The organism is Actinomadura latina NBRC 106108, assembly GCF_001552195.1.
GTDB classification, from domain to species: domain Bacteria; phylum Actinomycetota; class Actinomycetes; order Streptosporangiales; family Streptosporangiaceae; genus Spirillospora; species Spirillospora latina.
Genome location: NZ_BCQS01000041.1, coordinates 1 through 56,949, shown reverse-complemented (window position 1 = coordinate 56,949; position 56,949 = coordinate 1). Strand labels below are relative to the sequence as shown.

Genomic DNA, 56,949 nt, shown 5'->3' with positions numbered 1-56,949 from the left:
CGCCGCCCGCGCCGTCCGGGGCGACGTCGTCGAGTTCGGCCCTCGGCCAGAAGAAGGGCAGGGACACGGAGTGCACGTCGCCCTCGGCGGCGTGCGCGGTCACGGGAAGGGCCAGCAGGGCGGCACCCACGGCCGCCGCCAACACGAATGAACGCCTCATGCCAGCACTATGGAGCAGGATCCTTGAATGCGCCAGTGTTCGCTGGCACAATCTCGCGGTGAGGGTCAGGGGGTCAGGGTCAGGGCGCGCTGGATGCGGTCGGCGGTGGCGCGCAGCAGGTGTGCCGACCGCTCGATCCTCGGGAGCTTGCCGGGGCGGCAGGAGATGGCGAGGGCGCCGATGACGGAGCCCGTCGCGTCCGTTACGGGGACGGCGGCGCAGCCGGTGCCGAGGGCGTACTCCTCGCGGTCGAACCGGAGGGCGGCGGGTGAGGCGAGGGAGTGGAGCAGCCGTCCCGGCTCGGTGATGGTGTGCGGGGTCAGGTCGAGGAGCGGATGCCGGGACAGGTAGTCGCGGCGGCGGTCCTCGTCGAACTGGCTCAGCACGCACTTGCCCATCGCGGTGGCGTGCGCGGCGTCCTCGAAGCCGACCCGCAGGTCGACGCGCGGCGCGCGGGGGCCGTCGGCGATGTCGATGAGGCGGATCTCGTCGTCCACGTGCATGCCGAAATAGGCCGCGACGCCCAGCTCGTCCCGCAGCTCGACGAGGGTGGGGCGCAGCCGGGCCAGGAGCTGCTGCGTCCGGCTCTGCCCGTGCAGAGTCTCGACGCGCTCGCCGAGGACCCAGAAACCGTCCGGCAACCGGGTCGCGTAGCCCTCGTGCGCGAGGGTGCGCAGCAGGTGGTACGTGGTGGCGAGTGGCAGCTTCGCCTCGCGGGCGAGCTGCTTGGCGGGCGCACCGTTCGGATGCGCCGCCACCGCCTCCATGAGGTGCAGGGCTCGCTGCACCGAGGCGATGAGAGTGGGTTTGCGTGACTCACCCATGACGTGCGGGGAACCCTCCGGGCCGGTCGGGTCAGGGCTTCGGCGGCGGTTCGTCCATTGGAGCACTTCCCGGCACCGCGCGGGCGGGGTTTCCCGATCCGGCCACGGGAAATGCGACCAGCATGAGCCAGCAGACCCAGACGCACGTCGACGAGCGGACGGCCCGGAAGGTCGCCGAAGAGGCACGCGAGACCGAGTGGCGGCTGCCGAGCTTCGGCAAGCAGCTCTTCCTCGGCGATTTCCGGCTCGACCTGATCCACCCGCATCCGCGGCCGGAAGGCGAGCCCCGGCGCAAGGGCGAGGCGTTCCTCGCCCGGCTGACCGAGTTCTGCGCGACCCGGGTGGACGGGGCCCTCATCGAGCGCGAGTCGCGCATCCCGGACGACGTCATCACCGGGCTGCGCGACCTCGGCGCGCTCGGCATGAAGATCCCGGAGAAGTACGGCGGTCTCGGGCTCAGCCAGCTCTACTACGGCCGCGCGCTGATGGTCGCCGGGTCGGTGTCGCCGGCGCTCGGCGCGCTGCTGTCGGCGCACCAGTCCATCGGCGTCCCGCAGCCTGTCAAGCAGTTCGGCACGCGGGAGCAGAAGGACGAGTGGCTGCCGCGCTGCGCGAAGCAGGTCAGCGCGTTCCTGCTGACCGAGCCCGACGTCGGCTCGGACCCGGCCCGGCTGCGCGCCACCGCCGTCCCGGACGGCGACGGCTACGTCCTCAACGGCGTCAAGCTGTGGACGACCAACGGCGTCATCGCCGACCTCGTCGTCGTGATGGCGCGCGTCCCGAAGTCGGACGGGCACCGCGGCGGGATCTCGGCGTTCATCGTGGACATGAGCACGCCGGGCATCACGGTCGAGAACCGCAACGCGTTCATGGGGCTGCGCGGCATCGAGAACGGCGTGACGCGGTTCCACGACGTCCGGGTGCCGGGGAAGAACCTGATCGGCGCGGAGGGCGCGGGCCTGAAGATCGCGCTCACCACGCTGAACACCGGGCGGCTGTCGCTGCCCGCGATGTGCGCGGCGAGCGGCAAGTGGGCCGCCAAGATCGCGCGCGAGTGGTCGAAGGAGCGGGTGCAGTGGGGCCGGCCCGTCGGCGAGCACGAGGCCGTGTCCCGCAAGATCGCGTTCATCGCGGCGACCGCGTACGCGATGGAGGCGATGCTCGACCTGTCCAGCCAGCTCGCCGACGACGAGCGCAACGACATCCGGATCGAGGCGGCCCTCGCGAAGCTGTGGTCGTCGGAGATGGCGTGCCGGGTCGCGGACGAGCTGATGCAGGTGCGCGGCGGGCGCGGCTACGAGACGGCCGAGTCCCTCGCGGCGCGCGGCGAGCGCGGCGTCCCCGTGGAGCAGGTGGTGCGCGACCTGCGCATCAACCGGATCTTCGAGGGCTCCACCGAGATCATGCACCTGCTGATCGCGCGGGAGGCGGTCGACGCGCACCTGTCGGTGGCCGGCGACATCATCGACCCGGACGCGTCCACCGGGCAGAAGGCGCGGGCCGCGGCGAAGGCGGGCGGGTTCTACGCGCGCTGGCTGCCGACGCTCGTCACCGGCGCCGGGCAGCGGCCGAGCTCCTACGCCGAGTTCGGGCCGCTCGCCAGGCATCTGCGGTACGTCGAGCGGGCGTCCCGCAAGCTCGCCCGGTCGATCTTCTACGCGGCCGGGCGCTGGCAGGGCGGCCTGGAGCGCCGGCAGGGGTTCCTCGGCCGGATGGTCGACATCGGCGCCGAGCTGTACGCGATGAGCGCGGTGTGCGTCCGCGCCCACGCCGACGCCTCGGCGGCGGGGAGCCTCGGCGGCGGGGCGCCCGGCAAGTCGGCCCTGCTGCTGGCCGACGCGTTCTGCCGGCAGTCGCGCGTCCGCGTCGAGGAGTTGTTCGACGGGCTGTGGCGCAACACCGACGCGATGGACGTGAAGCTGGCGCGGGCCGTCCTCGCCGGCGACTTCGCCTGGGTGGAGGAGGGCGTCCTCGACCCGTCCATCCCGGGGCCGTGGATCGCGCCGTCCGAGCCGGGGCCGAGCGAGGCGGAGTCCGTGCACCGCACGCTCGGCTGACCAGGCGACACGCCGCTCAGCGGGCCCCGGCGCGGTCACCGCGGGCGGTCCGGCGCGCACGCATGGATAGACTGACCCGACCTTCGCGCCTGAGATCGGACGCGCCCCGAGCGGGCCAGGTCTTCGATCCGGCGAACGAGAAGCCGAACGCCAACGCACCCAGCGAGCGGGAAGTATGCAGTCACCTGGTCAGAAGAAGTCCATCGCAGGCACCCTCCTCAACCTCCTCGGCAGCGGCCCGAAGAAGGCCGCACCGGCCGCCGGGCCCGCACCGGGCGGGGACGTGGTCCAGCCGGCCGCCGGAGAGGGCGCGCTGGAGAACCACCTGGGCGGGGACGAGGCCCGCAACTACCGCAAGTACGAGTACGAGACCGTCGCCCCGCACGTGGGCCGGTCGATGCTGGAGGTCGGCTCCGGCCTCGGGCACTTCTCCGAGCAGTTCGCCGGACGCCTCGACTACCTCGTCGTCAGCGACAACGACCCGTACTGCGTCGGCGAGCTGCGCGAGCGCTACGACGGCAACGACGACGTCGAGGTCATCGACCTGGCCCTGCCGGCCGACATCAAGATCCGGCAGAAGGTCGACACGGTCGTGATGATGAACGTCCTGGAGCACATCAAGGACGATGTGCAGGCGCTGCGCGACCTCGCCGCCGTCACCGAGCCCGGCGGCCGCATCGTCGTCTGGGTGCCCGGCTACATGCAGCTCTACGGCGACTTCGACCGCAAGGTCGGGCACGTCACCCGGTACACGCCGAAGACGCTGGAGGCGTCCGTCCGGGAGGCGGGGCTCGTCCCCGAGGTGCTGAAGCCGATCAACTTCCTCGGCGGCATCGCCTGGTGGTTCGCGGTCCGCCGCGGCGGCGCCGGCTACCCCGACCCGAAGCTCGTCAAGATCTACGACCGGACGGTCGTGCCGCTGACCCGCACCATCGAGCGCGTCGTCCGGCCCCCGTTCGGGCAGACGGTGTTCTGCGTGGCGCGCGTCCCGCGCTGAGCCGCGCGAAGGCGACGGTGGTGGGTCACGGAACACGGCCCGCCGCCGTCGCTTTTTTCTTTGGCCGCGAACGGTATGTCTCGCGCCCCTCCGTGGCGTCGCGAGCACGACACTGGGCAGTGGCCGGACTGGTCGCGGACCGCCTCTCCGGACGGAGAAGCACCATCTGCTTCCGCGGGACGCGCCCCGGACGGCCGGCCACGAAGTTCCCGTGTGGTCCGACGGTTCGGGGCGGGGGATCCGGGAGGGGAGGTCCCCCGCCGCCGAATCACACCGGCGTCGTCGGAGTGGCCGCCCGTGCCTTCGCGGTGGCGAACAGAGCGAGCCGGTGGGCGGTGGCGGCGGCCTCGCCGCGGCTCGCCACGTCCAGCTTCCCGAGGATGTTCGACACGTGGACGCTGGCCGTCTTCACCGAGATGAACAGCGCCTCGGCGATGTCGCGGTTGCTGCGTCCCTCGGCGACCAGGCGCAGCACCTCGAACTCGCGGGGCGTCAGCCCGAGCGGCGCGGACGCGTCGCTGCGGCGCGGCGCCCGGGTGCGGCGCAGCAGGCCGGCGATCCGCTCGGCGAGCGGCCGGGCGCCCAGCTCGCCGGCGAGGGCGGCGGCGGTGCTCAGCGTGGCCGCCGCCGCGTCGTGGTCACCGCCCGCCAGCGTCGCCTCGGCCAGCCGGAGCAGCGCGCGGGCCCGGTGGTACGGGTTGCCGAGCCCCTCCCACGCGGCGGCGGCCTCCTCCCAGGCGGCCGGGTCGAGGACGCCGCGGGCGCGGGCCAGCTCGGCGGCGAACGTCAGGCAGTGCGCGCGCTGGAGCGCCCCGCTGGAGCGGAGCCCGGCGGCGCGCTCCTCGATCTTCCGCAGGTCGCCGGCGGCGGCGTCGCCCAGTTCCGCGCACGCCTCGGCGCCCGCGATCAGCGCCGGCCACGCGTAGCGGGCGTCGTCCGGCAGGCCGCCGTGGTCGAGGACGGGCCGCACCGCGTCCAGCGCGGCACCGGGACGCCCCTCGGCCAGCGCGATGTTCGCCTCCAGCCACAGCGTGCTGAAGTAGTCCTGCGTCTTCAGCCACTTCATCTTCAGCTTCTTGATCTCGCGGGACATGCCGAGCCGCTCCTTCGCGGTCGCCAGGTCGCCGCGCGCCAGCCCCACCCAGCCGGTCAGGACGAGCAGCGAGGTCCGGGTGGTGATGGCCGGGTCCTGCTCGAGGGCGTGGTTCATCACGGCCATGGCCTCGTCCCACTGGCCGAGCGAGACCAGCGGTTCGGCCTGGTTGATGCTCAGGAACGTGCCCTGGGTGCGCGCCACCCCGTACTCGCGGGCCAGTTCCTTGCCGCGCGCGGCGACGGCGGCGGCCTCGGCGTGCCGTCCGGCGCCCTCCAGGAAATGCGACTTGATCACGTAGTAGCGGAGCAGCACCGGGTGGTTGCCGGCGCGGTCGGCGGCCGCCTCGACCTCGGCTATGTCGTCGTCGTACCCGTAGTCGGTGTCGGCGCAGAACAGCGTGATGAGCGCCTCGGCCTCGGCGACGGGGTCGCCGAGCCTGCGCGCGATCGACAGGGACTCCTGCCCCACCGCGCGCGCCTCGGCGATGTCGGTGGTGATGCGCACGTAGTTGCCGAGCGTCGACAGGGCCCGCGCGCGCAGCACGGACGGCGGGTCGGCGGGCAGCGCCCGCACCGCCTCGCGCAGGTCCTCGACGAAGCCGGGGCGCGCCATCTGGTACCGCATGCGGCCGCGCTGCTCCAGCAGCATCGCCCGGCGCTCGGTGTCGCGCTCCCCGTCGGCGGCGTCGACCTCCTTGAGCGCGGCGGTGACGAGCTTGATGCCGCGGTCGAACTCGCCGGCCAGGTCGGCGGCGGTCGCCGCGCCCATGAGGACCTTGACGTAGTCGGCGCCGATGCGCTCCGCCGCGTCCGGCACGCGGTCCCACAGCTGGAGGACGCGTTCGAGCATCGCCAGGCATTCGGCGTAGGCGAGCGCTTTGCGCGCCTCCCCCGCGGCACGCCAGGACGCGACCAGCGCCCACGTGCTGTTGTGGGCCTGCTTCCAGTGGTAGCTCAGCTCGACCCACAGCCGCCCGGCGGGGACGAGCGAGGGGTCCTTCTCCAGGGTCTCGGCATAGCGGGTGTGGAGCCGCGTGTGCTCGCCCGGCAGCAGGTCGTCGTGGACGGCCTCGCGGATCAGCGCATGCCGGAACGCGTAGCCGTCGCCGTCCACGACGAGCACGTTCGCGGCGACGGCGGGCCGCAGGACGCGGGTCAGCGCGGCGTCGTCGAGCCCGGACACGGCCGCGAGCAGCGCGTGCTCGATGCGGGTACTGCCGCCGCTCGCGTCCCGCAGGACGTCCTGCGTCTCTTCCGGGAGCCGCTGCACGCCGGCGAGCAGCAGGTCGCGCAGCGACTCGGGCAGCTCGCACACCAGCCCGCCGTCGTCGCACAGCAGCGCCTCGATGAACAGCGGGTTGCCCTCGCTGCGGGCCTCGATCCGCTCGACGAGGCCGGGCGGCGGGCTCTGCCCGAGCAGCTCGGTGACGAGGGCGGACACGCCGGCGCGGCTCAGCTTGCCGAGCTCCGTCCGGCGCACCCGGTCGAGCCGTTCCAGCCCGGCGAGCAGCTGCCGCAGCGGGTGGGTGCGGTGCAGCTCGTCCGTCCGGTACGTCAGGACGATGAGGACCGGGCCCGCGCCGAGGTTGCGCACCAGGAAGGCCAGCAGGTCGCGGGTGGACCGGTCGGCCCAGTGGGCGTCCTCGATGACCAGCACGACCGGGCCCTTCTCGGCCAGCCGCTCCAGCAGCGTCAGGACGACCTCGAACAGCCGGGCGCGCTCCTCCCCCGAGGCCGCGTCCGACTCCGGCTCCCCGAACTCCGGCAGGAGCCGGGCGAGGCCGCCGGTGTCGCCGCGCGGGACGAGCCCCGCGACCCCCTCGATGCCGATGTCGCGCACCAGGCCGCGCAGGACGGTCGTGAACGGCGCGAACGGCAGGCCGTCGGAGCCCAGCTCCAGGCAGCCCCCGACGAGGACGGTCGCGTCGGCGGTCCGGGCGAACTCCCTGACCAGGCGTGTCTTGCCGAGCCCCGCGTCGCCGCCGACGAGCACGGCCCCGGGCGCGGCGGCCAGGGCCTCCCGCAGCTCCCGCAGCTCCGCCGCCCTGCCGACCAGCACGGGACTCATCGCACGCACGTTCACCCCACAAGCATGCCAAACGGGTACGACAATCCCACCTGAATTTCAGCCCGTGAGATGCCAACCCTGGCCCCGGTGCTCGTCCAGCCCGGCGACCGCCCCGCCCCGCAGCGGTGGGTGGACGGTCGTCCGGACGGGCCCCTCATTCTGGATTCCGCGCTGCTGGAAGTGGTCGAGAGCGATCATCTCCGCGTGCGACAGCAAGGGCGCGACGGGGGCGCCGGCCGCGGTCAGCCGCTCGATCGCCTCCGCCCGCGTGAGCTTCGCCACGGCGGCGGTCACGGCCCCGTCCAGCTCGCCGATCCGCCCGAGCCGCTCCGCGAAGGGGACATCGGCGTGCTCCCCGATGCCCAGCGCCCGGCAGGTCGCGGCCCACAGCCTCTCCTCCGACACGACACCGAGCGTGATCTTCCGGCCGTCCTTCGTGGTGTAGACGCCGTAGCCGGGGACGGGCCCGGCGCCCGACCGCATGGTCGCCTCCGGGACGGTGCCGACCCAGTGCGCCAGGACGTCCGCCATGCCGAGGTCGATCCGGTCGCCGACGCCGCCGGCACGCGCCTTGAGCACGGCAGCGGTGATCGCGAACGCGGCCATCGTGGCGGCCGACATGTCCGCGATGGGCAGTTCGTCGGCCTCCGGGGAGACCGCATCGGGCGGGAGCGCGGCGGCGTACGCCCGGTAGTTGATGTCGTGCCCGGGGACGTCCCGAAGCGGCCCTTCCGCCCCGTATCCGGAGATGGAGCAGTACACGAGCCGCGGGTTGAGCCCCCGCAGCACCGCATGCCCCACCCCCAGACGCTCGGCGACGCCGGGCCTGAACCCTTCGACGAACACCTCGGCGTCCTCGGCGAGCCCCTTGAGCGCCGCCAGCCCGTCCTCCGACTTCAAGTCGAGCACCATGCTGCGCTTGTGCCGGTTGAGGACGTCGAAATGGTCGCGGAACATCCGCATCGGCTCCCCGCCGGGCGGCTCGACCTTGATCACGTCCGCGCCGAGCTGCGCGAGCAGCTGCGTGGCGTACGGCCCGGGCCGCCACATCGTCAGATCGAGCACCCGCAACCCGTCCAGCGGCGCCATGGAGCTCCTCCCGCAACGTCGTCCGCGCCCACGCTGCCGGGCGCCGCCGCCCCCGTCAAGCGAGCGCTTGGTCGCAGGGGAAGCGAGGCGGCCCTGCCAATGGGCCGGGGCCGCGCAGAGCCGTTGACGGTGCGTCCAATTCGGGAGAGGCTGACCGGACAGGGCCGGGTAGCCGGGCGGTCATTCCTGGTCAACGCCAAGGGAGGTGCTGCCGTGCGCTTCGGGCTCTTCTACGAGCATCAGCTGCCTCGGCCGTGGAGTGACGGGCAGGAGCTGAGGCTCTACCAGGACGCGCTCGACCAGGCGGAGATCGCCGACCGGGTGGGGTTCGACTGCGTCTGGGCAGTGGAGCACCACTTCCTGGAGGAGTACTCGCATTCGTCGGCGCCGGAGGTCTTTCTCGCCGCCGCGTCGCAGCGGACGAAGCGGATTCGGCTCGGGCACGGGATCGTCCAGCTGCCCCCGGCGGTCAACCATCCGGCGCGCGTCGCGGAGCGCATCGCGACGCTCGATCTCGTCTCGAACGGGCGGGTCGACTTCGGGACGGGCGAGTCGAGTTCGAGCGCCGAGCTCGGCGGGTTCGGGGTGCGGCGCGCCGAGAAGCGGGGCCAGTGGCAGGACGCCGTCGACGCCATCACCAGGATGTTCGTCGAGGAGCCTTTCGCCGGATGGTCGTCGGAATACCTCCGGATGCCGCCCCGGAACGTGCTGCCGAAGACCGTGCAGAAGCCGCATCCGCCACTGTGGGTGGCCTGTTCGCGGCGGGAGACCATCCAGTTCGCGGCGCGCAACGGCATCGGGGCGCTGTCGTTCTCCTTCGTGGAGCCCGAGGACGCCGGGAAGTGGGTGGACGAGTACTACCGCATCATCGCGTCCGACGAATGCGTCCCGGCGGGCTTCGCGGTGAATCCGAACGTGACCGTCGTCCTGCCCATGATGCTGCACGAGGACGAGGCGACCGCGATCGACCGGGGCATCGACGGGGCGCATTTCTTCGCGTTCGCGCTGGCGCACTACTACGGGCCGACACCGCACGATCCGGGACGCACGAACGTGTGGGAGGAGTTCCAGGAGCGCCGGGAGTCCCGGGGATTCTCGCGCGAGCAGATCATCGCGAACGCGGAGACGCTCAACGTCAACGTCGGGTCCCTGCGCGGCGCCGTCGGGACGCCCGCGCAGGTCATCGACCTGATCCAGCGCTACGAATCGGTGGGCGTCGACCAGATCTCGTTCGTGCTGCAGTCGGGACCGAACAAGCACGAGCACATCTGCGAGTCGCTCGAATTGTTCGGGACGGCCGTCCTGCCGCATTTCACCGAAGGGCGTGAGGAGCGCGAGGCCGCCAAGGCGGAACGGCTCGCCCCCGCCGTCGAGGCCGCCCTCGCCCGCCGCGACCCCGCGCGGAAGGCGCCGTCCGGTTACCGCATCGACGAGGACGCGGAAGTCGCCCGCGCGAGCCGTTCGCGCCGTCCGCTTGGAGTGGAGGTCCGTGCGGCGGGCCGGAGAAGGTTCAGGCAGGGTTTCTACAATCTCGTCCATGGCCGGACGGACGAACAGATCGAACGCCGTTTCGGTCCCAGCGCCCAGCGCCTGTTCTTCGCCGGAATGGCGCGCGCCTTCGATCCGTCCGCGGCGGGCGGTTTCACGGGCGAACTGGAGTTCCAGCTGACCCGCACCACCTGGACGCTCGTCATCGGCGAGAACCGGGCCCGCGCCCACCCCGGGCCGGCCAGTGACCCGTCGCTGGCGCTCATCGTGAAAACGGCGGATTTCCTGCGGATTCTCGCCGGCGACGCCAACCCGGCGACCCTTCTCATGGACGGCGACCTGGAACTGCGCGGCGACTTCGACCTGGCCCCGCGGCTCAGCGAGATGTTCGGCGGCCCGTCTCCGTACTGACCCGTGGCCGCAGGACTTGGTGGTGGCCGTAGTCCCCCGATGACCACGGCCACCACATAATCAGACGTCCACACCCCCTGCGAGAGTTCGCGTCCCGGCGAAAAACCTCGATCAATCTGAGCCGCGGTGGCTCGACCTCCACGGCCTCCCGTCCACCGTACTTCGCCGTGGACCTGGACGGCCTGGCCCGCCGCTCCCTCTACCTGGACCGCCTTGAGGACACCCGGGTCATCCGCCAGATCAGCTCGATCGTCGAGTCCTTCCGGGACGGGATTCGTCCTCGTCCGCCCCGCCAGTACTCGCACTGATGGACGGACGTCCGGCGACCAGGTCGCCCAGCCAGTCGCCGAGCCGCTGCACGGGCCGCCGGTACCGGCGCTCACGCTTCAGGGCCCGCCGCTCCTTTCGAGACCCCGGCCGATATCTGCGCCGCGCCCAGGGCGAGTCGGGCCGGGCCAGCCGGACGGCGCCGACCACCGCGACCAGGCCGATGAACAGCCCGATGAGCCCCGTCCAGACTTTGCCCTTGAGCAGGGCCACCAAGGCCACGAGCATGTCGAACACCAGGACGGCCGCGACCGCCCACAAACCGTCCCCGGCCACGTCGTCCAGCCCGAGCGGCCGCAGGCCCAGCAGCAACAACCCGCACAGCGCGATCGTGATGAACACGACCTCGACCGACACCCGGCCCTGCTCGCTCCAGTAGACGTCCTCCAGGTGCAGTACGAGCGCGAACTCGTCCAGCACCAGCGCCGCCCCGACCCCGAACACCCCGGCGGTGGCCGCCGCCCACCCGGACGTGCCGTCCTCGACGGCGAGCCCGCCCACACCCCCCACGCACATGAACACCAGCCCGAACACCACGTGGTGGATGTGATGTCCGCCCGGCGTGACGTTCCCGGGCCACCACCGCACCTGCCGCCGGATCATCCGGACGCTGAACCGGATGAACAGGAACCCGGCTATGAACGCCACAAGGAAACAGAACAGCCGGAGCCGCCCGGCGTCCGCGATCTCCCGAGTGAACCACTCCCCCACACCGGGCCCTCTTCCCAGGGCGAGGCAAAGTCCACCTCATGCCGGCGCACGGAACTCCACTTTCAGCACCGCCCAAACGCTCTTGCCGTCGAACTCCGCCCTGACCCCCTGTTCCTCGGACAGGAATTCCACAATCCCAAGCCCCCACCCACCGGGGTCTAGAGCGTCATCGGGGACGGGCCTTTCCGGCATGGAAAGGTCTGGTGTGGCCCCCTTCGGCCTGACGGGCGACGTGTCCCAGACCTCCAGCCGGAGCCCGTCGCCGTCCAGCGCCATCCGCAGCGACACCGGCCGGTGCGGTGTGGCCTTCACCGCGTTGGTCAGCAGCTCAGAGGCGACGAGCACGGCACTCTCCACCGTCTCCTCCGCCAGCCCCCACTGCAGCGCCTGCGACTCGACGATCAGCCGCCCCTGCTGGACGACCTCCGGCACGGCCAGAAACCCCCGCCGCAGAGCCCGCGGCCCGGCCGTCGTCCTTTCCACTCGAACCGAACAGTCCGTTTTGTCGAACTCAACCCTTCGCCGACCGCGCCCGAAGATCATTCCATTCACCACTCCCATTGCCCGTTGTGTGCAATCCGCTACACATCGTGGGAGCTCCTGGTTATCGTCGGAAGTGGGACGAGCTTTACCCAACTCGATACTTCCGGAGGACGACTCATGGTGAATCGGAAGCGACTCGACCCGACCGAGTCGGCAGCGGCGCTTTTCGGGGCAAAGCTCCGCAAGTTTCGGGACAAAGCCGGACTTTCTCAAGCCAAGCTCGCGGAGACGGTCGGCTACTCCCACGACACGATCTCCAAGGTCGAGACCGCCGCCCAGGCCCCGTCCCCCCAGCTCGCCGAACTCCTCGACGCCCACTTCGGCACGGACGAGACCTTCCAAGAGCTCCAGCCCCTCGCCGCCAAGGAGGGCATCCCAGTCTTCTTCCGCCCCTACGCCGAGCTCGAAAGCACCGCCAACGCGGTGCGCGTTTATGATCACCTCGTCGTCTCCGGTCTTCTGCAGACGGAGGACTACGCACGCGAAGTCCTCCGTCCGGGGCAGCTCGCTCATGATCTGGACAGGGCTGTAGCAAGCCGCATGGCCCGCCAAGATGTGCTCGCGAGGAAGGACCCGCCGTGGGTCGTCGTCCTGCTCATGGAGAGTGCGATCAGAAACGTGGTGGGCACGAGAGACATAACGAAGGACCAGCTCAACCGACTCTTGGAACTACGCCAGGAGCCCAACATCAGCATTCTGATCGCGCCGCTCAATTCACCCGTCTACCCCGCGAGCGGCTTCACCCTCTTGAGCAGCAAAGACAATGCCGACCTCGCCTATGTGGAGGGGGCCGGCGGCAATGGGCACGTGATCGAACTAAGCTCAAGAGTTGAGCAGATCCGGCGGCTGTGGGACATGATCAGCAACGTCGCCTTGACCGACACGGCCTCGGAAGCTCTGATCCGCGAGGTGATGGAGGGCTTGTGAAAGACGTGAGACGCGCCACTTGGCGTAAGAGCAGCCACAGCACCCAGGAGGGCGGACAGTGCGTCGAGATGGCCGACCTTGAAACCGCTTGGGGAGTCCGGGACAGCACGGACCCGGACGGCCCCGTCCTCCGGTTCGGACGGGACGCCGTGGCCGGGCTACTCAGCCGCATCAAGACCGGCGAACTCGACCGGTAGCCGCCCCCCGGCAAGCAAGCACCCTCCCCGGAGGGGGCTTTTCCGCGCAGTCAGCCGCAGCCCTCGAACTGGGGGACGGTGACGGTGATGTTGAGGCCCGAGGTGGCGAACCACTGGTCGAGGAGGGTCTCGGCGGCGCCGTTCTGGTACATGCCGGTCAGGATCCGGTTGACGGCACGGCAGCCCTCCAGGTCGCCCTTGGGGAGGCCGATGCCGTACCGCTCGTCCGAGAAGGGGGCGTTGACCACGGTGACGCCGGAGCCGGCGGTGGCCGCGAACCCGGCGAGGATCAGGTCGTCGGTGGACACGGCGTCCAGGCGCCCGTCGGCCAGCGCCGAGACGCACTCGCCGTAGGAACGCGCCGGGACGAGCGCGGCGGGGACCTTGCGCTCCTCGGTGACCCGGCGCCACGAGGTGGACCCGGAGACCTGGCAGAGCCTCTTGCCCCGCAGGTCGCGCACGTTCCGCACGGCCCTCTCCCCCTGCCGGACGAGGATGTCCTGATGCGCGACGTAGTAGGGGCCGGCGAACGTGACCTTGTCCTTGCGCTCGGGGGTGATCGAGTAGGTCGCGATCACCATGTCGACGGTGCCCCCGCGCAGGGCGCTCTCCCGCTCGTCCGACGACAGCGGGCGGAAGGTCACGTTCTCCGGCGGGACGCCGAGTTTCCCGGCGACGTAGGTCGCGACGTCGATGTCGAAGCCCTTCAGCGAGTCGTCCCCGGTGCGGAGGGACAGGCCGGGCTGGTCGTCCTTGACCCCGATCACCAGGGAGTCCCGGCCGGTGACGGACGGCGGCGCGTCGGCGCCGTCCACCAGCGGCGCCGACACCACGGTCACCCCCAGGACCAGCACGGCCAGGACGGCCAGGACGGCCGTGGCGGCGAGGGTGAGCGTGCTGCGGGCGGCGTGCACGGGCGGCTCCCGTCTCTCGGTCTCAGCGGTACTCCGACAGGCGCGGCCACACCCCGGCCGCGATGAGGGCCGCGATGGCCAGCGCGGCGGCCGGCGCCAGCCAGGTCCACGGGTCCAGGGCCCGGTCGCCGTTCGCCACGCTGCGGGCGCGGAGGAAGTCGTGATGGCTGATCCGGGCGTCGAGCTCCTGGTCGTGCGCCCGGAAGGCCGGGTGCGGCAGGGGCGCCCAGCGCGGGTCCAGATGGGCGCGGACCGCGGCGACCCGCCGGCCGCTCTCCGCCAGTGACCGGACGGCCCGGTCGTGGTCCTGGTACTCGCGGTAGCCGGCGAGCAGCGCGCCGGCGTCCGCTGCGGCGAGGCGCGCCCGGGTGCCGTAGAAGCCGCCGAAGGTCACGGCCCCGCCGTCCCGGCTCACGCGGGCCACCCGCGCGTCCAGTTCGCGGTAGTAGGCGGCCAGGCTGGTCGCGCCCTCGATGTAGAGGATCGTCTGGGACTTCTCCAGGTACATCTGGTCATAGCGGTCGGCTTGGGCGGGATCCAGAAGCTGGCGGGCCCGGTCGGTGTCCAGCCCCTTGCCGATGGCGCGGGCGCGGGTGAGGGTGAGGACCGGGTCAAAACCGGAGGCCTTGGCCGCCCGCATGTGGTCCGCCTCGGTGGCCAGCAGCGACGCGCCCGCCACCGTCAGCACCAGCGCACCGGCCAGCGCGGCGGCCAGCGGCAGGCTGAGCAGGCGCCGGAACCGCCGGGCCAGGTACACCTGCAGGGCTCCGAGCGCCGCCAGCAGCGCGATGCCGGCGCCCAGCACGCGGAACCAGCCCGCGCGGACGGCCGCGTGCTCGTCCCGGTAGGCGTCGTCGACGTCCGCCGCGCCGTCCAGCGTCAGGTTGTACGCCTTCGGCAGCAGGTTCCGCGTCATCAGGCCGGTCGCCGCCCGGTACCGCTGGACGCCCTCGTCCGGCAGCGCCGCCGCGGGGCCGCCCCGTCGCCGCCCGGACTCCATCGCCGCCCGGACGTGCTGGTCGTAGGCGTGCAGCCCGTCGAGCACCGACTGGACGGTCCGCAGCCGCTCGGGGTCGTCCCGCGCCAGCAGCGCCGCCTGCAGCGCGGCCCGCTGGGCGTCCTCACGGCGGATGTCGTACGCGTGGCGCTCGCCGCTGCGCTCGCAGTCCCGCTCGTCGGGGTCGCACAGCCAGCCGTCCTCGCCGCCGGTCAGCAGCACGTTGGTGACCTGCGCGTCCATGTCGCTGAGCGCGAGGTACATGTCGCTGGTGGCCACCACCATGGGCCCTTCCCGGTGCCCGAGCGCGCGCAGCCCCTCCCGCGCGTCCCCGGCCCCCACGGCCGTCACGGTGAGCAGCACGGCGAGGGCCAGCAGCGCGAGGGCGGTCAGGGCCCGGACCCGTCCCGCGACGGTGCGGAGACCGAAGAGCTTGGAGGGCACGCTCGTTCTTCTCCTCAGGGGGCTCCGGGGACCGGCGTCCAGTCTCGGGGAAACGCAGCGGCCAAGGCAAGATCGTTCGCCGGGGCCGGTTGCGGCCGAACCGGACGCGGGCGCTCACCGGCGCGCGCCAGCCACCACGCATCGGCGGGGACGGGAGTCCCCTCGGCCGGATGGTCAGCGGCCCTGGAAGTTCGGGGTGCGGTTCTCCAGGAAGGCCGTGATGCCCTCCTTGGCGTCCTCGGTGGCGGACAGGGCGACCAGCTCGCCCAGCAGGTGGGCCACCTGGTCTTCCAGCGGGCGGCCTTCGATGGCGAAGAAGGCGTCGCGGCCCCGGCTCAGGCCCAGGGGGCTCTTGGACGCGATGACGCGCGCCAGCTCGTCCACGCGGGTGTCCAGGTCGGCGCGCGGGACCACCTCGGTCACCAGGCCCATGTCGCGGGCCTCCGCGGCGGTGACGCGGGCGCCCGTGTAGTAGAGCTTGAAAGCGTGCTTCGGGGCGACGTTCCGGTTGATGATCGCCATGATCATCATGGGCCAGAGGCCGACGTTGACTTCGGGGGTGGCCAGTTTGACGTCGTCGGCCGCGATCACCAGGTCGCAGGCGGCGGCGAGGCCGAGGCCGCCGGCGACGGCGTGGCCGGCGAGCCGGGCGATGATCGGCTTGCCGAGCCGGGGGAAGGCCGTGAACAGGCGGAAGGGGGCGCTCTCGCGGATGGCGGACGCGTCGGCCAGGGGGCGGCCGTCCGCCTGGGCCCGGCCGAGGCCGCCCAGGTCGGCGCCCGCGCAGAACGCCCGGTCGCCCGCGCCCGTCAGGACGATGACTCGCACGTCGGGGTCGGTTTTCGCCCGGTCGAACGCGTCGAGCAGCTCATCGGTCATCTGGTCGCTGAGCGAGTTTCGAGCCTCGGGGCGGTTCAGCGTGATGCGGGCGATCCGCTCGTCCACCGCGTAGATGATCGTCTCGTACATGCCCCTCTTCCCGGTCATCACGGCGTCCGCCCCCGGAGCGCGGCTCCAGGGGCAGACTACGCGGGGTCGTCAGAGACGCTCGATGATGGTGGCGTTGGCCTGGCCGCCGCCCTCGCACATCGTCTGCAGGCCGTAGCGGCCGCCGGTGCGCTCAAGCTCGTGGAGGAGCTTGGTCATGAGGACGCCGCCGGTCGCGCCGAGCGGGTGGCCGAGCGCGATCGCGCCGCCGTTGGGGTTGGTCTTCTCCAGGGAGGCGCCGGTGTCGCGGGCCCACGCCAGCGGGACCGGGGCGAACGCCTCGTTGACTTCGAAGACGTCGATGTCGTCGATCTTCAGGCCGGACTTGGCCAGCGCCTTCTCCGTCGCCGGGATCGGGCCGGTCAGCATGTAGACCGGGTCGGAGCCGCACACCGCGAGGGTGTGGATGCGGGCGCGCGGGGTCAGGTTGTGCTGCTTGACGGCCTCCTCGGAGGCGATGAGCAGCGCGGACGCGCCGACGGAGATCTGCGAGGCGACGGCCGCGGTGATGGCGCCGCCCTCGCGCAGGACCTTCAGGCCCGCCATCTTCTCCAGGGTGGTGTCGGGGCGGGCGCCCTCGTCCTTGGACAGCCCGGCGAGGGGCGCGATCTCCCGGTCGAAGTAGCCGGCCTCGATGGCCTTGGCGGCGCGCTGGTGGCTCTCCAGCGCGAACTTCTCCAGGTCCTCGCGGGTGAGGCCCCACTTCTCGCACATCAGTTCCGCGCCGCGGAACTGGGAGACCTCCTGCATGCCGTACCGCTCGGCCCAGCCCTCGCCGTACGGGAAGTCCATCCCCTTGACGATGCTGGAGCCCATCGGCACCTTGGCCATCTGCTCGACGCCGGACGCGACGACCAGGTCCTGGGTGCCGGACAGGACGCCCTGCGCGGCGAAGTGGATCGCCTGCTGGGACGACCCGCACTGCCGGTCGATGGTCACGCCGGGCACGGTGTCCGGCAGCCCGGCCGACAGCCACGCGGTCCGCGCGATGTCGAGGGCCTGCGGGCCGACCTGCATGACGCAGCCCATGATGTTGTCCTCGACCGCGGAAGGGTCGACACCGGTGCGGTTGACGAGCTCCTTGAGCACGTGGGCCCCGAGGTCGGCGGGGTGGACGTCCTTCAGGGCGCCCTTCTTGGTACCGACGGGGGTACGGACCGCGCCGACGATGTACGCCTCGGCCACTACGCCTCCAAATTGTGGGGTGGTTCCGTCCCGAAACCGAGTGAGATTCGGTTAGTCAGTATGAGATTACATCCATCATGGCGCAACGCCATGTGAGCTGAGTCTCCGGCTACGCCTCGCGATCGTCCGCGGGCGCGGGCCGGAGGAGGCCGCCGTCCTCGTCGTCGCCGAGGGACGCCTCGGCCAGCCTCGTCAGGACGTCCGCCAGCTCGGGATGCTCCTCGGGCTCCCAGCCGTCCACGTGCCGGCACAGGCCCTCCCGGCGGGCGGCGAACAGGCTGTCGGCCACGAGCCGGCCGGACGCGGTGATGGCGAGCGTCGCCTCCCGGCGCTGGACGTACCCGTCCTCGACCAGCCGGTCGACGTACGGGCGGCCCTCCTCGATGGTGACGCCGGCGCGGTCGGCGAGGTCCTGCCGGGCGACCGTGCCGTCCTTGGCGATCCGGCACAGCGCCCATACGCTGCCCGCCGGCAGCGTCACCCCGCACAGCGCGGCCAGCCGGTTGTAGAGTTCGGCCGCCTTCGGGTCCCGGCGCATGAGCTCGCTCAAGGCGCGCTCCATCTCGTGCCTAGACGAGCGGACGGTCGGCGCCGCACCGAAGCCCTCGCCGTAGTCGCGCGTCTGCGAGGTCGCCCGCAACGGGACCTCGCGCAAGAACCACGTCAGCACGAACGCGACGGCCGCGACGGGCACGGCCCAGAGGAACACCGAGTCGATCGACTGCGCGTAGGCGTGCAGGACCTTCTGCTTGACCTCGGCGGGAAACCTGTCGAGCAACTGGGGGTTCCCCTGGACGGCCTCCGGGTCGAACCCGGGCGGCAGGACCCGCGCCAAGCCCTCGATGTGCGAGGCGAGCCGGTTGCTGAAGATGGAGCCGAACACCGCGACGCCGAACGAGCCGCCGATCTGGCGGAAGAACGTGACCCCGGACGTGGCCGACCCGAGGTCCTCATAGGACACGGCGTTCTGGACGGCGATGACGAGCACCTGCATGACCAGGCCCAGCCCGAACCCGAGCAGCGCGAACCGCAGGCTCATCTCCAGGGTGGAGGACGTCTCGTCCAGCCCGGACAGCAGGTACAGCGCTCCCGCGATCATCGGCGTGCCGAGCACCGGGAAGATCTTGTAGCGGCCGAAGCGGGTGATCAGCTGCCCGGACCCGATCGAGCTGACCAGCATGCCGAGCATCATCGGCAGCAGGTAGACGCCGGACAGCGTGGGCGACACACCGTGCACGATCTGCAGGAAGATCGGCAGGAACGTCAGCGCGCCGAACATCGCGAAGCCGACCGCGAAGCTGATCGCCGCGCCCAGCGCGAACACCCGGTTCACCAGCAGCGACGGCGGCATGACCGGCTCGGCGGCGCGCCGCTCGACGAGCAGCCAGACCCCGATCAGGAACACCGACCCGGCGGCGAGGCCGATGATCGGCGCGGACGACCAGGCGTACCGCGTCCCGCCCCAGGTGGTCGTCAGGACGAGCCCGACGGCCCAGCCGACGATCAGCAGCGTCCCGAGGTAGTCGATGCGGTGCCGCTCGCGCTCGCCCGTCGCGGGCAGGACGGCGGCGATCACGATCAGCGCCAGCACGCCGATCGGGAGGTTGATGTAGAAGACCCAGCGCCACGACAGGTTGTCGACGAACCAGCCGCCGAGCAGCGGCCCGCACACGCTGGACACGCCGAAGACCGCGCCGAACAGCCCCTGGTAGCGGCCGCGCTCGCGGGGCGTCACCACGTCCCCGACGATCGCGACGACGAGGACCATCAGCCCGCCGCCGCCGAGGCCCTGCAGGGCGCGGAACATGATCAGCTCGAACATGTCCTGGGACAGGCCGCACAGCGCCGACCCGATCAGGAAGATGACGATCGACGCCTGGAACAGCCGCTTGCGCCCGTACTGGTCGCCGAGCTTGCCCCACAGCGGCGTCGAGGCCGTCGAGGCGAGCAGGTACGCCGTCACGACCCACGACAGGTGGTTGAGCCCGCCGAGCTCGCTGACGATCGTGGGCAGCGCCGTGGACACGATCGTCTGGTCGAGCGCGGCCAGCAGCATCGCGAGCATGAGCGCGCCGAGGATGACGAACAGGTCGCGGCCCTTCGGCATGGCCCGCTCGTCCCGCGCCGCGCCCTCGACCGCCGTCATGCCCCAGCCCCCGCCCGAAGACGACCTTTCCGTGCGGGGAAGGTCTACCCAGGGGCCGGACGAGATCACCCGGCCCCGGACGCGCGGCTCAGCGCACCAGGTCGGAGGCGACCTTCGCGGCGCCGATACCGGCGGCGCCGGCGGCGACGCCCACCGCCCCCGCGGTCACCCACAGCGGCACGGCCCCGCGGGTCTTCAACCCGCTCATGACGTCGAGCGAGTCGACGGCGAGGCCGAGCCGCGCCCACAGCCGGCGGCCGTTGTCGTCGCTCAGCAGGTAGCCGGCGCCGAGGGCGATCTCCCGGGCGGCGAACATCCGCGCCACGTAGTCGCGGCCCGGGTCGGCGGCGCCGCCGAGCCCCATCAGCTTCACGGTCAGCTTCGGCGCGGCGAGCGCCGCGAGCCCGAGAGCGACCCGCCCGCGCGCCAGGCCGGTCATCATGCCGTCGACCTTGTCCCGGCCGTCTACTTCCTTCGCATCTGCCACAAGAGTGAGGTTAGCGGGCGCGCCCCCGCCCGGGGACGTGCACCCTCTGGAGCGGCCGATCGGCGCTCGCCCCGCTCCGGTCGCCGATCGGCCGGGTAACGCGCTCCCTACACGTCTATCGTGCAGAGAGGCGGCACTCCCCCCGCTCGGAAGGTGACCTATGGAAGGCATCCTCGCCCTCGTCGTCGTGTCGCTCCTCGCCGCGTTCTGCGTGCGCTGGGCGGCGGTCCGGCTGCGGGTGCCCATGCCCACCCGCGTCGCGGTGATCACCGTGTTCGTGCTCGTCGTGCTCGCCCTGTACGGGCAGCACCTGCGGGGCTGAAACAGCGGCGAAATTCTCCCGCGGCGGGCTGAACTTCCTCCCCCGGCGGTGAGTCATAACTGACGAAACCCGGCTTCACGCCCCGCCCGGCGACGCCCGACCAGGGAAGCCGGCCCGAGCCGAGGGAGTGCACCAGTGCCGCAACCGGCGCCAGCCGTCCAGCGCATGGGCGGCACGATCGCCCCGCACCTGAGGCGCCTGCTGGAGTTCGTCGAGCCCGGCCGCGACGACGTCTGCCTGGACGTCGCGCGGGGCCGCGGCCCGATGCCCGCCGCGCTCGCCCCGCAGGTGCGGCACATGACCGCGGTCGACGCGATGCCCGAACCGCCCGCGCGCACCGACACGTCCGGGCGCATGACGACGGTCGAGTTCGGCACCGGCCCGGTCCGCATCACCGGCGACGGCGGACCGGACGGCGACCGGCTCCCGGCCGCCTCGACCCGCGAGGACCGCGTGCCGCACCCGATCGGCCCGGACCGTCCCACGATCAAGGCGGACGCCGCCGCGCTGCCCTACCGGGACAACGCGTTCTCCCTCGTCACCGCCCGGTTCTCGCTCTACGCCCTGGGCGACCCCGACAACGTGCTGCGCGAGCTGCTGCGGGTCTGCCGGCCGGACGGGCGGGTGGTCATCGCCGACCTCGTCCGCGGCAACCTCGCCGGGCCCGAACGCGACCGGATCGAGCGGCTGCGCGACCCCGACCACCCCGGCACCCCGTCCATCGCCCGGCTCACCGAGATGATCACCTCGGCGGGCGGCAGCATCCGGCGGCTGGACGTGTTCACCGTGGAGCGTCCCATCGAGCCGTGGCTCGCCGGGGCCTGCGACGACACCGCCGCCGACCGCATCCGCGACGCCCTCATCGACGAGGTCGACGGCGGCCCCAAGACCGGCGCGAAGCCGCGCATCATCGGCGGCGAACTGTGGTTCACGCAGACGTGGGCGCACGTCGCCGCTGAGCCGATTCCCTAGGGGCCTGATTCCCTAGGGGCCGATTCCCTAGGGGACGAGGACGGCCGCTCCGGTGAAGCGGTCCGCGGCGAGGTCGGCCAGCGCACGGTCGGCCTCGTCCAACCCGTACGCGTGGGTCGTGACGGCGACGTCCAGCCGCGCGGCCAGCGTCAGGAACTCCTCGCCGTCCGCGCGGGTGTTCGCCGTCACCGACCGGACCCGGCGCTCCTGGAACAGGTGGCGCTGGTAGTCCAGCACCGGGACGTCGCTGAGATGGATACCCGCGATCGCGCACGTCCCGCCGCGGTCGAGCCGCTCCAGCGCGGCGGCCACCAGTTCCCCCGCCGGCGCGAAGATGATCGCCGAGTCCAGCGGCGCGGGCGCGGCGTCGAACGAGTCGCCCGCCCACGACGCCCCCAGCTCGCGGGCCAGGTCGCGGGCGGCCGGGCTGCGGGTGAAGACGTGCACGTCGGCGCCCTCGGCGAGGGCGATCTGGGCGGCCAGGTGCGCGGAGCCGCCGAACCCCCAGATGCCGAGGCGCCCGCCCGGCGGCAGGGCGGCGCACCGCAGCGCCCGGTAGCCGATGATGCCCGCGCACAGCAGCGGCGCGGCCCGGACGTCGTCCAGCTCGGGCGGCAGCGCGTAGGTGTAGGCGTCGATGGCCACCGTGTACTCGGCGTAGCCGCCGTGCGCGTCCCAGCCGGTGTAGACCGAGGCCGGGCAGAGGTTCTCGGCGCCGCGGCGGCAGAACCGGCACGCGCCGCACGTCCCGCGCAGCCACGCCGCCCCGACCCGGTCACCGGGGCCGTGCAGGCACCCCGGGCCGGCCGAGACGACCTCGCCGACGATCTCGTGGCCGGGCGTCACCCCCGGCAGGTGGACGGGCAGGTCGCCTTCGGCGACGTGCAGATCCGTCCGGCACACCCCGCACGCCAGCACCCGCACGAGCAGCTCGCCGGGCCCCGGCGACGGCACCTCGCGGCGGGCGCGCCGCAACGGTCCCGACTCGATCGGGGACGGCTTCTCCACCACCCAGGCGCGCATCGCTACGGCGTCAGCGGCAGCTCGAACCAGACGGCCTTGCCGTCCGCCGTCGGCCGGGCGCCCCACCGGGTGGCGAGCTGGTCGACCAGGTAGAGGCCGCGGCCGCCCTCGTCGGTCTCGCCCGCGCTGCGGATGCGCGGCAGCCGCATGTCAGAGTCGAACACCTCGACCCACACCATGTCGGCGCCGCGCCGCAGCCGGAGCCGGAACTCCTTGGTCGGCGGCTCGCGGCGGCCGAGGTCGGCGCCGAGGTTCCAGTCGTCCTCGTCGAAGTCGGCTCCGGGGAAGTCGGCACCGGGGAAGTCGGCGGAGTCGAACGGGTCGCCCTCGACGCCGGCGCCGAACTCGGTGTTGAACTGCACGGGCGGCGGCGCGCCGAGCGGCTCGCCGCCCCGGCCGGGCGGGCCGGCGGGCACCGGGACGACCATCTCCCGGCGCGGCGCCGGCGTCGCGGTGGCGTGCAGGACGACGTTCGTGACGACCTCGGACACCAGCAGGCACGCGAGTTCGGCCTGCTCGTCGAGCATCCCCCAGTCGGCGAACGCGTCGGCGGCCATCCGGCGCGCCTCCGACACCATGATCGGCTCGGCGGTGAAGGTGCGCTCCTCGACGCCCAGCTCGTCGCCCGCGGTGCGGATCACCACGATCGCGACGTCGTCGTCGGTGTCGCCGGGCACCGCGTCGTAGGCGGCGTTCGCGATCGCCTCGACGCCGCCGCCCGCGGCCTTCGCCACGGCGTCGCGGACCATCTCCCGCGACTCCTCGCGGGTGTAGTAGTCGCCGTCGACCTTGGGCCGCCGGTCGATGAGGCCGTCGGTGTAGAGGACGAGCGTGGAGCCCGGCTTCAGCTCGGTCGTCTCCTCGTTGAAGAGGATCTCGCCGCCCATGCCGGGAGAGCGGAGGCCGAGCATGCCGCCCTGGCTCTCGAATTCGAGCTCGCGGACCTCGCCGTCCACGACGAGGAGCGGCGGGTCGTGCCCGGCGTTGGCGAACTCCAGGACCCGCGACCACGCGTCGTACACGAAGTAGGTGCACGACACGAGCGGCGGGCGGACGAGGTCGTCGCTGTTCCACCCGGACCGCATCCGCTCGGGACGCGTCATCGTGCGGACCCACTCGTCCAGCTTGCGGAGGATGTCGGCGGGCGGCTTGTCGTCCTGCGCGAAGGCGCGCAGCGCGGCCCGCAGCTGCCCCATGACGGCGGCGGCGCGGGCGCCGCGCCCCTCGACGTCGCCGATGACGACGCCGACCCGGCCCGCCGACAGCGGGATCACGTCGTACCAGTCGCCGCCGACCTGCGTCTGGATGCCGTGCCCGTGCGACTCCAGCGGGCGGGCCGGCTCGTACCGCCAGGCGATCTGCAGGCCGTCCAGCGGCGGCGGCCGGTCACCGGGCAGCAGGTGCTTCTGGAAGGCGAGCGCGGTGTCGCGCTCCTCCTCGAACAGCAGCGCGTTGTCGACGGCGATCGCGACCCGGCTGGCGATCGCGCCGACCAGGTCGCGGTCGAACCCGTCGTAGTGCGGGTCGGGCCGCTTGGTCAGGTTCGACAGCGCCAGGCACATCACGCCGAGCAGTTCGCCGCGCACCAGCAGCGGCGCGGAGATCACCGAGGTGATGCCCATCTCGACGCCGAGCCGCTTGGACGACTCCGTCGGCGCCTCGAACCGGTGCTGGATCATGTCCTCGACGAGGACGGCGTCGCGGCGGTCCATCGCCTTGGCGCTGAAGTGGCCGGGCGGGTAGGAGACGGGCTCGCCGACCTCCGCCCAGGTGCCGGGCGGCGGCTCCCAGTCCCCGGCGTGCCGGGACACCCGGCGGTAGAGCCGGTCGCCGCTGTACAGGTCGATGAAGCAGTGGTCGGCGAACTGCGGAATGAGCGTGTCGGAGACGCGGCGGAGGGTGCTCTCCAGTTCCAGGGACCCGGCGAGCCGCTCGCCGATCCGCTCCATCAGCCCGTAGCGCTCCTGCTCGCGCTGGTTGGAGCGGAGCGCCTCCCGCGCGAAGATGACCACGCCGTCGACCGCGCCGGACGGGTGCCGCAGCGGCACCGCGTGCGCGCGCGTGTAGACGGTGGTGCCGTCCGAGCGCAGGTTGCAGAACGTGCCCTCCCAGACGCCGCCCTTGAGGACGTGCTTGGCCAGCTCCGTCGCCTGCTCGTGGTCCTCTTCGGCGATGCCGAGGGAGAGGATCGAGTGACCGATGATGTCGTCGCCGCCGAACCCGAAGAGCTGCCGCGCGAACGAGTTGCCGTAGATGACGTTGCTGAAGCGGTCGCAGACGATGACCGCCATCTCCATCTGGTTGAGGACGGTCTCGGGCGGCAGACGCGCCTCGTCAGGCGCTTCCCCCCAGTGGTTCATCTCCCCATCCCGATCCTGCCGACGGCCGCCGTCCCCGCCCCGGTGGTCACCGGGCGCCGCGGTACGGCCGCCGCATGAGTTCGCCTCGTCGTATTGAACGACGAACCCGCCGCCGGGATACGCCCGAAAGGCGCGATGGTAAGGAGATCTTCGGTATAGACCGCCGGGACCCGTGCTCGCACGCCGACCGTGTCAGCGCCTGCTGACGAAGACGTGCTCGGCGATGTCGCGCGGGAGTTCCGTCGCGGGCCCCTCGTCCTCGTCCTCACTGATCACCCGTACCCCGTCATCGGTCGCCCGGAGAATCACCTCTCGTCCCGGTTGTATCCCTATCTGCTTGAGTCTAAGCATCAGGTCACTGTCGCTCTGCACCTGCTCGCTGATCCGCCGGATCACGGCCTCCGCGCCGGCGGTGCTCGCCACCGCGGTCATCACCGACAGCGGCGCGTGGTCGCCGTCGTCGCCGTGCCCGCCCAGTTCGTCCAGGCCGGGGATCGGGTTGCCGTGCGGGCAGGTGGTCGGGTTGTCCAGCAGCGCGACGAGGCGGCGCTCGACGTCCTCGGACATCACGTGCTCCCACCGGCACGCCTCGATGTGGACGTCCTCCCAGGGCAGTCCGATGACGTTGACCAGCAGGCATTCGGCGAGGCGGTGCTTGCGCATGACGCGCGTGGCGAGACCGCGACCGCTCTCGGTCAGTGTGAGGTGCCGATCGCCCTCGACCCGTAGCAGGCCGTCGCGCTCCATCCGCGCGACCGTCTGGCTCACCGTCGGGCCGCTCTGGGAGAGCCGCTCCGCGATGCGCGCGCGGAGGGGAATGATCCCCTCCTCTTCGAGCTCGAACACCGTACGGAGGTACATCTCCGTGGTATCGATAAGGCCGTGTGAGGTCACAGCTCCCTCCAGTCTTATGACCAACGAGTCTACTTGCTGGGACCCCGCACCGCCGCGTCCCGCGAATATCCCCCTGAGGCCGGGTAGAGGGAACGCGAGATGAACGCGAAACCTTCCCGGGACGCGGAACCGTTCCTTCCCGACACCCCCGAGCAGCGCGCCGATCTCGGCGCGCTGCGGCACGCGGCGGCCGGCTGCCGCGGCTGCGGCCTCTACGAGAACGCCACCCGGACCGTGTTCGGCGAGGGCTCGCCGGGCGGACGGGTCGTGCTCGTCGGCGAGCAGCCCGGCGACCAGGAGGACCGCAAGGGCCGCCCGTTCGTCGGCCCCGCCGGACGCGTCCTCGACCGGGCGCTGGAGGAGGCCGGGATCGAGCGCGGCGACGTCTACGTCACCAACGCCGTCAAGCACTTCAAGTTCAAGCGGCAGGAGGGCGGCAAGCGCCGCATCCACGAGGCGCCGAACGCGGGCGAGATGCGCGCGTGCCGGCCCTGGCTGCTGGCCGAGCTGCGGATCCTGGACCCGGACGTCGTGGTCGCGCTGGGCGCCACGGCGGGCCGGGCGCTGCTCGGCTCGTCGTTCAGGGTGACGAAGCAGCGCGGGCGGCTCATGCCGCTGCCCGGCCTGGAGACGATCGGGACCCCGGCCGCCGCGCGCGAGATCGACGGCGAGCCGCCGGAGCGGGCCGCCGCGCAACTGCTCGCGACCATTCACCCGTCCGCCGTCCTGAGAGCCGAGGACCGCGACGAGACATACGCCGGCCTTCTAGACGACCTCAAGGTCGCCGCGTCCGCCCTCCGTTGAGGAGGGCGGTCAGGGCTCTGGCTGGACTGGTTCTGTTCTCGTGTCGTAGCGGAGCAGTGCCGGGACGGCGAGCGCGGCGACGATCACCAGCACCGCGCAGGCCAGGCCGCCGCCCACCCAGGACGCGGTGGCGCCGGCGACGCTCGCGGTCGCGCCCGCCCGCACGTCCCCGAGCCGGGGCCCGCCCGCGACGACGACGGTGAAGACGCCCTGGAGCCGTCCGCGCAGCTTGTCCGGCGCGTACGTCTGCAGCATCGACTGGCGGAACACCGCCGAGACCAGGTCGGCCGCGCCGCCGACGGCGAGCAGCACCACCACGAGCCACAGCCGGCCGGCGAGCCCGGACGCGGCCACGGCCAGCCCCCAGATGACGATCGACACGACGAGGGCGATCCCCTGCTTGCGCACCCGTCCGATCCAGCCGGACGACAGCCCGCCGAGGAACGCCCCGATCGCGATGGCGGCGAACAGCCAGCCGACCGCGCCGCCGCCGCCGAACCGGGTCTCGGCGACCTCGGGGAACAGCGCCCGCGGCATCGCGATCGCCATCGCGATGATGTCCACCACGAACGACATCAGCAGCACCGGCTGCGTGGCCAGGTAGTGCAGCCCGTCGATCACCGACCGCAGGCCGGGCGTGCCGGTGACGTCGCCGAGCGGCGGGATCGGCGGCAGCCGCAGCGCCGCGTAGAGCACGACGCTGAACAGCACGGCGTCGAGCGCGTAGGCCGCCGCGTAGTGCCAGTGGGCGAGGAGCACGCCGGCGAACAGCGGCCCGGCCAGCATCCCGAACTGGCTGGCGGTGAAGTTCAGGGTGTTGGCCGCCGGGACGAGCGTCCGGTCGACCAGCCGGGGGATGATCGCGCTGCGGGTCGGCGAGGCGACCGCGAACCCGATCGCCTGGATCGCCACCACGCCCATGATCAGGGTGAGGCTGCCGATGCCCAGCAGCGCCTGGACGAGCAGCAGCAGCGTCGCCGCCCACATCACGCAGGACGAGGCGAACAGCAGCTTGCGCCGGTCCATGTGGTCGGCGACCGCGCCGCCCCACAGCCCGAACACGATCAGCGGGACGAGGTTGACGAAGCCGAGCACGCCGACCCACAGCGACGACCTCGTCATGTCGTACACCTGCACGGGGACGGCCACGGCGGTGACCTGGAACCCGACGAACGACACGCCCTGCCCGAGCCACAGCCGCCGGTACGCGGGCTGCCCGAGGGGCCGGGTGTCGATGGCCAGCCGCCGCAGCCTGCCGCGCACGGTCCTCCGAGGTCCGGCGGGCTCCGGCCCGGCGGCGCCCCCGGCATCGGTCTTCGCGGCCGGGTCCTGCGCGTCGGCAGGAGGCGGCTGCTGTTCCGGTGTCACCTGATCCTCCGAAGGGAGCCCGGCCTTCGGGCCGGGGAGGAGTTCGGACTCGGCAAGGAGCGGTCGGGCGCGGCCGGGCCGCTCCGGCGTCAAAGCCCACCGGCGACCCGCGCTTGAGAACTCGCACGTGCCGCCGGGGCAGTCAGGGGGACAGTCTCTCCACAGTCCACTCCCCGTGTTCGACCGCACCCCCCGGAGATACTTCGCGACGGTAACGAATCCGGTCGTGCAGCCGGTCGCGGCGGCCCTGCCAGAACTCGATCGACTCCGGGACGACCCGGTACCCGCCCCAGAAGCCGGGCAGCGGGACGACGTCCGACCCTTCCCCGTCGGGCGCCCCCGGGGGCTGCCCGGCGGCCGGATCCGGCCAGCGCTCGGCGGCGTCGGCGTAGCCGCGTTCCAGCACGTCACGGCCCGGGATGACGCCCGACTGGTGCTCGCTCGCCCAGGCGCCGAGCCGCGACCCGTACGGGCGCGTCCGGAAGTAGGCGGCCGCCTCGTCCCGCGTCAGCTCGGCCGCCGGGCCCGCGACCCGCACCTGCCGGTACAGCGGATGCCACGGGAACACCAGGGCCGCGCGCGGGTTCTCGGCGAGATCGAGTCCCTTGCGGGACGTCAGGTTCGTGAAGAAACGGAAGCCCTGCGGTCCGTAGCCCTTCAGCAGGACGAGCCGCGCGCTCGGCATGCCGTCCGCGGACGCGGTCGCGAGCACCATCGCGTTCGGTTCGACCAGCCCGGAGGCGTGCACGTCGGCGAACCACGCGGCGAACAGCGCGAGCGGATCGGAGGGGAGCGCCGACTCGGACAATTCGCCCGACTCGTAAGATCTCCGGAGCCGCGCGGGATCGGGCGTTGGGGAACTCACAGCGTCAGAGCCTCTCACCTGGAGGTTGTGCAACTCGCATGACCCCTGGGTACTGGTCAGTAAGGCGGACAGGGTTCAATGGCACGGCACCGCCTTATCACTCTTGGGGACGAAAGGCAGGACGACATGTCCGACTTCAAACCTGGTCTTGAGGGGGTCGTCGCCTTCGAGACCGAGATCGCCGAACCGGACAAGGAGGGCGGCGCCCTCCGCTACCGGGGCGTCGACATCGAGGAACTCGTCGGCCGCGTCTCCTTCGGCGACGCCTGGGGCCTCCTCGTCGACGACAGCTTCACCCCCGGACTGGCCCCCGCCGACCCGCACCTCCTCCCGGTCACCTCCGGCGACGTGCGAGTGGACGTGCAGAGCGCCCTCCCCACCCTCGCCCCCGCGTACGGGATGCGGCCGCTGCTCGACATCTCCGACGAGGAGGCGCGCGCCGACCTCGCCCGGGTATCGGTGACGGCGCTGTCGTTCGTGGCGCAGTCGGCGCGCGGCGTCGGCGTGCCGATGGTCCCGCAGCACCGGATCGACGAGTCCGGGACCATCACCGAGCGGTTCATGGTCCGCTGGCGCGGTGAGCCCGACCCGAAGCACGTCCGGGCCATCGACGCGTACTGGGTCTCCGCCGCCGAGCACGGCATGAACGCCTCCACCTTCACCGCGCGGGTGATCGCCTCCACCGGGGCGGACGTCGCGGCCAGCATGTCCGGCGCCATCGGCGCCATGTCCGGCCCGCTGCACGGCGGCGCGCCGGCCCGCGTGCTCCCGATGATCGAGAAGGTCGAGCAGCTCGGCGACGCCCGCAAGGTCGTCGCCGACATCCTCGACTCCGGCGACCGGCTGATGGGCTTCGGCCACCGCGTCTACCGCGCCGAGGACCCGCGCGCCCGCGTGCTGCGCCGCACCGCCAAGGAACTGGACGCCCCCCGCTTCGAGGCCGCCAAGGCCCTGGAGGACGCCGCCCTCGCCGAGCTGCGCGAGCGCCGCCCGGACCGCCCGATCGAGACGAACGTCGAGTTCTGGGCCGCGGTCATCCTGGACTTCGCCGAGGTCCCGACCGCGATGATGCCGGCCATGTTCACCTGCGGCCGCACCGCCGGCTGGGCGGCGCACATCCTGGAGCAGAAGCGCACCGGACGCCTCGTCCGCCCGAGCGCGAAGTACACCGGGCCGGGCAGCCGCGCGATCGGCGAGGTTTCGGGAGCAGCGGACATCCTCAAGGGCTGAAAGACCTTCCCCCCGCGTCGACGCGCCTTGAGGCCCCCGGTCCGCACCGGGGGCCTTTGCGTCGCCTACTGCGCCGGCGCGTCCCGGTCCCCGCCGTCGCGGGGCGGGCAGGACGCCTTGCCCTGGGCGCCGGCGATGAGGCGGCCGCAGACCTGCTTGACCTCGGTGGTGCCGTCCGGCTCGATCGTCGCCAGCATGACCGGTTTGTCCAGGACCTGGTGGCCGGTGGTGCGGGAGCTGAAGCGGATGACGCCGCTCGCCCCGTTGCGCAGGACGTCATGGTCGGGGTCGTTCAGCGCCGCGAACACCGACCCGGCCGACGGCAGCGCCTTCTCCTGCCAGTACACCTTGCTCGCCACCGTCGCGACGAGGGTCACCGCGTCGTAGGCGACGGCGGCGCGGGTGACGGACGGCCGCCGGCCGGGCGCGGCGTCCTCGTCCGTCAGCGCGCGCACGGCCGGGTCGTAGTCGGAGTAGAAGGTCTGCGGGGCCTGGTCGCCGATCCACCGCCACGTCCACGCCTCCCGCGCGGCGAGCGGCGTGAAGTACAGGTCGAAGGTGTTCTTGCGGCCGATCTCGTCGGCGTTGTCGCTGACGTACTTGGCGATCTCGTCGTCCGCCATGACCAGCGGGCGCTTCGGGCACGACAGCTCCAGGACGTTGACGAACGAGCGGAACTCGTCGGAACGGCCGGCGTAGTAGAACATGTCGGGCTGGTCCTGGCACGCCTCGCGGACGGCCTTGTTCAGCTCGCCCGGGTTCTTGTACGGGCGCATGAGCGCCTTGCCGGGCCGGAACGCCTTCTCGAAGTCGGAGGCCAGGTTCCGGCTGTAGAGGTCGTCGGGGTCGCCGTCGTAGATGACCACCGCGCCGTCCACCTTCGCGCCGCCCACGTCGCCGTGCCGCGCCCAGTACGCGGCGTGCTCGGCCGTCCGCGAGTTCGGCGACGCGAGCCGGAAGTAGTACGGCGAGTATCCGGCGTCGTCGTCCAGCAGCGCCGTCCCGTCGTAGCTGTTGGCCGTGCCGATCAGCGGCAGCGCCGACTTGGCCAGCAGCTTGATCGCCTCCTGCGTCTGCCGCCGGCTCTGCTCGAAGCCGGTCACCGCGACGATGGAGCGGTCCGTCAGCGCCAGCTTGCGGATCTGCTGGGCGACGGGCACGGCGAAGCGGAACTTGGCGCCCGCATTGGCGATCAGCACCCGCAGCCGCAAGTCGTCGCCCTCGGCCGCGTCGTTGAACCGATTCTGCGCGATCGCCAGCCCGATCAGCTCGCCCTGCACCCCGGCGAGCAAGTCGATCCGCTTGTTCTTGATGGACGGGTCGGCGGTGACCGGGCCGAGGTAGACGACCGTCGCGTACGGCTTGCCGGACTCCTTGACGTGGTCGTTCAGCGCCTCGATGTGGTCGAGCACCTCGTTCAGCCGGTTGTCGTTGTTCTTGCCGCCGGAGTCCTCGCCGAAGCGGAACGATCCATCGGTGATGCCGACGCACTCGCCGTTCGCCATCCGCCTGATCCCGAACGGCGAGCAGTACTTCACCACCTGCACCGAGATCACCGTGACGGACGCCGCCGCGACCGCGACCATCGCGATCCACGGCAGCGCCGGGTGCGCGAGCCGCGGGCGGCGCCGCACCGGCCGGACGGGCGGCAGGTCGCCGCCCGGGTCGCGGGTGACGTCGATGCGCAGCTCGCGGCGGGAGCCGAGGGCGCCGACGCGGCGCTGCTCGCGGGTGTAGCGGTCCCACAGGCCGCGCGCGTCGATGACGCTCTGCGGCTCGCCCGTCGACACGTCCACCCGGATGGCCTGCGAGAGCCGGTCGAGGAGCCGGGGCGCGGCCGGGTCGTCGCCGGCGGGCGCGGTCGGGTCGACGCCGGCGACGACGATGAGCGGGTCGAAGCCGGAGACCCGGTCGCTCGCCTGGCAGTCGGCGCGGACCCGCTCGGCCAGCTCCACGAACGCCACCCCGGGGTGCCGGGCCGACAGATGCTCGAAGATCAGCACCGGGTAGCGGACGCGGGCCCACGCGGCGCGGCGGTAGTCGCGCTGGTAGTTGCGGCGCAGGTCCTCCAGGAACGCGGCGACGAGCAGCAGGTCGAGCTGCTCGCCGTGGTCGTCCGGCTCGACGGGCCGCGGGTCGAACACGCCGAGCGCGAAGCCGAGGAACCCGGTGGAGTCGCGGTCGACGTAGGGCTGGCGCAGGAACCAGCCGAACCGCCGCACCCCGTACCAGCCGCGCGTCCGGGCGACGATCTGCACGGCCACGAAGCCGAGCCCGATGACGGCGGCGAGCACGGCGGACGCGAGGTCGAGCGCCGCCGCCGTCCCGGCGCTGATCAGCGCGACGACCGCGATCCCGATCGGGGCGATCTGCTCCAGGAACGACAGGAACGTGGCGGGCCGGCCGCGCGGCTCCTCCAGGTCGCGCAGGACGTCCCGGCCGCGGCGGCGGATCACCCGGTTCAGCTCGCGGCGGCGCGCGTTCTCGTTGTCGCCGACGGGCGGGTGCGTGAGCCGCCGGACGAGCTGGTGGTTCTCCCGCTCGGAGGTCGAGGCGCCGCGCGGGACCGGGCGGTCCCCGGCGAGCCGGATCTCCCGCAGGTCGCGCAGCCACAGCGCCATCTCCAGCAGCGGGAACCGCAGCCCCGGCTCGGCGCGGCCGTGGCTGCTCGGCTGCGACAGCTCCCGCTTGGCCTCCCGCAGCACGCCCGCGACATCGGTGGCGGGCGTGTCGGCGGCGATGTGCGACACCGGGGCGCGCTCGTCCTCGCAGCGGGACTTCAGCATCTCGGCCGCGTGGGACGTGGCGCGGCCGGGGCCGAGCAGCAGGAGCAGCGGCCGCAGCCGCTCCCGCAACCGCCACTTCGGCCGCTCCCGCAGCCGTTCGAACAAGTCGAGCACTCCGCGCAGCCGATCCTCGCTCAGGATCCGGTCGCCGTCGCTCGCCATGTGCTCACGCCTCGCTTCCCCGGTCGCTCTCGCCCGCTCCCCCCGGCCGTCCGCTCTTGGACGCCGCAGACCGTCGCATGGACCGAGATTTTCTCCGCTCGGGGGCTCGGGGGAGGCGAAACCTGGCCACTTTGTCATTATTGGACGCATGAGCCAAGACCCCGACGAGCCACTCGACGGTGACATCGGCCCTGCGGCCGCCACAGGGGCGGAGAAGGCCGATGCCGCCGCGGAGTTGCGGCGATACGAGGCGGAGCGCGAAGTACGGCGGCGCCGTACGAACGCCGTGTCGGGGCGGATCGCCGTCGTCGCCGCCGCGCTGCTCCTCGCGTTCCTGGTCTACGACTCCGTCGGCACGGCCGTCGAGGCGCACTCCAGGGGGGACGAGTGGATCTATCCGCCGGGCGTCGTCGCCGCCGTCTGCGCGGTGGCGCTGGCGGCCCTGCTCACCTGGGCGTGGCGGCACCGGCGTCTCGGCATGTGAACCCGGACCGCGATCTTCGTAGCAGGTCGGATAGCCTTCTACAAGTGACCGACAGCGCTAATCCAGCCATTGACATTCCAGCCGATCTCAAGCCCGCGGACGGCCGTTTCGGGTGCGGTCCCTCCAAGGTCCGTCCCGAGCAGCTCGCCGCCCTGGCCGAGTCCGGCTCCACCTACATGGGGACGTCGCACCGCCAGAAGCCGGTGAAGTCCCTGGTCGGGCGCGTCCGGGAGGGGCTGGCCCAGCTGTTCTCCCTGCCGGAGGGCTACGAGGTCCTGCTCAGCAACGGCGGCACCACCGCGTTCTGGGACGCGGCCGCGTTCGGGCTCGTCCGGCAGCGCTCGCAGCACCTGACGTTCGGTGAGTTCTCCAGCAAGTTCGCCAAGGTCACCACGAGCGCTCCCTGGCTGGGGGACCCGACCGTCATCACCGGCCCGCCCGGAACCCACCCGGAGGCGTCCGCCGAGGAGGACGTCGACGTCTACGCGCTCACCCACAACGAGACCTCGACCGGCGTCGCGATGCCGATCAGGCGCCCGGCGGGCACGATCGCGCGCGAGGGCCTCGTCCTGGTGGACGCCACGTCGGGCGCGGGCGGCCTGCCCGTGGACGTGTCCGAGACCGACGTCTACTACTTCGCGCCGCAGAAGTGCTTCGCGGCGGACGGCGGCCTGTGGGTGGCGCTCGCGTCCCCAGCGGCGCTGGAGCGGATCGACGAGATCGCCATGTCCGACCGGTACGTCCCGGAGTTCTTCAACCTGAAGACGGTCGTGGACAACTCCGCCAAGGACCAGACCTACAACACCCCGGCCGTGGCCACGCTGCTGCTGCTCGCCGAGCAGATCGAGTGGATGAACGGCCGGGGCGGTCTGGAGTGGACGACGTCCCGCACGGCCGACTCGTCCCGGCGGCTCTACACGTGGGCCGAGAAGACCTCGTACACCACGCCGTTCGTGGTCGACCCGGCGCAGCGTTCCCAGGTCGTCGGCACGATCGACTTCAACGACGACGTGGACGCGGCCGCCGTCGCGAAGACGCTGCGCGCCAACGGGATCGTCGACACCGAGCCGTACCGCAAGCTGGGCCGCAACCAGCTGCGCATCGGCATGTTCCCGGCGATCGACCCCGACGACGTCGAGGCCCTGACCGCCTGCGTCGACTACATCGTCGAGCGCCTCTGAGGGACGTTCGAACTCCCGGGGGCGCCACGCCGCGCCCCCGGGAGCCCGGTCAGCACCGGCCGGCGTGGTGGAGGAGGCCGGCGCGGTCGCGTTCCTGGTCGGCGCGGGTGAAGCCCGTCCAGACGCGCGGGTCCAGGTCGGTGTCGCGGGCCGTGGGCACGAACTTCGCGGTCGTCAGGATCTCCGGCATGTCGCGGCGTCCCGGGCGGCGTTCCATGCCGATCTTCACGTAGGTGCCCTCGCGGAGCATGACGACGCCGGCGAACTCGACGCTCGTGTGGCGCTCGGCGTCCCGGAACCAGCGCGGGTTGGACGCCCAGTAGATGTTCTGGTCGGTGTCCACGGCGACGGTCAGCGGGCTGAGGGCGCCCCTGGCCAGGTGCACCTCGGTCGGCCGGTCGCGGTGCACCCAGGCGAGCGCGACCCGTCCGACCACGGCTTCGAGGACGGCGGTCACGTCGGACGGCACCCGGCAGCCGGCGAGCAGCTGGAAGATCGACTCGCTGTCGGTCGTGCCGGACGCGGGGGGCAGCGCGAAGCGGGCCCGCAGGCCGGCGGCGTCGATGTCCCCGTTGTGCGTGGCGACGACGTCCTGGACGGCCATCGGGCTGGCGTTGCGCGGATCCAGCGGCGTCCCCTGCGTGGCCCAGCGGGTGTGGCCGAGCGCGACGGGCGAGCGGTCCAGCTCGGGCACGTACGCCGGGCGCCAGACCTCCCCGAAGCGGCCGCGCCCCTTGACCACCCGGCAGCCGCCCTGGGGGCCGCCGAGGCCCGGCCACGCGCCTAGGCCGGGCCACGCGCCGAGGAGCGCGAGGCCCGCCGAGTCCGTGCCGCGCTCCTCGGCGAGCATGCCCAGCGTGACGAACACGTCCGACGCCCGCCCGGGGTCGGCGGCGAACGGCGAACGTACCAACCCGAACAATCCGCACATGTCAGATGAGATGCAGATCATGGGCGGACGGTTCGAGTCGTGCATGCGGCCGAATAAGCTCGACCCGTGAACCGCGCGCCCCGATGGCTGCTTCCCACCGTGCTGACCGCGCTCGTGCTCGCCGTGGTCGTCGGTGCGCTGCTGAGCTGACCGGTGCGGGCCATATGATCGGCGGGGCGCGGAACGGGGATGATCAGGCCATGTCAGCAAGCCGCATCGTCGCTCGCGCAGCCGCCGCCCTCGCTCTCACCGGCGCGTCCGTCGCGGTCTTCGCCCCCGCCGCGTCCGCGCGCAACGGCGACCGGGTGGCGTTCACGATCAGCGACCCGCGGATCACCGAGTCCAGCGGGCTCGCGGCGAGCGCGCGGCATCCGGGCGTCGTCTACACGCACAACGACTCCGGCGGCGTCCCGAAGATCTACGCGCTCGGCCCGGACGGGCGGGTGCGCGCCGTGCTGACGGTCGGCGGCGCCGGCGCCCGCGACTGGGAGGCCATCGCGCTCGGCCGCGACGACCGCGGCCGCCCGGCGATCTTCGTGGCCGACATCGGCGACAACCTGGGCGGCGCCTGGCCGTACGTGACGGTGTACCGGATCCCGGAGCCGGCGCAGCTGCGGAGCCGGACGCTGCGCGCGACCGCGTTCAGGATCAAGTACGCCGACGGGCCGCGCAACGCCGAGACGCTCATGATCAACCCGAGGACCAACCGGCTCTACATCGCGAGCAAGCTGTTCGGCGGCAAGATCTACGAGGCGCCCGCGAAGCTGCGGACGAGCGGGTTCAACGTCATGCGCAAGGTCGGCGACGCGCCCGCCATCGCGACCGACGGCGCGTTCTCCCCCGACGGCCGCACCTGCGTGATCCGCACGTACTTCGGCGCCCGGCTCTACTCGGTCCAGCCGGACGGCAGGCCGGGCAAGTCGCTGAAGTCGATCGACCTGCCCGTGCAGGCGCAGGGCGAGTCGCTCACCTACACGGCGGACGGCAGGTCGCTGCTGGTGGGGTCGGAGGGCAAGAGCCAGCCCGTCTACCAGGTGCCGCTGCCGGAGGAGGCGCGGCCGTCGCCGGCGCCCTCGCCGACGAACGCGGAGACGGCGGGCAAGACCGTCGAGGGCCACCGGGACGCCTCCAGCACCCGGGCCGGGCTGTTCCTCGCGCTGGGCATCGCGGGCGCGGTCGGCTACGGCCTGCTGAGGAGACGGCGGTGACGCGCGGGAACCGGGTGGCGGGAGTCGCCCGTACAACCTGACCGGCACGATGGAAAAGGCTTTCGGAGGACGACCGGATCGTGGAAGGAGGCGACGGTCCCGCGGGGACCCGTGTGAGGATGCGGACTGTGGAGCATGAGCTGGTGGGCCTCGCGGGTTCCGGCGGCCGGTGGCGTCCGGTCGCCGCCGGCCCGTTCACCGTCCTCGCGGTGGCGCTGGCGCTGCTGCCGATCCGCCCGGTGTGGCTGTGGGCCGCGCTGATCGGCGCCGTCGCCTCGATCCCGTGGCTGCTCGGCGCGATCCCGGACGCGCGCCGCCGCCGTCCCCGCCCGTACTGGCGGCTGTCGGCGGCGGGCCTGGAGCAGATCGGCCGCGGCGGCCTCGTCATGGTGTCCTACGAGCGGTCCCGCCTCGACGGCCTGGCCATCACCACGGGCGACGGCGTCCTGACCGTCTTCCACCGCTTCGGGCGGACGGCGGTCGGCGGCATGACCGCGATGGGCCTGGAGCCCCTCGCCGTGTTCGTGACGGCGCGGCGGCTCGGCATCCCCATGCACGTCCTGGACGGCGAGGCGACCGACCTGCTCGACCCGGCGCTCGACGAGGCGCTGCGCGCCTCCGGGCTGGAGGACGACATCCCGGGCGGCGGCCCGCTGCCGCGCGACCACGCCGCCGAGAAGCGCCTCCTGGACCAGGAGGCCGCGCTGCTGGCGGCGGCGTACGAGCCGCCCGCCGAGCCGTCCACGGGCGACCGGCCCGTCCGCGGCAGGGCCGGCCGGGTCGGCGAGCAGCGGCTGGACACGCCGGAGCCGCTGCCGAGCCGCCGCCGGATCATGCTGCTCGGCGCGCTGACCGCGCTGCTCGGCGCCGTGATGATCGTCCGGATCGCGCTGGACGGGACGAGCCAGTTCGGCGCCCGGCTCGCCGCCGGCTGCTGGGTGCTCGCCGCGATCGCGGGCGTCCTCGCGGCGCGCCGCCGGCTGCTGCGCGCCGCCCAGATCCGCTGGACGATCACCGCCGAGCGGCTGCGGGTGCGGGCCCGTCCCGGCCGCCGCCGCGAGGTGCAGGACCTGCGCGCCGGCGACGTCGCGGCCGTCGTCGTCGGGCCCGGCCTGCGCCTCGACCCGGTCAGCGGCGAGCCGCGCCGCGCCGACCTCGCCGCGCTGGCGTTCGGGCACCGGCTGGAGCTCGTCGCCCGGCTGCCCGCGCACGGCCTGGACGGCTTCCAGCTCGCGCACGCCCTCGACGACCACGGCTACCGCGTGATCACTCCGGGGGCGCGGGCGCCGCGCCGCCCCGACTACGGCCTCGAAGGGCTGCCGGAGATCTTCGCGCAGGTGCCCGGCGGGCGGCTCGTCGTCACCGACGGCGGGCTCGGCTGGGCGGACGCCGCCGGCGACGTCGTGCTGAAGATGCCCGAGGACCGCATCGGCGGCATCGAACTGCTCACCATCGGCGGGCACGCGTGGGTCCGGCTGTACGACTCCGACGGCGACGAGTTCTTCGCCGCGCCGCTATCGGCGCTGCGGATCTCCCGCACCGACCTGCGCGACTCGGCGCGCCGCGCGGGCCTGCCCGTCAACGACGCCGAGTACGACGCGTACATGAGCGCCGCGTTCCATTCCGCCGTGTCCACGCTCGCGGCGCCCGAACCCGAACGGGCCGCGGCCGCGCTGCCCGCGCAGCCCGGGGCGCCGGAGGGCGGCGGCCCGGACGCGGCGGGCGGCGTCCCGGCGCCCCGGCCGGCCGACGTCGCGTTCCCCGTCTCCGCGCCGCCCAGCCCCGCCACGGCCCCGGGCGCGCTCCTGGACGCGACCCGCCGCTCCCGCATGGGGACGTACGGGATGAGCGTGCTGCTGTGCGAGGCGGTGGCGCTGCTGGGCGCGGTCTGGCTCGGCCCCGACCTGGGCGGTTTCAACGCCACGGCGAGCTGGTCGGTGCCCGCCGGGCTGGCGATCGGCCTCTTCGGCTACTGGCTGTACGACCGGAACCGGTCGCAGCTGCGCGTGTCGTCCGCCGGGCTCGCGGTCGTCACCCGGCGCGGCAAGGTCGAATGGGACCTGGCCCGCGACCGCGTCGGCGGCGTCGGCATCGACGAGTCGGCGGAGCGGATGCCGCGCCTCGTGGTGTGGGCCCCGTCCGGGCGGGTGCTGCGGCAGATCACGTTCCCGCCCGACCTGGACGAGCTGCGCCGCGCCTGCGAGCGCTACGGCGTCCCGTGGGGGCCGCCGGACGCCGACCGTCCCGCGCCGCCCCCGCCGGAGCTCTGACCTCCGGAGCCCTCACCGCCGGAGCTTTCACCACCGGAGCTTTCACCACCGGGGCTCTGGCGCAGCGACCAGGTCTTCAGCGACTCGTACGTCACCTGGCTGTAGTCCTTGCCGGGCAGGTGGCTGCGCATCAGCTGGACGGAATGGGCCGTCCAGGGGAGGCCCGCGAACGCCGACAGCGGGTCGATCAGTGTCCGCACGTCCACCGGCCGCCGGGAGCGCGCCAGCGTCAGGTGGGGGCGGAAGCCGCGGTGCTTGTCCGGCAGGGTCCCGACGCGGCGTCCGGCGGCGGTGGTGGACGCGGCGAGCCGCGCCAGCCCGCGGCGGTCGCCGTACAGGCCCGTCCACAGGACGCGGGCGTGCGCGCCGCTGCCGGGGAACGCGCCCGCGCCCGCCAGCGACAGCCTCATCCGCTCGTGCCGCCCGACGGCGCGCTCCAGCCGGGGCAGCAGCCGGTCGAGGGTGCGGTCGTCGACGTCGCCGAGGAACGTCAGCGTGACGTGCAGCAGGTCGCGCCGCACCCAGCGCAGCTCCGGCACCGCGTCCCGGTGCGGGCGGACGGCCTCCTCAAGCTCGTCCAGAATGTCCGGTGGTGGTACGAGCGCCACGAAAAGCCTCATGGGAGCGTCCGGAGGGCCACCCGGCCAGCTTTTCAGCAGACGGCACCGTTGTCACGCGGATCGGCCCGCCGTCCTCAGCCCGGGACGCAGCCGCCGCAACGCGGCCCGTCCCTCGCCCCGTGCCGCCACCGCTCCGACGGCGAGCGCCGCGAGGACGGACACCAGCCCGCCGAGGACGAGACTCATCCGCGCCCCGAAGTGCTCCGCCAGCCAGCCGATCGCGGGCGCCCCGACCGGGTTGGTGCCGAGGAAGACGAGCATGTAGAGGGCCATGACGCGTCCCCGCATCTCCGGGGACACACCGAGCTGCATGGTCGCGTTGGCCGCCGTCGTGATCGTCATCATCGCGATGCCGGTCGGGACGAGCAGCGCCAGGAACAGCCAGTACGTCGGCATCAGGCCGGTGACGACCTCCAGCGTCCCGAAGACCAGGCCCATCGCCACGAGCAGCCGCAGCCGCGGCCTGGCCACTCTCCTGGCCGCCAGCAGCGCGCCGCTGAGCGCCCCGAGCGCCAGCATGCTGGACGCGAGCCCGAACGCCGACGCGTCGGTGTGGAAGACCTCCTTGGCGACCAGCGCGACCGTCGTGGTGAAGTTCATCCCGAACGTCGCGAGGAACCCGACGAGGACCAGCACGAGCATGAGATCCCGTCGCCCGCGCACATAGCGGAGCCCTTCGCGCAGCTGCCCCTTGGCGCGCTTGACCGCCGGGGCGTCCTGCAGCTCATCGGCCCGCATCGCGTAAAGCCCGAACAGGACGGCGCCGAACGAGGCGGCGTTCACCAGGAACACCGGCCCGGTCCCGATCAACGCGATGAGCACCCCGGCGACCGCCGGCCCGAGCAGCCGGGCCCCGTTGAACGTGGCGCTGTTCAGCGCGATCGCGTTCGGCAGGTCCCGCTTGCCGACCATCTCCACCACGAACGCCTGGCGCGTGGGGTTGTCCACGACGGTGGCGACCCCGAGCCCGAAGGCCAGCAGGTACACATGCCAGACCTGCGCGTTCCCGCTCACCGTGAGCAGCCCGAGAATCAGAGCCAGCACACCCATGGAAATCTGCGTGAGCATCAGGATGCGCCGCTTGGGATAGCGGTCGGCGATGACCCCGCCCCACAAACCGAACAGCAGCATCGGCAGGAACTGCAGACCGGTGGTGATACCGAGCGCGGTACCGCTCCCGTGCGCAAGTTCGAGCACAAGCCAGTCCTGCGCGACCCGCTGCATCCAGGTGCCGGTGTTGGAGACGACCTGGCCCGCCGCGTAAAGCCGGTAGTTCCGGTTCCGCAGCGACCGGAACATCCCGGCCCGCGCGCCCACGCCGCCCGACACGGGTCCGTCTCGTCGGGGGAGGTCTTCTGCGGGCGGAGCCTTGGGGCGGAGGCCGCGCGTCGCGGCCCCCTTCGGTTCCCCAGGGGTGTCGTTAGCAGAAGTCATTACCAAAGCTAACGTTAATCGGGCTATCGCCATTCCGGCAAGTGCCGCCGGACACGGCCCGCCGCACCGGCGCGTCAGGAGCGGCTGAGCCGGTCGATGATCGGGGCCGCCCGGCGGAGGATCTCCCGCTCGTCGGCGGTCAGCTCGTCGAGCCGCCTGGCCAGCCACGCCTCCTTGCGGCGCCGCTCGTCCGCGAGCAGGGCGGCGCCCTCCTCGGTCGCGTTCAGCACGACCTGCCGCCCGTCGGTCGGATGCGGGCTGCGCGCGACGAGCCCGCGGTCCTCCAGATGGGCGATCACGCGGGTCATCGAGGGCGGCTGCACCTTCTCGTGGTCGGCCAGCTCGCGCGGCGTCATCGACCCGTGCCGCTCGATGGCGGCGAGCGCGGCGAACTGCGTCAGCGACAGCGGACGGCCGCCGTCGCCCGCCGCGGGCGGGCGCAGCGTGCGCAGGCGGCGGGTCAGCCGCGCGATCGAGATGCGCAGCTCCTCGGCCAGCCCCGGCGCGGACGCCGTGCGGCCACGGATCGGTGGCGTTGTCATCGTCATTGGTCTCCCGGTGCTGGTGCCCATGCTGCCACGCCGCCCGCGCCGGCGTTCCGCCAGGCCGGTTCTGAGCCGCTCATCACCCCGGTCACCGGAGGACGAGCCCCGCTCCGGCCACGTAGCCTGAGGACCATGAGCCGACCGCGCCGCCCGGACCCGCCGCCGATGCAGACCAACGACGTCCGTATCGCGGCCGCGGGCACGGCCGCCTGGGCGGTCGCGCTCGTCGTGCTGCTCATCGCCGGGCTGCCGTCCGAGGACCGCTGGTGGCTGTGGGTGTGCGCCGCCGGCATCGGGATCGGCCTGTTCGCCCTGTGGTACGTGCCCAGGCTCCAGGCGGGACGCGCCCGTGCCGACGCCGCGCGCGCCGCCGAGCGCGAGCGGGTCGGCTAGGGCTCCAGGTCGGCTTCGGCCAGCAGGACGGGCAGCGCCTCCGGGTCGCGCAGGACCGCCTCGACCAGGAGGCGGCCGGCCCAGTTCCCGGTCGACCAGGCGAGCGCCCGCGCCAGCCCCTGAATCCCGCTCGCGTGGATTTCGCCGTCTCTCGTCCACCACGGGACGTCCTGGCCGTCCACGATGAGGCGATCGTGGGCGAGGTAGTCGGCGGGGGCGTCCGGCAGGACGGCCCTTACCGCGTGCGGCACGGGACGCTTCTCAGCCTCCGAACCGACCTCGCCCGGTATCTCCTCTCCGGCCAGGGGGAGATCGAGAAGTTCGGTGAGGCGGGTGTCGCGTCCCTGAGCGGCGATGACGAGGGGTTGTCCTTGAAGGAGCGGGAGGAGGTCGGGGCCGTCCAGGATGAGGGCGTCCCCCGCGTCCACGACCTCGACCTCACCGTCCACGATGGCCCGCACGTGGTCGGGTGGCTCGATGACCGCTTCTGGTGCGTCGGCCAGCGCGGTCCACAGGATGCCCAGCTGAGTGCGGGTGACGGGCCGGTCGGGGTCGGCGAGCCGGTCGAGCAGCTCCTGGGCACCGCCAGGCTCGTCGAGCAGCTCTTCGAGCGATGTGCGGACACCCAAGGCGAGCAGCAGCCGCTCGTCCAGGCCCTCTGGCGCGACGTCGTAGAGCCCGGTCAGCGCCTCGTCCCCGCCTAGCCGGAACTCCCCCGGCCTGCGGCCGTCCAGGACCGGCCGCCGGCCCAGCCACCACGCCGTGTACGACGGGACGGCGACACGCCTGCCGTCGTGCAGGGCGGCATGGGCGGGATCCACGATCGCGGCTCGCCACGGCGGTCCGGCCAGCAGCCGCAGCGCCGCCGCCCAGTCATCGACGAGTTCCAGGTCGCGGACGGCCGCGAACTCCGGTACGAGGGGCGGGAGGTCCTGCGGCCCGATCCGTCTCAGGGCCTCGTCCGCCCACAGGTCCTCGTCGTCCAGGTCGAGAGGCTCGGTCTCAGCGGCGAGGCCCTGCAGGTTCACGTCCTCGGCCCTGGCGAGCGCGAACCCGTCCAAGACTCCGACGGCCGCGAGCGTCTCCGCACCCCACCGCTCCAGGACCTCGCCGTCCACCACGCCGAACGGCGCGTCGTCGGCCATGAGCCCGCGCAGCGGGCTCTCCGGCAGCAGCAGTTCGCCGGCCGGGTAGAGCTCGCCGTCGTCCGCCGGCAGGGCCAGCTCCGCCAGCCACGGCTCGTCGCCGGGATCGATGTGCGCGGCCCACACGAGCCCCAGCACGGCGTCCGCGACCGCATCCGGGTCATCGGCCTCGAACGACTCCTCGACGGCCGCTCGCACCCCGGGATCCGCCAGCACCGTCCGCGGGCCCGCCTCGATCGCGCCGAGCCGCGTCAGCAGCGGGTGGACGGCCTCCGGGTGGACGAACCGCAGCCCGAGCGCGTCCAGCCCCGCCGGATCGACGCCGTCCGCGATCAGCAGCCCCCGCGGCCCGCGCACGACCCGCGCCGCTTCGCCCGCCAGCGGCACCGGCAGGGCGCCCAGAGCGTCCCTGGCGGCCCCGTCGAGCGCCCCGTACACCCGGTGCCACCACGCCGGTTCCCGGTCCACAGCGGCCAGCTCGTCGATCACGTCCGCCAGGTCGACGCGCCGCACCCCGAGCGCCGCCAGCGCGGCGCTCCGCGCGGGCCACTCCGGCGGCAGCAGCCCGCCGACCACGGCGTCCGCGCCGCCGAGGACCTCGACGAACGCCGCCGGCGCGTCGACGGCGACGGCGTCCCGCCCGCGCATCCGACGCGGCAGCACGGGCGCCTCGGGCAACCGCTCCCGGATCGCGCGCCGCAGTCGCGCGTCGAGTTCTCCGGCGCCCACCGGCCCCGGCACGAGATCGAGCACGCGCGGCGACACCGGCGCCTCGCCCAGCAGCCGCACATAGGAGTCGGCGGCCCGCTCCACGAGGAACTCGGTCAACGCGCCGGGCGCGACATGCCGCCGATCGGGCGCCAGCGGGAACGACGCGATGAGCAGGGCGGGCAGGTCGAGCCGCTCGTCACTGGGCGTGGGCGCGTGCACGACGCTCGGCATGCCCTCGGGCCACCCGTCCTCCGGCAGAGCCCATCGAACCTGCCAGAACGGCCGTGCCCGCTCCTCCACGGGACGGTCCGCCAGGAGCGCCGCGGGGATCTCCCCATGCGCTTCGACCGTCCGCCACGAACTTCCGTTGATGACGACCTCGCCGTCGGCACGCCGCTCGGCGGTGAGCTCACGCACGTCCCCGTCGACGTCGATCTCGACGCGCTCCAACGCCGGCAGTGCCAGCATCAGCGCCGGCCCGACGTCCCCCAACTGCCGCCGGACGGACGCAGCCGCGTCCTCGAACAACGGCAACCGCACGACCGTGTCGAACCCGGCGGGGACGCCGGGCACCTCGTCCAGCGCGAAAGGCAGCCGCAGCAACGGCACATGCCCGCCCCGCCGCCCGACCTCCCCCGCAAGCGCGGGCACCGCCTCGGCAAGCTCCCGGGCCCGCCCCCGCGACCACCCGACTCCCGCATCCCCGGACGCGATGACGGGGGTGTCGGTGACGGCCACGACGGCGGCGAAGCCGACGCCGAAGCGGCCGGTCGCGCTCGTCTCGTCGCGTTTCGCGGACGCGCGGAGGGTGGAGAGGGCCTCGACTCCGGGCGCGTCCAGCGGCGAACCCGTGTTGGCGGCGGTCAGGACGGTGCCCGGCGGCGACGTCCGCAGGGTCAGGCGGAGGCGACCGGGGACCGCGGCGCGCAGCGCGGCGTCGGCGGCGTTCTGGGCGAGCTCGATGACCACGCGGTCCCGGTAGCCGCCCAGGGCGTGGTCCTCCTCGGCGTTCGCGTCCTCGCGGAAGCGCGCCGGGGACTCGGCCCAGGCGCGCAGCACGCGCTCACGGAGGGCCCGCGTGCCGAAGATGTCCGGCATGTCAGCTGTGACCGAGAGCCTCGTCGTCCAGGGACGCCGTGTCCTCGTCTTCGGCGGGGACGACGTCGTAGCGCAGCTCGTCGATCACCGGCGGGTTGTGCTCGGACGCGGCCGGGATCGAGACCGCCTCGGAGTGGGCGCCGCAGCCGTGGTCGGCGGAGACCACCCGGCCGTCGTCGGGCGCGTACTCGTTGGCGCAGACCCCGAAGACCTGCCGCAGATCGCCCGCCAGGCCGACGAAGAAGCCGCAGGTGGAGCACTGGGCGGGCGCGGACGCGGCGATGGGCGCGCGAGGCCCGGCGACGCCCTCGTACCAGCGGGTCGCCGCCTCGTCGCGGCCCTCGCGGGACAGCACCCGGACGCGGCCGAGCCCGAGCTCCCACTGCGCCTCGCGGTCGGTGGAGTCGTCGACCTGGGTGAACCCGGGGGCGAGCCGGACGTCGTCGGGCGCGGTCGGCAGCAGATCGCCGGGACCGAGGTCGCCGGGGCGCAGCCGCTCCAGCCACGGCACCCACGGCGGCGCGAGCAGCGCCTCGTCGCCGGGCAGCAGGACGCACTCGCTCACCGTCACGTTCTTCGCGCGCGAGGCCCGCGTGACGGTGACCGCCCAGCGCCAGCCCCGGTAGCCGGGGTCGAGGCACTCGAAGTAGTGCGTGACCACGCGGTCGGCATCGGGCTGGAGGCCGAGGTGCTCGCCGACACCCAGCGGATGGGCGGTGTCCGCGGCGGCCCCGCGGGCGAGGTCGACGGCCTCGGCGCAGGCGGTGTCTACGGCGGGCGTGCGGGTCCGGCGGAGGGGACCGGACGTGGTGCGCGCGGCGGCGGGACGCGCGGGGCTGGACTGGCGCTGTGGGCTCACACCTCAATTCTCGCCCATGGGAGGACGTGACCGGACACGCGGCCGGGCGGCCGGGCCGAGGTGAGCCTTCATTCCGGCGGGGAACGTACCCTCAAGCGAACGACTCCGATGGCCGTGCCCCGGTGACGAGCCGGACCGGCCGCTGGGAGAGACCAGGGCGCATGGCAGTACGGGCAAGGGTCGGGCAGTCCCTGCGCGCCGCCGCCGCGCGTACGGCGCGGGCGGGCCGCGGCGCGCGCTCGGCCGTGCTCGGGACGGGCCGGCTCACCCGCCGCGTCACGCACGCGCAGGGCGCCGGACGCAGCGGCCTCGGCAGCCTGATCGAGGCGTCCGCGTTCAACTCCGCCGGCGACGCCATGGTCACGGTCGCGCTCGCCGGGACGCTGTTCTTCGGCCTGGACGTCAACCAGGCGCGCGGCCAGATCGCCCTCTACCTCGTCGTCACGATGGCGCCGTTCGCGCTGGTCGCGCCGCTGATCGGCCCGGCGCTGGACCGGGCCCGGCACGTCCGCCGGTACGCGATCGCGAGCACGTTCGTGATGCGGGCGCTGCTGTGCTGGGCGATGGCGGGCGCCCTCCCGCACGGCGACCAGGTCACGTTCCTGCCCGCCGCGTTCGGCGTGCTGGTGCTGTCCAAGGCGTTCGGGGTGCTGCGGGCGGCGGTCACCCCGCGCGTCCTGCCGGACGAGATCACGCTCGTGACGGCCAACGCGCGCGCCTCGTTCGCGGGGCTCATCGCGGCGTCGATCACCGCGCCCGTCGCGGCGGGCCTGGCCGTCCTCATCGGGGCGGGCTGGGTGCTCCGCATCGGCACGGTGGTGTTCCTGCTCGGCGTCGTGTTCACCATGCGGCTGCCGGGCCACATCGACGTCCCCGAGGAGCGGGCGGAGCCGGGAACGGCCACCGCGCAGGCGCGCCGATGGCGGGCGCTGCCGCGCGTCGGGCCCGTCGTCGCGGAGGCGATGGAGGCCAACGCGGTGCTGCGCGCGTTCTCCGGCTTCCTGATCATCTACCTGGCGTTCCTGCTGCGGCAGGAGCGGTTCGACCCGGTGTCCCACCACGTCGCGCTCGGTCTGCTGGCGGCGTGCGCGGGCGCCGGCGGGCTGATCGGCACCGCGCTCGGCGCCTGGATGAAGGCGCGGGCGCCCCGGTTCATCGTGTCCGCGACGCTGGCCGCCGTCACCGGCGTGACGGCGGCGGGCGCCGCGTTCTTCGGGCTGTGGGCGGCCCTCGCCGTGGCGACCGCGGCCGGACTCGGCCAGGTGCTCGGCAAGCTGTCCATGGACGCGGTCGTGCAGCACGAGATCGGCGAGGAGATGCGCTCGTCCACGTTCGCGGTGTCGGAGACGCTGCACCAGCTCAGCTGGGTGCTGGGCGGCCTGCTCGGCCTCGGCATGTCGATCGTCGCGGACGGCCGCGTCGCGCTCGCGACCGTCGCGGCGGCGCTCGCCGCCGCCTTCGGACTGCTGGTGTCCCGCCAGGCCGGGACGCGCCGCCGCAGCCGCCGCCCGGCCCCGCCCACGACGGTCAAGGACGCGCACCCGGAGATGCGCGCCTGACCCCGGTCGGTCAGGGGGACAGGTCGTCCGCGACCGCCCGCAGCACGGTGGCGATCTTCTTGGCCTCCGCCGGGGACGGGTGCTTGCCGCGCCGGTAGGTGTTGGAGATGTCGTCCAGCAGCTTGATGAGGTCCTCGGTGATCACGACCATCTCGTCCGGCTTCTTGCGCCGCTGCTTGGCGATGGTCTTCTCGACGGACGGCAGCGACTCCAGCACCCGGACCTGGAGGGCCTGCTGGCCGCGGCGCCCCTCGACCACGCCGAACTCGATGCGCTGGCCCGGCCGCAGCGTCGTGACGCCGCCCGGCAGCGCCGATGAGTGCACGAAGACCTCCCCGCCGTCATCGCGGGTGAGGAAGCCGAACCCCTTGTCGGAGTCGTACCACTTGACCTTGCCAGTCGGCACCGGAGACCTCGTTCGGTAATCGTCCTGAAATCGCCCCCAAGATTAGTGCCTCGCCGCGGGCCGGTGAACATGCCGGGTACCCGCTGCGACGCCTGCGGGGCAACGCCTCAGACGCTATCCGGGACGTCGCGCGACGGCACCCGGATATCGCCTCGCAGCTCAGGCTGCCCCGAATCCGCCGAGCCACGCCGGGAAGGCCAGCAGGTCGGGCAGGACGACGTCCGCGCCGTAGGCGGCGAGGGCCGCGGAATCGAACGCGCCGGTCGCGACGGCCACCGCCACCGCCTCCGCGGCCCGCGCCGCGTCCACGTCGCCGGTGTGGTCCCCGATGTAGGCGCCGGCGCCGTGCTCGCGCAGCGCCGCGCCCTTGTCGGCGCCGAACAGCCCGCCCACCACGGCGTCCGCCCGCAGCCCGAGGAACCGGACGGTCCGCTCGGTGTCGGCCTGGTTCTTGCCCGACACGACGACCACGCGCCCGCCCCTGGCCCGCACCGCGTCCAGCGCCGCGACGGCGCCCGGCATGAGGACGGTCGCCGGGATCGCGATGCCCGGGTAGATCGCCCGGTACCGGGCGGCCATGGCCGGCACCTCGGCCGCCGGGAACCAGTGGGCCAGCTCCTCCTCCAGCGGCGGGCCGATGCGCCCCACCACGACCTCGGTGTCGATCGGGACGCCCGTCTCCGCGGCGAGGGCGGCGTACACGGCGCCGATCGCGGCGCGCGTGTCGGCAAGGGTCAGATCAAGGTCGAAACCGACGGCGAACCCGGCGCCGGACGAAGCGGGAGGAACGAGATCAAGCACGTCCCACAGGGTAAGGGTCTGGACACAGGAAAGGACCCGCGCTCTCCTGGTAGTGGCGATGCGACGGGATCCGAGTAGGAGAGCACGGGACCGTGATTCGGATATACCCGAGCCCTCGACCACAAACCAGCTGACCAGGGAAAGCACAGTCCCCGAACACCCCACCCCGACCCCAAGGACGATCACCCCCGTCCGCCGCCCGCACAGCCCCCCGGTGAAAGAGGCCGCACATGGCAGACAACCCCGACCGGCCGCCCGACCAGGCCGCCCCCGCGCATGAGCACGCACACGAGCACGCGCCGGAGCGCACGCATGAGCACGCCATGACCCGCACGGAGCCGGGCGGCGAGCACCGCGCCCCGCGCGCCCGGCGGCCGTTCACGGCCCGCGCGGCCGGGGCCCGCCGCCGCGCCGTCGGCGCGCTCGCCACCACGGTGTCCGTCGTGACCACGGTCGTCGTGCTGGTCCTGGCCGTGCACATCGTCTTCGTCGCGTTCGAGGCCAACACGGCGAACGACCTCGTCCGCTGGTTCGGGGACAGGGCCACCGACCTGTGCTGGCAGTTCAAGGACGTCTTCCAGCCCGCGAGCCACAAGACGGAGGTCGCCGTCAACTACGGCCTGGCCGGCCTCGTCTACCTGGTGATCGGCCGGATCGTCGTCGGCCTCGTCCGCCGCCTGGCCTAGCCCCGGCGCGGCCTAGCCTCGGCCTAGCCTCGGCCTAGCCTCGGCGCGGCCTAGTCCCGGCCGGGGAAGCGGACGTCCTCGAACGGCCAGGCCGTCGTCATCCACTGGCGGACGAACGCCTCCAACTCCTTCTCCAGGACGGAGTTCTCCTCGTCCGCGCGGACCCAGAACACCACGACGGCGTCCGCGCCCGCCTCGTCGGACGGGGCCACATGGATGCGGCCGAGCTGCCGCTCCCCGTCCGGCGTGATCACCACGTAGCTGAACGAGCGCCGCAGCTGCCCCTGCTTCTGCAGCCACGCGACGTCGATCAGGGCCTGCTCGAAGGTGAACTCGCTGTCGGGCCAGCCCCACTCGGGCCCGAACCGGCCGGCCAGCCGGTCCAGGCTGCCGATCACGGCGCCGTAGTCCTTCACCACGTCGTGCACGGTGATCGGGCGGATCTGGAAGTCGGGCCCCGCCACCAGCGTGGGCACCACGAAGTCCTCGGGCAGGAACGCCCCGCCCGCCGCCTTCCGCGGAGACTTGAACATCGTCGACCTTTCCGGCGACGCCCCTTCCGGCGACGGGGCGTGCGGCATCGAACTCTAGTCGTCCGGGGCCCCGGACGAGACGCATCACGAATTCGGGCGTGCCGCGCGGCCGGGGGCGGCGGCTCGCGGCCCCAACATGCCTTAGTGTTCTTCCGGAGGAACTCATCACCATGACGCCACCCACGCGGGACCGCATCGTCTCCGAGTCGCTCCGGCTGTTCGCCGACCGGGGCTACGCGGCGACGTCGGTCGCGGAGATCGAGGCCGCGGCGGGGCTGTCCCCCGGCGCCGGCGGCCTCTACCGGCACTTCCGGTCGAAGGAGGAGGTGCTCGCCTCCGGCATCCGCGAGCACATCGAGCGGACCCGCCGGCAGATCAGCGACGTCCTCAGCCAGGCGACCGTCTTCGAGGACCGCCCGCTGGAGATCCGGCTGCGGATGACCTGCCAGGCCGGCCTCGCGAAGATGCGCGAGGAGCAGGACCTCATCCGGGTGCTGTTCCGCGACCTCGACCAGTTCCCGAACCTCGTCGCGGAGATGCGCGAGGGCATCGTCAACCCGCTGTACGACGGGATCTCGACCTGGCTGGCCGCCCAGCCCGAGTTCGAGGGCTCCGACGAGGACTGGCCCGCGATCGCCTCGATCCTCGGCGGCGCGGTGGTGAACTACTGGCTGGCGAACGAGTCGATGTACGAGCCTCCGACCCGCATCGACGAGAAGCGGTTCGTGGAGAGCTGGGCGCGGCTCGGTCTCGGGCTGGTGCACCTGGAGCGCACACCCGCCACCTGACCTGCGGCACCCCGGTACCCCCGCCGGCTTCGGGCACGCCCCGCGGGCTCCTACCCTGGGGACTGCGCATGCCGCGGCGTGCACGCGACATAAGGTTGGGGTACGGCTATGGACACGTATGCGGACTGGCTCCGCGCGCGAGGCGACGACGAGCTGCGCGCGCTGCTGTCCGCGCGTCCGGAGTTGCTCGCCCCCGTCCCCGCCGACCTGACCGCGCTCGCCGCCCGCGCCGCGACGCCCGCCGCCGTGTCCCGCGCCCTCGACCGGCTGGACCGCTTCACGCTCGCCGTCCTCGAATCCCTCCTCGTCCTCGCCGACCCGACGCCGGACGCGCTCGCCGCGGGCGTCGGCGCGACGCCGGCGCAGGTCGGGGAGGCGCTCGGCACGCTGCGCCGCTACGGGCTGGTCTGGGGCGACGGCACGCCGGCCACGGCGCCCGGCGTCCGGCAGGGGCTGCCGCATCCGGCCGCGCTCGGACCGCCCGTCCGGGAGGTCTTCGCGGGCTACCCGGTCGAGCGGCTCACCGACCTGCTCACCGATCTGGAGGGCGAGGCGCCGCGCGGGTTCCCCGACGCCGCGCGCCTCCTGCACCGGCTCGCCGAACTGCTGGCGGAGCCGGCGGCGCTCATCGACGACGCGGGCCCCGAGGCGACGGCCGCCCTCGACCAACTGGCGTGGGGGCCGCCCGTCGGACGGGTCGCCGACGCGCGCCGTCCCGTCCGGATCAGCACCGCCACCACCCCCATCGAGCGGCTCCTCGCCCGCGGCCTCCTCGCCGCCGAGGACGACCGCACGGTCACCCTGCCCCGCGAGGTCGCGCTGCATCTGCGCGCCGGCCGCCTCTTCCGGGACGTCCCCGCCGAACCGCCGCCGCTGCCGTCCCGGGCCGGGGAGCCGCGCGCCGAGGACGTCGTGGTCCGCGCCGCCGCGGGCGAGGCCGCGGGCGCCGTCCGGCTCATCGAGGAACTCCTGGAGCGCTGGGGCCTCGAACCGCCGCCCGTCCTGCGCAGCGGCGGCCTCGCCGTCCGCGACCTGCGCACCGCCGCGACGCTGCTGGACGTCCCGGAGTGGAAGGCGGCGCTGCTCGCCGAGACCGCCTACGCCGCCGGGCTGCTCACCCGCAGCGGCGACCTCGACGGCGAATGGCTGCCCACCCCCGCCTACGACCTGTGGCTGATGCGCGACACCGCCGGCCGCTGGACGGAGCTGGCGCGCGGCTGGCTGAAGTCCGACCGCGCCGCCGGCCTCGCCGGGGAACGCGACGACCGGGACCGGCTGATCAACGCGCTCAGCGAGGCGATGGTGCGGTCCAGCGCCCCCGCCACCCGCCGCGAGATCCTGGACGTCCTCGCCGGCGCCGGGCGCGGCGCCCTCGTCGACGAGGAGGCGCTGCGCACCCGGCTCGGCTGGCTGCGGCCCCGCCGCGGCGGCCCGACCCGCGAACGGCTCCTCGCCTGGACGCTGCGCGAGGCCGCCGCGCTCGGCCTCACCGGGTTCGGCGAACTCGTTCCCTTCGCCCGCGACCTCCTCGCCGGCGACGACCCCGAACCCGCCCTGGAGAAGTACCTCCCGGCGCCCGTCGACGAGATCCTCCTCCAGGCCGACCTGACCGCGGTCGCGCCCGGACCGCTGGTCACCGACCTCGCCCGCGAACTCGCGCTCGCCGCCGACGTCGAGTCCACCGGCGGCGCCACCGTCTACCGGTTCACGCCCGAGTCCGTCCGCCGCGCCCTGGACGCCGGGCGCTCCGCCGCCGACGTCACCGACCTGCTGACCCGGCACTCCGCGACGCCGCTGCCGCAGCCGCTCACCTACCTCATCGACGACGTGGCGCGGCGGCACGGGCATCTGCGCGTCGGGGCCCTGTCGTCGTACGTCCGCACCGACTCCGCCGCGACGCTGGACGAGATCCTCGCCGACCGGCGGGCGGAGCCGCTGCGGCTGCACCGGCTCGCGCCGACCGTCCTCGCGTCCGGGCTGCAGCGCGCCGACCTGCTCGACGCCCTGCGCGCCATGGGCCTCGCCCCGGTCGCCGAGGCCCCCGGCGGCGGCGTGATCGTGACTCGGCCGGACGCGCAGCGCGCCGACCCGCCGCCGACCGCCGAGATCGTCCGGCTCCGCCCGGGCGCCCGCGCCGACGCCTCGATGGTCTCCGCCGCGGTGCGCGCGCTGCGGGCCGGCGACGAGGCGTCCCGGCACGGCGCCGAGCACGCCCGGCAGGCGCCGGCCGGGGAGCCGCCGCGCTCGCCCGCGATGGCCACCATCGAGCGGCTCCGCGCCGCCGTCGAACGCGGCGGACGCGTCTGGATCGGCTACCTCGACCAGCAGGGCCAGGCGTCCAGCCGCATCGTGGCACCCGTCCGCGTCGAGGGCGGATTCCTCACCGGCTACGACGCCACCCGCGCCGCCGTGCACCGCTTCGCACTGCACCGCATCACCGGCGTCTCCGAACTGGACGACGACCCCGCGACCTAGCCGGCGAAAGTGATCTTCTGGGCGAAATGGAACCCCCTCGGCGTTCCAGAAGTCCTAGTCTTATAGATCACATCTGGCGTGCGGAGGAGGCCCGTTCGTGAGCGGATACGGCGGCAACCCGCCCGGCTGGCAGGACCCCTACGGGCCGCAGGGCTGGGGCGGATCACCGTATCCCGGGGCCCCGCAACCTCCCGGCTATGCCTACGGGCCGCCGGGCGTGCCCGTCCGCCAGACGAGCAGCGGCTCCACCACCGCCTGCCTCGTCTGCAACATCGCCAGCGTCCTGCTGTGCTGCGGCATCCTCGGCATCCCGGGCGCCATCGTGTCCGCGATCGCGATGGGCCGCGTCCACACCGACCCCGAGTCGGCCCGCAAGCTGACGATCGCGGGCTGGATCCTGTTCGCCCTGTCGATCATCAGCGGGATCGTCATCGGCATCATCTACGTCATCGTCGTGATCAACTCCGACTCCGGCTACGACTCGACCTCCGGCATCTAACCCCGACCACCGCAGACCGGCGCGAAGCGCACGGCACCCGCGCAGACCGCGAGGCACACGCGGATCGCAGGCCGGCGCAGCGGCCCCGGGTGCCGGGTGGGTCAGGAGACTCGGGAAGAGCGGGGCGGCCGCGGTCGTTGAAGCATGCGTTCCCGTCCGGATCGCACGGCACGCCGCCGCGCTGGGGTAGCGTGCGGCAACGGGTGTCCGGACGTGGCATCGATCATCGACATCGCGACGGGGGCTTCTGCTTTGACCGACGGTCCGCTCATCGTCCAGTCCGACAAGACACTGCTGCTGGAGGTCGACCACGATCTGGCCGGTGCCTGCCGCAAGGACATCGCCCCGTTCGCCGAGCTGGAACGGGCGCCCGAGCACGTCCACACGTACCGGGTGACGCCGCTCGCGCTGTGGAACGCCCGCGCCGCCGGCCACGACGCCGAGCAGGTCGTCGACACTCTGATCAGGTACTCCCGCTATCCCGTCCCGCACGCCCTCCTGGTGGACGTCGCCGACACGATGGCGCGGTACGGGCGGCTGCGGCTGGAGAAGGACCCCGTGCACGGGCTCGTCCTGTCGTCCTCCGACCGGTCGGTGCTGGAGGAGGTCCTGCGGGCGAAGAAGATCAAAGGCATGCTCGGGGACCGGGTCGGCGACGACATCGTCGCCGTCCACCCGAGCGAGCGCGGCGCGCTCAAGCAGGCCCTGCTCAAGCTCGGCTGGCCCGCCGAGGACCTCGCCGGCTACGTGGACGGCGAGGCCCACGCCATCTCCCTCGTCCAGGACGGCTGGGAGCTGCGCTCCTACCAGGACGAGGCGACGTCCGCGTTCTGGCACGGCGGCTCCGGTGTCGTCGTCCTGCCGTGCGGCGCCGGCAAGACCATCGTCGGCGCCGCCGCCATGGCCCGCGCGCAGGCGACCACGCTGATCCTCGTGACCAACACCGTGTCGGCGCACCAGTGGAAGCAGGAGCTGCTCCGCCGCACGTCCCTCACCGAGGACGAGATCGGCGAGTACACCGGCACGAAGAAGGAGATCCGGCCGGTCACCATCGCCACCTACCAGATCATGACGACCCGCCGGAAGGGCGCCTACGCGCACCTGGAGCTCTTCGACGCCCGCGACTGGGGCCTGGTCGTCTACGACGAGGTGCACCTGCTGCCCGCGCCGATCTTCCGCATGACCGCGGACCTGCAGGCGCGACGCCGGCTCGGCCTCACCGCCACCCTCGTCCGCGAGGACGGCCGCGAAGGCGACGTGTTCTCCCTGATCGGCCCCAAGCGCTACGACGCCCCCTGGAAGGACATGGAGTCCCAGGGCTGGATCGCGCCCGCCGACTGCGTCGAGGTCCGCGTCACCCTCACCGACTCCGAACGCCTCGCCTACGCGACCGCCGAACCCGAGGAGCGCTACCGCTTCTGCGCCACGACCGACACCAAGACCAAGCTCATCAAGGCACTGGTCGACCGGCACCAAGGCGAGCAGACACTCGTGATCGGCCAGTACATCGACCAGCTGGACGAACTGGGCGCCCTCCTGGACGCCCCGGTCATCAAGGGCGAGACCCGCATCCGCGAACGGGAGCGCCTCTTCGACGCGTTCCGCTCCGGCGAGATCAGCGTCCTGGTGGTGTCGAAGGTGGCGAACTTCTCCATCGATCTACCCGAGGCGTCCGTTGCCGTCCAGGTGTCGGGTGCCTACGGTTCGCGCCAGGAAGAGGCCCAGCGCCTGGGACGACTCCTGCGCCCCAAGGCGTCCGGCAGCGGAGCCCGCTTCTACGCCGTAGTCGCCCGCGACACCCTCGACCAGGACTACGCCGCCCACCGGCAGCGCTTTCTGGCCGAACAGGGCTACGCCTACCGCATAGTCGACGCCGACACCGTTCTGGCCGGTAAGGACTTCTAGCCACTCCAAGCGTCGCCGCCGCCGTCGTGCCGGCGACCACGAGGCAATGTCGCGGTTGCCTCAGGCGTCAGGCCGGGGGCCAGTTCTTGAGGGCGGCGTCGAGGGCGTCCAGGGTCCGGTGCCAGGAGGCCTCCACGTCGCGTGGGTGGTGCTGGAAAGCACCCGCGGTCTCCAGGCTGACATAACCGTGGAACACGCTGCCCAGCATGCGTACGGCGTCCGTCTGGTCGGGCTCGGACAGCTCGTAGCCGCGCAGGATCGCTCGCGTCATCTCCGCGTGCCGTCCCGCCGCGCTCGCGAGCGCGGTGTCCAGGTCCAGCTCCATCCGAGCCGCCGCGTACCGGCCCGGATGCCGCTTGGCGTAGTTCCGGTACGCGCCTGCGAACGCCACCAGCGCGTCCTTCCCCGCGCGTCCGGCGATCGCGGCGGCGACCTCGTCGTCCAGCTCGGCCAGCGCGAGCACCGCCACCCGTGTCTTCAGGTCGTGCGCGTTCTTGATGTGCGAGTACAGGCTGGCTTCCTTGACCCCGAACTGGCGCGCCAGCGCTGCGACGGTCACCTTGTCGAAGCCCACCTCGTCCGCCAGCTCGGCAGCCGCCGTGGTGAGACGCTCGACGGTCACTCCTGCACGAACCATGGGTCCCTTCCTGTTTGCCTACGACATCTAACCATTTGCCTAAGCTACTTAGGAAGAACTAGCCTCGCTGCTCATGAAACCCATGACCGAACGCGACGTACGCACGTCCTTCGTCAACTGCTCCAAGGGCGAGGCCAAGCGCCTGGACCTGCCCAAGGACTTCACCGACCTGCCGTGGGACGACCTGGATTTCCTGGGCTGGCAAGATCCCGGCGCACCCGGACGCGCCTACCTCGTCGCCGAACGCGACGACCGCCTTGTCGGTCTCTCGCTGCGCGTCGCCTCCGGCGCGTCCCGCGGCTTCACTTCGCGCAGCATGTGCTCGCTGTGCCTGACCACGCGGACGGGCGGCGGGGTCGCCTTGATGACCGCGCGCCGAACCGGTGAGGCCGGCCGCCAGGGAAACTCGGTCGGGCAGTATCTGTGCGGCGATCTGGACTGCTCGCTCTACGTTCGCGGCAAGAAGCAATCCGTCGCGGGTGGTGGGCTCGATGAATCGCTGACTCTGGAGGAGAAGGTCGCCCGTGCCCATGCGAACCTGCACGCGTTTCTGGACAAGGTGATCCGGTGAGGGTTCTCTTGACCCCGCGCACGTTTCCACCGAATCGGTCGCGGGCCGGCAGGAGAACCACACTTTCGGACCCCTTGAATGAGAAAGGGCCCCGCCGTGTCGGCGGGGCCCTTCCGTAATAAGAGTCCGGCGGTGTCCTACTCTCCCACACAGTCTCCCATGCAGTACCATCGGCGCTGAAGGGCTTAACTTCCGGGTTCGGGATGGGACCGGGTGTTTCCCCTTCGCCAAAACCACCGAACGCCTCAACGCACCACCCCCACACGCGGCGGGGTGGGCAAGTCGACGTCCGAGCAACCAGGCTCGGTATCCTTTTATGCACTACGGGTGCCCAGGTTGTTTCCTGGGAACCACACAGGGACGCGAACAA

Annotated in this window: 49 protein-coding genes and 1 rRNA gene (1 of these 50 only partly in view); 21 read left to right on the top strand and 29 right to left on the bottom strand. The window is 72.9% G+C overall.

Annotation, left to right across the window (positions count from 1 at the left end; translation table 11 throughout):
• Positions 1-160, bottom strand: partial view of a hypothetical protein gene (locus AL2_RS33570; protein ID WP_157438531.1) — the start only. The gene continues 893 nt to the left of window position 1, outside the view; the window shows 160 of its 1,053 coding nt (coding positions 1-160); the start codon lies at positions 158-160; its stop codon lies off the left edge, out of view.
• A 65-nt stretch (positions 161-225) separates the two neighbouring features.
• On the bottom strand, positions 226-984 hold the full coding sequence (locus AL2_RS33565; RefSeq protein WP_067640886.1) for an IclR family transcriptional regulator: 759 nt from the start codon (positions 982-984) through the stop codon (positions 226-228).
• Positions 985-1,106: 122 nt separating this feature from the next.
• Between AL2_RS33565 and AL2_RS33560 the strand changes: the two genes are divergently transcribed.
• Both AL2_RS33560 and AL2_RS33555 read left to right on the top strand, forming a co-directional pair.
• Entirely contained in the window at positions 1,107-3,041 is a 1,935-nt protein-coding gene (locus AL2_RS33560) for an acyl-CoA dehydrogenase family protein (protein WP_067640884.1), read from the top strand.
• A gap of 175 nt (positions 3,042-3,216) precedes the next feature.
• Entirely contained in the window at positions 3,217-4,038 is an 822-nt protein-coding gene (locus AL2_RS33555) for a class I SAM-dependent methyltransferase (protein WP_083947170.1), read from the top strand.
• Between the two features lie 268 nt (positions 4,039-4,306).
• Here the strand turns inward: AL2_RS33555 and AL2_RS39925 are convergent, their stop codons facing one another.
• Positions 4,307-7,201, bottom strand: a complete 2,895-nt coding sequence (locus tag AL2_RS39925; RefSeq protein ID WP_067640882.1) for a helix-turn-helix transcriptional regulator — start codon at positions 7,199-7,201, stop codon at positions 4,307-4,309.
• A gap of 57 nt (positions 7,202-7,258) precedes the next feature.
• On the bottom strand, positions 7,259-8,290 hold the full coding sequence (locus AL2_RS33545) for a CaiB/BaiF CoA transferase family protein (RefSeq protein WP_067640880.1): 1,032 nt from the start codon (positions 8,288-8,290) through the stop codon (positions 7,259-7,261).
• A 213-nt stretch (positions 8,291-8,503) separates the two neighbouring features.
• Here AL2_RS33545 and AL2_RS33540 point away from each other — a divergent pair, with 213 nt between their 5' ends.
• A complete protein-coding gene (locus AL2_RS33540) occupies positions 8,504-10,189 on the top strand; it encodes an LLM class flavin-dependent oxidoreductase (protein WP_067640878.1) in 1,686 nt (561 codons plus the stop codon).
• Positions 10,190-10,429: 240 nt separating this feature from the next.
• On the opposite strand, the gene AL2_RS33535 is transcribed toward AL2_RS33540, so the two are convergent.
• Together AL2_RS33535 and AL2_RS33530 are read right to left on the bottom strand one after the other, a co-directional pair.
• A complete protein-coding gene (locus tag AL2_RS33535) occupies positions 10,430-11,227 on the bottom strand; it encodes a hypothetical protein (protein WP_245667105.1) in 798 nt (265 codons plus the stop codon).
• Positions 11,228-11,263: 36 nt separating this feature from the next.
• A complete protein-coding gene (locus AL2_RS33530; protein WP_168444711.1) occupies positions 11,264-11,659 on the bottom strand; it encodes an ATP-binding protein in 396 nt (131 codons plus the stop codon).
• Positions 11,660-11,887: 228 nt separating this feature from the next.
• Here AL2_RS33530 and AL2_RS33525 point away from each other — a divergent pair, with 228 nt between their 5' ends.
• Positions 11,888-12,697, top strand: coding sequence for a helix-turn-helix domain-containing protein (locus tag AL2_RS33525; RefSeq protein ID WP_067640874.1), 810 nt, complete (start codon positions 11,888-11,890; stop codon positions 12,695-12,697).
• A 5-nt stretch (positions 12,698-12,702) separates the two neighbouring features.
• On the top strand, positions 12,703-12,894 hold the full coding sequence (locus AL2_RS33520) for a DUF397 domain-containing protein (protein ID WP_312032891.1): 192 nt from the start codon (positions 12,703-12,705) through the stop codon (positions 12,892-12,894).
• A gap of 50 nt (positions 12,895-12,944) precedes the next feature.
• On the opposite strand, the gene AL2_RS33515 is transcribed toward AL2_RS33520, so the two are convergent.
• The 6 genes from AL2_RS33515 to AL2_RS33490 form a co-directional block, all read right to left on the bottom strand.
• Entirely contained in the window at positions 12,945-13,808 is an 864-nt protein-coding gene (locus tag AL2_RS33515) for a glutamate ABC transporter substrate-binding protein (RefSeq protein WP_067640870.1), read from the bottom strand.
• A gap of 22 nt (positions 13,809-13,830) precedes the next feature.
• Positions 13,831-15,249, bottom strand: a complete 1,419-nt coding sequence (locus AL2_RS33510; RefSeq protein WP_083947168.1) for a GlnX family signal transduction membrane protein — start codon at positions 15,247-15,249, stop codon at positions 13,831-13,833.
• A 174-nt stretch (positions 15,250-15,423) separates the two neighbouring features.
• Positions 15,424-16,236: an enoyl-CoA hydratase/isomerase family protein gene (locus AL2_RS33505; RefSeq protein ID WP_083947167.1), complete on the bottom strand. Its 813-nt coding sequence runs from the start codon at positions 16,234-16,236 to the stop codon at positions 15,424-15,426.
• Between the two features lie 51 nt (positions 16,237-16,287).
• Positions 16,288-17,421 carry an acetyl-CoA C-acetyltransferase gene (locus AL2_RS33500; RefSeq protein ID WP_067640864.1) on the bottom strand — a complete coding sequence of 378 codons (1,134 nt, stop codon included), beginning with the start codon at positions 17,419-17,421 and terminating at the stop codon, positions 16,288-16,290.
• A gap of 109 nt (positions 17,422-17,530) precedes the next feature.
• A complete protein-coding gene (locus AL2_RS33495) occupies positions 17,531-19,567 on the bottom strand; it encodes a DHA2 family efflux MFS transporter permease subunit (protein WP_157438530.1) in 2,037 nt (678 codons plus the stop codon).
• An 88-nt stretch (positions 19,568-19,655) separates the two neighbouring features.
• Positions 19,656-20,054, bottom strand: a complete 399-nt coding sequence (locus AL2_RS33490) for a hypothetical protein (protein ID WP_245667104.1) — start codon at positions 20,052-20,054, stop codon at positions 19,656-19,658.
• A gap of 160 nt (positions 20,055-20,214) precedes the next feature.
• Here AL2_RS33490 and AL2_RS38215 point away from each other — a divergent pair, with 160 nt between their 5' ends.
• Entirely contained in the window at positions 20,215-20,376 is a 162-nt protein-coding gene (locus tag AL2_RS38215; RefSeq protein ID WP_168444710.1) for a hypothetical protein, read from the top strand.
• Between the two features lie 135 nt (positions 20,377-20,511).
• Entirely contained in the window at positions 20,512-21,348 is an 837-nt protein-coding gene (locus AL2_RS33485) for a class I SAM-dependent methyltransferase (protein ID WP_067640860.1), read from the top strand.
• A 27-nt stretch (positions 21,349-21,375) separates the two neighbouring features.
• Here AL2_RS33485 and AL2_RS33480 read toward each other — a convergent pair whose 3' ends face one another.
• From AL2_RS33480 to AL2_RS33470, 3 genes are all read right to left on the bottom strand, one after another.
• Positions 21,376-22,371 carry a zinc-dependent alcohol dehydrogenase family protein gene (locus tag AL2_RS33480; RefSeq protein ID WP_067640858.1) on the bottom strand — a complete coding sequence of 332 codons (996 nt, stop codon included), beginning with the start codon at positions 22,369-22,371 and terminating at the stop codon, positions 21,376-21,378.
• Positions 22,372-22,373: 2 nt separating this feature from the next.
• Complete coding sequence (locus AL2_RS33475; RefSeq protein WP_067640856.1) at positions 22,374-24,731, bottom strand: ATP-binding SpoIIE family protein phosphatase; 2,358 nt, start codon at positions 24,729-24,731, stop codon at positions 22,374-22,376.
• Between the two features lie 192 nt (positions 24,732-24,923).
• The gene (locus AL2_RS33470) at positions 24,924-25,625 is read right to left on the bottom strand and encodes an iron-dependent transcriptional repressor DtxR (RefSeq protein WP_067640854.1); all 702 of its coding nucleotides are present in this window, start codon (positions 25,623-25,625) and stop codon (positions 24,924-24,926) included.
• Between the two features lie 99 nt (positions 25,626-25,724).
• On the opposite strand from AL2_RS33470, the gene AL2_RS33465 reads away from it, so the two are divergent.
• Entirely contained in the window at positions 25,725-26,429 is a 705-nt protein-coding gene (locus AL2_RS33465) for a UdgX family uracil-DNA binding protein (protein WP_067640852.1), read from the top strand.
• A gap of 9 nt (positions 26,430-26,438) precedes the next feature.
• Here the strand turns inward: AL2_RS33465 and AL2_RS33460 are convergent, their stop codons facing one another.
• On the bottom strand, positions 26,439-27,797 hold the full coding sequence (locus tag AL2_RS33460) for an MFS transporter (protein WP_083947165.1): 1,359 nt from the start codon (positions 27,795-27,797) through the stop codon (positions 26,439-26,441).
• A 142-nt stretch (positions 27,798-27,939) separates the two neighbouring features.
• Positions 27,940-28,662, bottom strand: coding sequence for a pyridoxamine 5'-phosphate oxidase (gene pdxH, locus AL2_RS33455; RefSeq protein WP_157438529.1), 723 nt, complete (start codon positions 28,660-28,662; stop codon positions 27,940-27,942).
• 126 nt (positions 28,663-28,788) lie between these two features.
• Between pdxH and AL2_RS33450 the strand changes: the two genes are divergently transcribed.
• Positions 28,789-29,892 (top strand): citrate synthase 2, encoded by a 1,104-nt coding sequence (locus AL2_RS33450; RefSeq protein ID WP_067640850.1) that lies wholly within the window; start codon positions 28,789-28,791, stop codon positions 29,890-29,892.
• Positions 29,893-29,957: 65 nt separating this feature from the next.
• On the opposite strand, the gene AL2_RS33445 is transcribed toward AL2_RS33450, so the two are convergent.
• Entirely contained in the window at positions 29,958-32,840 is a 2,883-nt protein-coding gene (locus tag AL2_RS33445; RefSeq protein ID WP_067640848.1) for a type 1 periplasmic-binding domain-containing protein, read from the bottom strand.
• A 148-nt stretch (positions 32,841-32,988) separates the two neighbouring features.
• Between AL2_RS33445 and AL2_RS33440 the strand changes: the two genes are divergently transcribed.
• Positions 32,989-33,324, top strand: coding sequence for a hypothetical protein (locus tag AL2_RS33440; RefSeq protein ID WP_067640846.1), 336 nt, complete (start codon positions 32,989-32,991; stop codon positions 33,322-33,324).
• A gap of 44 nt (positions 33,325-33,368) precedes the next feature.
• Complete coding sequence (serC, locus tag AL2_RS33435) at positions 33,369-34,505, top strand: phosphoserine transaminase (protein ID WP_067640844.1); 1,137 nt, start codon at positions 33,369-33,371, stop codon at positions 34,503-34,505.
• A gap of 49 nt (positions 34,506-34,554) precedes the next feature.
• On the opposite strand, the gene AL2_RS33430 is transcribed toward serC, so the two are convergent.
• Positions 34,555-35,457: a class II glutamine amidotransferase gene (locus tag AL2_RS33430; RefSeq protein ID WP_168444709.1), complete on the bottom strand. Its 903-nt coding sequence runs from the start codon at positions 35,455-35,457 to the stop codon at positions 34,555-34,557.
• A gap of 179 nt (positions 35,458-35,636) precedes the next feature.
• On the opposite strand from AL2_RS33430, the gene AL2_RS33425 reads away from it, so the two are divergent.
• Both AL2_RS33425 and AL2_RS33420 read left to right on the top strand, forming a co-directional pair.
• Positions 35,637-36,644, top strand: coding sequence for a hypothetical protein (locus tag AL2_RS33425; protein WP_174550902.1), 1,008 nt, complete (start codon positions 35,637-35,639; stop codon positions 36,642-36,644).
• Positions 36,645-36,772: 128 nt separating this feature from the next.
• Complete coding sequence (locus AL2_RS33420; RefSeq protein ID WP_067640834.1) at positions 36,773-38,914, top strand: hypothetical protein; 2,142 nt, start codon at positions 36,773-36,775, stop codon at positions 38,912-38,914.
• Here the strand turns inward: AL2_RS33420 and thpR are convergent.
• The 3 genes from thpR to AL2_RS33405 form a co-directional block, all read right to left on the bottom strand.
• Positions 38,851-39,534 (bottom strand): RNA 2',3'-cyclic phosphodiesterase, encoded by a 684-nt coding sequence (gene thpR, locus AL2_RS33415; RefSeq protein ID WP_067640832.1) that lies wholly within the window; start codon positions 39,532-39,534, stop codon positions 38,851-38,853. The genes AL2_RS33420 and thpR overlap by 64 nt on opposite strands.
• Before the next feature lie 51 nt (positions 39,535-39,585).
• Positions 39,586-40,833 carry an MFS transporter gene (locus AL2_RS33410; protein ID WP_067640918.1) on the bottom strand — a complete coding sequence of 416 codons (1,248 nt, stop codon included), beginning with the start codon at positions 40,831-40,833 and terminating at the stop codon, positions 39,586-39,588.
• Between the two features lie 209 nt (positions 40,834-41,042).
• On the bottom strand, positions 41,043-41,510 hold the full coding sequence (locus AL2_RS33405) for a MarR family transcriptional regulator (RefSeq protein ID WP_067640916.1): 468 nt from the start codon (positions 41,508-41,510) through the stop codon (positions 41,043-41,045).
• Positions 41,511-41,645: 135 nt separating this feature from the next.
• Between AL2_RS33405 and AL2_RS33400 the strand changes: the two genes are divergently transcribed.
• Entirely contained in the window at positions 41,646-41,906 is a 261-nt protein-coding gene (locus AL2_RS33400) for a DUF2530 domain-containing protein (RefSeq protein ID WP_067640830.1), read from the top strand.
• Here the strand turns inward: AL2_RS33400 and AL2_RS33395 are convergent.
• Positions 41,903-44,860, bottom strand: a complete 2,958-nt coding sequence (locus AL2_RS33395; RefSeq protein WP_067640828.1) for a sacsin N-terminal ATP-binding-like domain-containing protein — start codon at positions 44,858-44,860, stop codon at positions 41,903-41,905. The two genes, AL2_RS33400 and AL2_RS33395, sit on opposite strands and share 4 nt — an antisense overlap.
• Before the next feature lies 1 nt (position 44,861).
• Entirely contained in the window at positions 44,862-45,719 is an 858-nt protein-coding gene (locus AL2_RS33390) for a DUF3027 domain-containing protein (protein WP_067640826.1), read from the bottom strand.
• 161 nt (positions 45,720-45,880) lie between these two features.
• Here AL2_RS33390 and AL2_RS33385 point away from each other — a divergent pair, with 161 nt between their 5' ends.
• The gene (locus tag AL2_RS33385) at positions 45,881-47,278 is read left to right on the top strand and encodes an MFS transporter (protein WP_083947163.1); all 1,398 of its coding nucleotides are present in this window, start codon (positions 45,881-45,883) and stop codon (positions 47,276-47,278) included.
• A 10-nt stretch (positions 47,279-47,288) separates the two neighbouring features.
• On the opposite strand, the gene AL2_RS39920 is transcribed toward AL2_RS33385, so the two are convergent.
• Positions 47,289-47,684 (bottom strand): cold-shock protein, encoded by a 396-nt coding sequence (locus tag AL2_RS39920; RefSeq protein WP_067640824.1) that lies wholly within the window; start codon positions 47,682-47,684, stop codon positions 47,289-47,291.
• 159 nt (positions 47,685-47,843) lie between these two features.
• Positions 47,844-48,485: an HAD family hydrolase gene (locus AL2_RS33375; protein ID WP_067640822.1), complete on the bottom strand. Its 642-nt coding sequence runs from the start codon at positions 48,483-48,485 to the stop codon at positions 47,844-47,846.
• 230 nt (positions 48,486-48,715) lie between these two features.
• Between AL2_RS33375 and AL2_RS33370 the strand changes: the two genes are divergently transcribed.
• A complete protein-coding gene (locus tag AL2_RS33370) occupies positions 48,716-49,171 on the top strand; it encodes a hypothetical protein (protein WP_067640820.1) in 456 nt (151 codons plus the stop codon).
• Positions 49,172-49,221: 50 nt separating this feature from the next.
• Here the strand turns inward: AL2_RS33370 and AL2_RS33365 are convergent, their stop codons facing one another.
• Positions 49,222-49,704, bottom strand: a complete 483-nt coding sequence (locus AL2_RS33365; protein WP_067640818.1) for a hypothetical protein — start codon at positions 49,702-49,704, stop codon at positions 49,222-49,224.
• A gap of 170 nt (positions 49,705-49,874) precedes the next feature.
• Between AL2_RS33365 and AL2_RS33360 the strand changes: the two genes are divergently transcribed.
• The 4 genes from AL2_RS33360 (at position 49,875) to AL2_RS33345 (ending at position 55,371) form a co-directional block, all read left to right on the top strand.
• Positions 49,875-50,492: a TetR/AcrR family transcriptional regulator gene (locus AL2_RS33360; protein WP_067640816.1), complete on the top strand. Its 618-nt coding sequence runs from the start codon at positions 49,875-49,877 to the stop codon at positions 50,490-50,492.
• Positions 50,493-50,600: 108 nt separating this feature from the next.
• Positions 50,601-52,967 carry a helicase-associated domain-containing protein gene (locus AL2_RS33355; RefSeq protein ID WP_067640814.1) on the top strand — a complete coding sequence of 789 codons (2,367 nt, stop codon included), beginning with the start codon at positions 50,601-50,603 and terminating at the stop codon, positions 52,965-52,967.
• A 97-nt stretch (positions 52,968-53,064) separates the two neighbouring features.
• On the top strand, positions 53,065-53,466 hold the full coding sequence (locus AL2_RS33350) for a DUF4190 domain-containing protein (protein ID WP_067640812.1): 402 nt from the start codon (positions 53,065-53,067) through the stop codon (positions 53,464-53,466).
• Between the two features lie 252 nt (positions 53,467-53,718).
• A complete protein-coding gene (locus AL2_RS33345; RefSeq protein WP_067640810.1) occupies positions 53,719-55,371 on the top strand; it encodes a DNA repair helicase XPB in 1,653 nt (550 codons plus the stop codon).
• A 67-nt stretch (positions 55,372-55,438) separates the two neighbouring features.
• Here AL2_RS33345 and AL2_RS33340 read toward each other — a convergent pair whose 3' ends face one another.
• A complete protein-coding gene (locus AL2_RS33340) occupies positions 55,439-56,008 on the bottom strand; it encodes a TetR/AcrR family transcriptional regulator (protein WP_067640808.1) in 570 nt (189 codons plus the stop codon).
• A gap of 73 nt (positions 56,009-56,081) precedes the next feature.
• Between AL2_RS33340 and AL2_RS33335 the strand changes: the two genes are divergently transcribed.
• Positions 56,082-56,579, top strand: a complete 498-nt coding sequence (locus tag AL2_RS33335) for an FBP domain-containing protein (protein WP_067640806.1) — start codon at positions 56,082-56,084, stop codon at positions 56,577-56,579.
• A gap of 124 nt (positions 56,580-56,703) precedes the next feature.
• Here AL2_RS33335 and rrf read toward each other — a convergent pair.
• Positions 56,704-56,820, bottom strand: a 5S ribosomal RNA gene (gene rrf / locus AL2_RS33330).
• Between the last annotated feature and the right edge of the window lie 129 nt (positions 56,821-56,949).

What these genes read in the sequence shown, in the direction of transcription:
- AL2_RS33355 (WP_067640814.1), top strand. Translation starts at nt 50,601, where the DNA reads ATGGACACGTATGCGGACTGGCTCCGCGCGCGAGGCGACGACGAGCTG.
- AL2_RS33495 (WP_157438530.1), bottom strand. Translation starts at nt 19,567, where the DNA reads ATGACGGCGGTCGAGGGCGCGGCGCGGGACGAGCGGGCCATGCCGAAG.
- AL2_RS33525 (WP_067640874.1), top strand. Translation starts at nt 11,888, where the DNA reads ATGGTGAATCGGAAGCGACTCGACCCGACCGAGTCGGCAGCGGCGCTT.
- AL2_RS33475 (WP_067640856.1), bottom strand. Translation starts at nt 24,731, where the DNA reads ATGAACCACTGGGGGGAAGCGCCTGACGAGGCGCGTCTGCCGCCCGAG.
- AL2_RS33425 (WP_174550902.1), top strand. Translation starts at nt 35,637, where the DNA reads ATGTCAGCAAGCCGCATCGTCGCTCGCGCAGCCGCCGCCCTCGCTCTC.
- AL2_RS33430 (WP_168444709.1), bottom strand. Translation starts at nt 35,457, where the DNA reads ATGATCTGCATCTCATCTGACATGTGCGGATTGTTCGGGTTGGTACGT.
- AL2_RS33505 (WP_083947167.1), bottom strand. Translation starts at nt 16,236, where the DNA reads ATGACCGGGAAGAGGGGCATGTACGAGACGATCATCTACGCGGTGGAC.
- AL2_RS33560 (WP_067640884.1), top strand. Translation starts at nt 1,107, where the DNA reads ATGAGCCAGCAGACCCAGACGCACGTCGACGAGCGGACGGCCCGGAAG.
- AL2_RS33385 (WP_083947163.1), top strand. Translation starts at nt 45,881, where the DNA reads ATGGCAGTACGGGCAAGGGTCGGGCAGTCCCTGCGCGCCGCCGCCGCG.
- AL2_RS39925 (WP_067640882.1), bottom strand. Translation starts at nt 7,201, where the DNA reads ATGAGTCCCGTGCTGGTCGGCAGGGCGGCGGAGCTGCGGGAGCTGCGG.
- AL2_RS33370 (WP_067640820.1), top strand. Translation starts at nt 48,716, where the DNA reads ATGGCAGACAACCCCGACCGGCCGCCCGACCAGGCCGCCCCCGCGCAT.
- AL2_RS33410 (WP_067640918.1), bottom strand. Translation starts at nt 40,833, where the DNA reads ATGTTCCGGTCGCTGCGGAACCGGAACTACCGGCTTTACGCGGCGGGC.
- AL2_RS33480 (WP_067640858.1), bottom strand. Translation starts at nt 22,371, where the DNA reads ATGCGCGCCTGGGTGGTGGAGAAGCCGTCCCCGATCGAGTCGGGACCG.
- AL2_RS33445 (WP_067640848.1), bottom strand. Translation starts at nt 32,840, where the DNA reads ATGGCGAGCGACGGCGACCGGATCCTGAGCGAGGATCGGCTGCGCGGA.
- AL2_RS33545 (WP_067640880.1), bottom strand. Translation starts at nt 8,290, where the DNA reads ATGGCGCCGCTGGACGGGTTGCGGGTGCTCGATCTGACGATGTGGCGG.
- AL2_RS33440 (WP_067640846.1), top strand. Translation starts at nt 32,989, where the DNA reads ATGAGCCAAGACCCCGACGAGCCACTCGACGGTGACATCGGCCCTGCG.
- AL2_RS33565 (WP_067640886.1), bottom strand. Translation starts at nt 984, where the DNA reads ATGGGTGAGTCACGCAAACCCACTCTCATCGCCTCGGTGCAGCGAGCC.
- AL2_RS33400 (WP_067640830.1), top strand. Translation starts at nt 41,646, where the DNA reads ATGAGCCGACCGCGCCGCCCGGACCCGCCGCCGATGCAGACCAACGAC.
- AL2_RS33340 (WP_067640808.1), bottom strand. Translation starts at nt 56,008, where the DNA reads ATGGTTCGTGCAGGAGTGACCGTCGAGCGTCTCACCACGGCGGCTGCC.
- AL2_RS33395 (WP_067640828.1), bottom strand. Translation starts at nt 44,860, where the DNA reads ATGCCGGACATCTTCGGCACGCGGGCCCTCCGTGAGCGCGTGCTGCGC.
- AL2_RS33335 (WP_067640806.1), top strand. Translation starts at nt 56,082, where the DNA reads ATGAAACCCATGACCGAACGCGACGTACGCACGTCCTTCGTCAACTGC.
- AL2_RS33360 (WP_067640816.1), top strand. Translation starts at nt 49,875, where the DNA reads ATGACGCCACCCACGCGGGACCGCATCGTCTCCGAGTCGCTCCGGCTG.
- AL2_RS33450 (WP_067640850.1), top strand. Translation starts at nt 28,789, where the DNA reads ATGTCCGACTTCAAACCTGGTCTTGAGGGGGTCGTCGCCTTCGAGACC.
- AL2_RS38215 (WP_168444710.1), top strand. Translation starts at nt 20,215, where the DNA reads ATGGAAGGCATCCTCGCCCTCGTCGTCGTGTCGCTCCTCGCCGCGTTC.
- thpR (WP_067640832.1), bottom strand. Translation starts at nt 39,534, where the DNA reads ATGAGGCTTTTCGTGGCGCTCGTACCACCACCGGACATTCTGGACGAG.
- AL2_RS33555 (WP_083947170.1), top strand. Translation starts at nt 3,217, where the DNA reads ATGCAGTCACCTGGTCAGAAGAAGTCCATCGCAGGCACCCTCCTCAAC.
- AL2_RS33405 (WP_067640916.1), bottom strand. Translation starts at nt 41,510, where the DNA reads ATGACAACGCCACCGATCCGTGGCCGCACGGCGTCCGCGCCGGGGCTG.
- AL2_RS33465 (WP_067640852.1), top strand. Translation starts at nt 25,725, where the DNA reads ATGAACGCGAAACCTTCCCGGGACGCGGAACCGTTCCTTCCCGACACC.
- AL2_RS33365 (WP_067640818.1), bottom strand. Translation starts at nt 49,704, where the DNA reads ATGTTCAAGTCTCCGCGGAAGGCGGCGGGCGGGGCGTTCCTGCCCGAG.